Here is a 57671-nt window from a genome sequence, read left to right as displayed (position 1 = left end):
CGCGGGCTAAGGGTGCGCCCGTTCAAGCCGCAGAACATGTCGAACAACGCAGCGGTGGCGGCCATCCCCGGCTCTGAGGAAATAGGCGAGATCGGCCGCGCCCAGTGGCTGCAGGCGCTCGCCTGCGGCGTGGCGCCGACCGTGGACATGAACCCCGTGCTGCTCAAGCCGCAGTCGGAAACCGGCAGCCAAGTGGTTCTTCGCGGCCGCGTCGCCGGCACCGCCAAGGGACGGGACTATCAGCGCCTCAAGGAGACATTTCTGCCCGCTGTTCTCGAGAGCTTCGGGCGTCTCGCAAGCGAGGCGGATCTCGTCATCGTCGAGGGCGCCGGCTCGCCGGCCGAGATCAACCTTCGCGCCGGCGACATCGCCAATATGGGCTTCGCGCGCGCCGCCGATGTGCCGGTTATCCTCGTCGGGGATATCGATCGTGGCGGGGTCATAGCCTCGCTCGTCGGCACCCATGCCATCCTGCCCGAGGAGGACCGGGAAATGGTGGCGGGCTTCCTCATCAACAAGTTTCGCGGCGACGTTTCACTGTTCGAGGATGGCCTTGCCGCCATCACGCGCTTCACCGGCTGGCGCTCCTTCGGCGTCGTTCCGCACATTCCTGCCGTCGCGCGTCTGCCGGCCGAGGATTCCGTCGCGCTGGATCGCCCCGCCGCGCGCCAGGGCAAGGCGCTCGTCGTCGCGGTGCCGAGGCTGCCGCGCCTCGCCAATTTCGACGATCTCGATCCCCTCGTCGCAGAGCCTGAGGTCGAAGTCGTCTTCGTGCCGCCCGGAGAGCGACTACCGCGAGAGGCGGGGCTCGTGGTTATCCCCGGCTCGAAGTCGACCATCGCCGATCTTCTGTTCCTGCGCGCCCAGGGTTGGGACGTGGATATCCACGCCCATGTCGCGCGCGGCGGCCATGTCGTCGGCCTGTGCGGCGGCTACCAGATGCTGGGGCGCATTGTTCGCGATCCGGTCGGCATCGAGGGGGACGTGCCGGAGGCCCAGGGGCTGGGGCTTCTCGACGTCGAGACAGTGATGGAGGGCGAGAAGACCGTTCGGGCGAGCCGCGCGTTCAGCGCTGAGGGCCACCCGCTCACCGGCTACGAAATCCATATGGGCCGCACGGACGGCCCTGGCCGCGCCCGTCCCTTCGCCTTCATGGATGGTCGGCCCGAGGGAGCCGTCAGCGCGGACGGGCGCGTCATCGGCACGTACCTCCACGGCCTCTTCGCGGCCGATGGCTGGCGTCGGCGCTTCCTCGCGCGCCTTGGCGTTGAAGCTGGCGCCGGTTCGTTCGAGGAAGGCGTAGAGGCGGCTCTCGATGAGCTCGCGGAAGAGCTGGAGCGCCATATCGATATCGAGGCGCTCGTTAAGATCGCAGAGTCCCGATAAAGCCGCTCATACCGTGAGGTGCCGGCGCACCTCCTCGCGGTCGAGGTCCTCGGCCACCCCGGTAAAGACGATTTCGCCGCGATCCATGATGTAGACCTTGTCGGCGAGCTCGCGACAGAAATCGAGGTACTGCTCCACCAGGAGGATCGTCAGCCCGGACTGCTCCTTCAGGAACCGGATGGCGCGGCCAATATCCTTGATGATCGAGGGCTGAATGCCCTCCGTCGGCTCGTCCAGCACGAGAAGGCGCGGGCGCGTCACCAGCGCGCGGCCGATGGCAAGTTGCTGTTGCTGACCACCGGAAAGGTCGCCGCCGCGCCGCGACAGCATGGATTTCAGCACAGGGAACAGCTCGAAGACATGGGCCGGAATGGAGCGCTCGGCGCCCTTGACCGGCGCATAGCCTGTTTCGAGATTTTCCTTCACGGTCAGAAGCGGGAAGATCTCGCGCCCCTGGGGAACGAAGCCGATGCCACGCCGCGCACGAGCATAAGGCGGCTCGCGCCCCATCGCCTTGCCATCCAGCGCGATCTCGCCTGATTTCACCGCCTGCTGGCCGACGATGGCCGAGAGCAGGCTCGTCTTGCCGACGCCGTTGCGGCCCAGCACACAGGTGATCTGCCCCTCGGGCACTGTCATCGAGACATTCCGCAGCGCCTGCGCCGCGCCATAGAAGAGGTCGACATTGGAGACGGTCAGCATGGGCCCACTCGCGATCGAGAGAAGAGACGGTTCCGCTCGTAATCCACCGACGTCATCCTCGCGCGGAGCGCGGGGATCCATGCCACAACGATGACGTAGCCTCGTCGTCGCAGGCAAGGCGGCTTTGACGCCGGGGCATGGATCCCCGGCCCTATGGGCCGAGGATGACGCCGATTCAGGGAAGGCACGGTCATTATCGCCTCAAGCGCCTTCATCGGCCGAGATAGACTTCGATCACGCGGGGGTCGCGCGAGACGTGGTCGATGGAGCCTTCCGACAGCACCGAGCCTTCATGCAGGCACGTCACCTTGACGCCGAGTTCGCGGACGAAATGCATGTCGTGCTCAACGACGATGACGGAGTGCTTTTGAGCGATGTCGCGAAGAAGCCGCGCCGTCTCCTCGGTTTCCGCGTCGGTCATGCCCGCCACCGGCTCGTCGACGAGAAGAAGCTCCGGGTCCTGGGCGAGCAGCATGCCGATCTCCAGCCACTGCTTCTGGCCATGACTGAGGCCCGAGGCGAGGCGCTTGCGCTTATCGGTGAGACGGGTTGTGGCAAGAATCTCGTCGATCTTTCCCGCGTCCGCCGCGCTCTTCTTATGGAGCAGCGCCGTCAGGACGGAGCGCGAGCCGGAGAGCGACAGCGCGAGATTGTCCTCCACCGTATGGCTCTCGAACACCGTCGGCTTCTGGAACTTGCGGCCGATGCCCATGGAGGCAATGGCCGGTTCGTCGTGTTTGGTCAGGTCCACCTCGCCGCGAAAATAGACCTCGCCCGCATCGGGCCGCGTCTTGCCGGTGATGATGTCCATCATCGTCGTCTTGCCGGCGCCATTGGGGCCGATGATGGCGCGCATCTCGCCGCGCTCCAGCACCAGCGACAGGTTGTTGATCGCCTTGAAGCCGTCGAAGGTCTTGTTGACGCCGTTGAGGTAGAGCAGCGTCTCGCGCCGCGATCCGAGGGCCGCCTCGCGTGCCAGTCGCTCGGTCCGAAGCTGTGTCGCGTAAGGGTGCGGCGAGACGACGAACTCGCCGCCCTCGGTCTGCGGCGCGGCGCCCTGATCCATGGTCATCATCGCGCTACTCCGCCGCCTGCGAGGACACGCCGCCCTCTCCCATGCTCTCGCCCTTCTCGGCGCGCGCCGCGCGCCGGCGCTCCCTTAAGGCGCTCCAGCCATGGTCGATCGTGCCGACGATGCCGCGCGGCAGGAAGAGCGTGACAAGAACGAAGAGGCCGCCGAGAACGAAGAGCCAGTATTCGGGCGCCAATCCGGTGAAGACGCTCTTGCCGTAATTGACCAAGAGAGCGCCAATGACCGGCCCGAGCAGCGTTCCGCGCCCACCGACCGCCGCCCAGATGACGATCTCGATGGAATTGACGGGGGCAAACTCGCCGGGGTTGATGATGCCGACCTGCGGCACGTAAAGCGCGCCGGCGATGCCCGCCATCACCGCCGAGACGGTGAAGGCGAAGAGCTTCACATATTCCGGCCGCCAGCCGATGAAGCGTGTCCGGCTCTCAGCGTCGCGCACCGCCACCATCAGCTTGCCGAGCTTGGAGCGCGTGATCGCGCCCACCACCAAGACCCCAAGGGCGAGTGCGACGCAGCTCGCGGCGAAAAGCCCAGCCCGCGTCGTCTCCGCCTGGATCGGAAAGCCGAGGATATCCTTGAAGTCGGTGAGGCCGTTGTTGCCGCCGAAGCCCATGTCATTGCGGAAGAAGGCAAGGAGCAGCGCGTAGGTCATCGCCTGAGTGATGATGGACAGATAAACGCCGGTGACGCGGGACCGGAAGGCGAAGAAGCCGAAGACGAAGGCGAGCAGCCCCGGCACCAACACCACCATGATCGCGGCGAACCAGAACTCTCCGAAGCCGGTCCAGTACCAGGGCAGCTCCTTCCAGTTGAGAAACACCATGAAGTCGGGGAGGATCGGATTGCCGTAGACGCCGCGGCTGCCGATCTGGCGCATCAGGTACATGCCCATGGCGTAGCCACCGAGGGCGAAGAAGGCGCCATGGCCGAGCGACAGGATGCCGACGTAGCCCCAGACGAGGTCGAGCGCGAGGGCAAGCAGCGCGTAGCAGACATATTTGCCGATGAGCGGTACCAGATAGGCCGGGATATGGAACGGGCTGGAGGCGGGCAGAGCCAGCGTCGCCGCCGGCACCAGAACCGCGGCGGCGAGAAGCACGGCCACCAGCACGATGACGCGGGGTCCGAGGAAGCGCGCGAGGATCATGCGTCGACGAACCTTCCCTTTTGGGCAAAGAGCCCGCGCGGCCGCTTCTGAATGAAGAGAATGATGAGGACGAGCACCACGATCTTGCCGAGCACGGCGCCGGCGAAGGGTTCGAGAAGCTTGTTGAGGATGCCGAGCGTCATGGCGCCGACCAGCGTTCCCCAGAGATTGCCGACGCCGCCGAACACCACCACCATGAAGCTATCGATGATGTAGCCCTGGCCGAGATTGGGCGAGACGTTGTCGATCTGGGAGAGCGCGACGCCCGCCATCCCGGCGATGCCCGAGCCCAAGGCGAACGTCATCGCGTCGATCCAGGGCGTCCGGATGCCCATGGCCGAGGCCATTTTCCGGTTCTGCGTCACGGCGCGCATCTGGAGGCCGAGCGGCGTCTTGTTGAGCACCAGGAGCAGCGCGGCGAAGACGAGAAGCGCGAAGACGATGATCCACAGCCGGTTCCACGTGACCGACATCATGCCGACATCGAAGGCGCCGGACATCCAGTCGGGATTGCCCACCTGCCGGTTGGTAGGGCCGAAGATGCTGCGCACCGCCTGCTGGAGAACGAGGGAGACGCCGAAGGTGGCGAGCAGCGTTTCCAGCGGGCGGCCATAGAGGAAGCGAATGAGGGACCTCTCCAGCACGAGGCCCACCGCCGCCGACACCAGAAAGGCGAGCGGAATGGCGATGGCAAGCGACCACTCGAACAGGAACGGCGCCGATTGGCGGATCTGCTCCTGGACGACGAAGGTCGTATAGGCGCCGAGCATCACCATCTCCCCGTGGGCCATGTTGATGACGCCCATGACGCCGAAGGTGATGGCAAGGCCGATGGCGGCGAGAAGCAGGACGGAGCCGAGCGACAGGCCGTACCAGACATTCTGCGCCTGGCCCCAGAAGGCGATGTTGCTCTCGATGGCGGCGATTGCGCGCTCGGCGGCGCCGCGCGCCGCCTCGTCCTTGGTCGAGGAAGCGAAGGTCGCAAGCTTGTTCAGCGCCTCGCGGTCGCCGCGCTGTTCGAGCACCTTGGCGGCCGCCGCCTTCTCTTCTGCCGGCCGGTCGGACTCGAGCACGGCGGCGGCGCGCGCCTCTTCCATGCGCGCCTTGACGGTCGCGTCCGTCTCGGCGGCGATTGCCCCGTCGAGCGGCTCGATCATCTCGGGGTCGGCTTCTGAAAAGAGCGTATCGGCGGCGCGAAGGCGCTGGACTGCGTTTTCGGCGCGCAAGGTGAGAGAGCCGAGCGCCGCCGTCACCGCGACGCGGATGGAATTCTTGACGCGAACTTTCGTGAAGTCGTCCTTGGGCGCGGTGCCGGCATCGGCACCGGTCATGGGATCGGCGAGTTTCAGCGTGTCGCCGCTCTCCGTGGCGATGAAGACGGCCTCATCGCTCTTGCGCCAGTAGAGGTTGCCGTCGCGCAGCGCCCGCAAGGCCGGCGCCACGGCCGGATCGCCGGTCGCCGCCGCCTCCTTGATGTGCGTCTCCGTCTCGTCATAGCCCTGCTTGCCGCCGAACGACTGAACGATGGCAGCCGCATCGCCCTCGGCGGCCCAGACCGGCGCAGCGGCAAGACCTGCGAGAATGAGAAGCCAGAGAAGCGAGAGCCTCTTGAGCATGCAGCGCATCGAGCGTCCTGATCATCGAGGGACAGTCAAGGGCGGCCGGATCGGCGGCCGCCCCTCCTTCATCACGCCGTGGCGGCGTGCCGGCCCGGCCTACTTGGCCGCGTCGCCGAGGCACTTCTTCGCCTCGGTGTCATAGTTGCCGCACTTGAGGTCCACCCAGTCGGCCTCGAGCTTCTTCGACTCGGGCAGGAAGTCCGACCAGGCATCGCCCGGAACGAGGTCGTCCGTCTCGCTGACCACCTCGAACTGCCCGTCGGACTGGATCTCGCCAATCAGCACCGGCTTGGTGATGTGGTGGTTCGGCAGCATCTTGGACATTCCGCCCGTAAGATTGGCCTGCTCGACGCCCGGCAGCGCGTCGATCACCTTGTCCGGATCGGTGGTGCCGGCCTTCTCGACCGCCTTCACCCACATGTTGAAGCCGATATAATGGGCTTCCATCGGGTCGTTGGTCACGCGCTTGTCGTTGCCGATGAACTTGTGCCACTTGTCGATGAACTCCTTGTTCTCCGGCGTATCGACGGATTCAAAGTAGTTCCACGCGGCGAGATGGCCAACCAGCGGGCCGGTGTCGATGCCGGCGAGCTCTTCCTCGCCCACCGAGAAAGCGACGACCGGAATGTCGGTCGCCTTGATGCCCTGGTTGGCGAGCTCCTTGTAGAACGGCACGTTGGCATCGCCGTTGACGGTGGAGACGACGGCGGTCTTCTTTCCGGCCGAGCCGAAGTCCTTGATGGCCGAAACCTCGGTCTGCCAATCGGAGAAGCCGAAGGGCGTATAGTTGATCTTGATGTCCTCGGCTGCGACGCCCTTATCCTTGAGGTACTGCTCCAGGATCTTGTTCGTGGTGCGCGGATAGACGTAGTCGGTGCCCTCCAGCACCCAGCGCTGAACCCCCTCGTCCATCAGATAGTCGACGGCAGGGATCGCCTGCTGGTTGGGCGCGGCGCCGGTATAGAAGACGTTGCGCTCGGATTCCTCACCCTCGTACTGGACGGGGTAGAAGAGGATATTGTCGAGCTCCTTGAAAACCGGCAGCACGGACTTGCGCGACACCGAGGTCCAGCAGCCGAAGACGGCCGCGACCTTGTCCTGGCTGATCAGCTCGCGCGCCTTTTCGGCGAAGAGCGGCCAATCGGAAGCGGGATCGACGACGACCGCCTCCAGCGGCCGACCAAGCACGCCGCCCTTCTTGTTCTGCTCGTCGATGAGCATCAGCATGGCGTCCTTCAGCGTCGTCTCCGAAATGGCCATGGTGCCGGAGAGGGAATGAAGGATGCCGATCTTGATCGGCTCGCCGGACGGCTTGTCCTGCGCGAACGCGCCCGTGACGCAGAAGGAAGCGATCGCAGCGGCCGTGAGCGTGCCCAGCCGTTTCGTGCGAAGGTCCATGTGTCTTTTCTCCAACCGTTGATGCCCCGCGCTTGAGGTGCGCACGGACCAGCCTCGCAAGCACCGTGCCAAGACGGCGGAGAGAGACGGCGGATGGCGAATTTCCCGGTGACACGGCGCCAAGGGTCACCGACAGCCTAAGATCGCTTTATGAGCAGAAGCGAGTTATGAACAAATTCTGAACAGTCGGTGATTAACCTCTGCTCTCCGGCTCACACCATTTTGCGGGCGCGTGCCGTTGCGTCCGCTCGACCTTGCCGGAGTGCGGGCACCGTTCGCCCGTGAGTGCGCGCTGCGGCCCCCGGTCTGCCAAAACAGGCCGCCGACTTGTCCATCCTCGACACAAACCAGATGGACCAGCGAACTGCGGCAAAATTGCCACTGTCGGGCAAGGAGCCATCTCGTTCGACACCCGAGATATATCGCAAGCCTTATTGTCATGGAGGTTACATTTACCGGTGATTTACCCCCGCCGTCCCGCGACGGAGCAGTTTCCGTCGACGGAAGTCGCCAGAGGGGCCGCAATGTCATCCGAGTTCAGTTTTCATGATCATCAACGACGGCGCCACGCCGTTTCAGCTCGCGCGCGCATGCTGCTCTGCAGCGTCGCAATGATCAGCGCGCTCGCAACCCCCGCCCATTCCGACGACACGACCCCCAAGGGCAGCTTCCGCGTGTTGACCTTCAACACCTGGGGCGAGCGGTTCAGCGGCAGAGTTGCGAACATGTCGTCCTTCTTCAAAGGCGGCAATTACGACATCATCGCCATACAGGAGCTGTCGAACAAGCACTACCTGGATGACCTGCCGGGAATGCTGAAGGATCAGTGGCTGGGCGACTATAAGGCGCAGCGCGCCATGCAGGATTCGGGCATCCTGACCAGGCTTCCCGGCTCGACCGGCACGTCATCGGCCGGATACGGCATTCCCAACGTCGGCAACGGCGGCGTGGCCCTCGCCTTCATCGACGCACAGAACGGACTGCCGAAAATGACGGTCGGTTCCACCCATCTCGATTGGAGGGACGAGTCGGGCAGCCGCCTCATGCAGGCGAAGGCGCTCAATGAGCTGGCGGCTTCCTCCACGAGCCCGTTCCTCCTCACGGGCGATTTCAATGCCGGCGACGTGTCCGAGAGAGGTTTGAACCGCTCTATACAGCAGGCGCTGCTCTACACCCATCTCATCTATGACAGCGCGCCGTCGGCGCTTTGGAAGCAGCTCGGGCGCGAATATGCTCCTGATGGCAAGGCGGACGACGCCGAAGCCTATGTCGCGGCGATGCGCGCCACCGATTCCAACGGTAAGCAAAAGTACCGTAACGTCCTCCAGACCTACTTCGACAACAACCGCAGCGAGTTCCCTGGCAAGAACAGCATTTCCGATTTGAGCTGGCAGCAGTGGGCTTCCATCATCGAGAAAGACATGGCGTCCAGCGGACTGGAGCTGAAGGACGAGACCTATCCGGTGGCGAGCAACACCCCCGTCACGATGAACGTTCTGAAAAAGAACTACATTCTTCTGACGGACGAAGCGCACCGCGAAATCTACGCGCCTCTGGCCGCCGGCGACGGCATCAGCACCTGGACGTCTGCCGGTGAGGATGACACCAACACCTGGGCGAGCTGGGACCACGTCAAGATCGACCATTTCCTGGCCGCGCGCCCCTTCGGCAAGTGGTTCACGCTCGCCGACGATCCGAAAGATCCCTATGTGGGCGTGATGGAATCGGTCAGCGTCGGCAATGACGGAACGCCGCTTTCCGATCACAACACCGTCGCCCATACCGTCCGCTGGGTCGGTCCGGTGTTAGCGGACTATGCGGGCGATCCGGCGAAGAAGACGGTGATCTGGGGCGCCGACGCCAGCACGTTCGGCGAAGAGAAGACCGCCTATGTCGCTGGCGACGGCAAGAAGGAAACCCTCGACGGCTCGACCTTCTACCTGACCCGCAACAACGCCCGCACCGATGTCCGCCTCGGCCAGATTGCCGATGAGAACGGCAATCCCATCCTCGAGGGCCTGACGCTCGACGAAAAGAAGCAGGTTCTCGACTGCTACTCCAAGGACGCGCGCCTCAAGGCGGCCATCGCCGAATACTGCATCGATGATCATTCGTTCATCGGCGAGACGCAGATCAAGGACGGCGGCACGGTGATCGTCGACGAAGATCTAGCACTCGGCAATGCAAATGCCGCTCTGAAGCTCGACAACGGCACGCTGAGAATAGCCGGCACCAGCATGACGAGCCTCGAACGCAACGTCGTTCTGGAAGGCAAAGGCACCCTGGACGTTGCCTCAGCCGACAATCTTGTCACTGCTCCGGGAGTGATCTCCGGCAGCGGATCGCTGACCAAGGCGGGCACCGGCGCGCTGAATCTGACCGGCACCAATACCTACACCGGCGAAACCACGGTTGCCGCCGGCGCGCTCTTCGTCAACGGCTCGATTGAACACTCCCGCCTGACCACGGTCGAAGACGGCGCGCTTCTCGGCGGCAACGGCACGCTCGGCGGCCTGCTCGTCAAGAAGGGCGGCACGGTCGCACCGGGCAATTCGATCGGCAGGCTCATGGTCGACGGCGATGTGACGTTCGACCCCGGCTCCACCTACAAGGTCGAGATCGACGCCGACGGTCATGCCGACCAGATCGTCGCCAGCGGCGCCGCTACGATCAAGGGCGGAACTTTGGCAAGCGTCGCGGCGAACGGCAACTACCGGCCTGACACCAGCTACTCGGTGCTTTTGGCGGCGGGAGGCGTCACCGGATCGTTCGAAGAGGTCGTGACCAACATGGCCTTCCTGACGCCCTTCTTCGAGACCGAAGGGAACACCCTCAACCTCGCCATGGTGCGCAACGACATCGACTTCTCCGCGGTCGCCACCACGTCCAACGCGGCCGCCGTCGCCAACGCCATCGAAGGCGTCGGTCCCGGCACGATCTACAATGCCATTGTCGGCCTCGACGCCGGCACGGCGAATGCCGCGTTCGGACAGATGACCGGCGAGCTTTATCCCTCGCTCATGGGAGCACTCGCCGAGGACAGCCATTTCTTCCGCGATGCCGTTTCCGCCCGTTACGTCGGGGGAATTGCGATGCCATCGGCCAAGGAAGAGGCAAACGCCAAACCCTATAGCGTCTGGAGCCACGCCTACGGCGCCCATGGCAGGACGGAAGGCGACGGAGTCAGCTCTCTGGATCGCGATACGGGCGGCTTCTACTTCGGTGCCGACACGGCGATCGACGGCAATCTCAGCATCGGCGCGCTGGCGGGCTATGGTCATTCGTCCTTCTCTCTCCACCACGAGGGCGACAAGGCCGATGCTGATACCTATCTCGTCGGTCTCTATGGCGCCGCATCAGTCGACGCGCTGCGCTTCACCTTCGGGGCCAGCTACAGCTATGCCGACATCGACAGTGATCGGACCATCGACATTTCCCCGCTGTCGCAGACCCTCAAGGGCAGCTACGACGCCTCCACGGTGCAGGCGTTCGGCGAGGCAGCCTACGCCTTCACCTTCGACACGGCGATGATCGAGCCCTATGCCGGACTGGCGCAGGTCCACGTCTCGACCGATGGCTTCACCGAAAGCGGCGGAACGGCAGCGCTTGGCGTCGACGATGCCGACATGGACGTGACTTACATGTCGCTTGGCGTTCGAGCCGCTCAACGCTTCGCCCTCGGCGACAGGAGCGCGCTGCTTTCCGGCCAGATCGGCTGGCGCCATGCCTTCGGCGATGTAACGCCGGAAACGGCCATGACGATTTCCGGAAGCGCGCCTTTCGACATCGCGGGGGCTCCGATCAACGAGGACGCGGCCACGGTCAACGCCGGCATCGACTTCGATGTTTCCGAAAGCGCCAAGCTCTACCTCAACTACGCCGGTCAGTTTGCGGCAGATGGATCGGACAACGGCGTCAATGCCGGTCTGAAGGTGGCCTTCTAGGATCCGCCGGCTGGACGAAAGAACGGATGCCGGCCTCGCCGCCAACAATATTTGAGCTTCGCGGCCGGTATCCAACCCATTGAACGGAATACAAAAACACCCGGCCATGTCACCAACGCGACACGGCCGGGTTCCCTCTTGTCTCGTGGGCGACAGCGACGATCGGTGGCCGGGACTAGACGTAACGCCAACGTCTGGGAATCCGGGGGAATCAGAGGTCGTCATGCTTATGCTCGAAGGAGGCCAGCTCGCTTGGCTTGGGGCGATTTTGCTGTTGTTCGGCGAAATCGCGGCGCTGATGAGCCTTCCCAATCTTCCGCGTGTCGTGATCGTGTCGACCATCGCGGAGGTTGGCTACGTCCTGATGGGCCTCGGCCTCGGCGGGGCGGCGGGCGACACCGGCGCCTTCATGCACATTGGGTTTCAGGTGGTAATGCGCGGGCTGGTGGTCGTCACCGGCTGGTATCTCATCGCGCGCACCGGCTCATCCAATCTCGACGATCTTGCCGGCAGCGGCCGGCGCATGCCGCTGATGACGACGCTGTTCGGCTTCGGCATGTTCTCGGTGATGGGCCTTTCCCCCTTCAAGGGCTCCTTCTCCAAGTTCCTGATCCTCTATGCCGCCATCGAGCAGGGACGCTGGATGCTGGCCGCCATTGGCACGCTCGCCTCCATCATCGCCGCCGTCTACTACATGCTGGTCATCCAGAAGGTGTGCTTCCAGCGGCCCGACCGGCGCGTCGAGATGGAGGAGGTACCGGCGGGGGGCGCCAAAACGGTGGCCTACGTGCTCGCCGCCATCACCATCGCGATCAGCCTCTTCCCCCATCCCTTCCAGCATCTGGCAGAGAGCTTCGCCGGTGTCGGCGGCAAGGGCCTGGTGCCCGAGTTCGAATCGCCCTGGGCAAGCCTCGTGCTGGTGCCCTATGTCGGCGGCTTCGTGATCTACGCCATCGGCCACTACCTGCCGCGCTGGCGAGACGGGGCGGCGGTGCTGCTTTCCCTCGTCACCCTCGGCCTCGTCGTCATCGACACTTCCCTCGACCCCACCTCCAGGCTCTTCGCCCTGCTCTTTGCCGCCATCGCCGCGGTGATGATCGTCTACTCCGTCGGCTACATGGCGCGGACCGAGTGGACCAACCGCTACTACTTCTTTGCCTTCCTGATGATCGGCTCGATGCTGGGCCTCACTACCGCCCATGAGCTCGGAAACTTCTACGTCTATTGGGAGCTGATGACCTGGACCTCCTACTTCCTGGTCATCCAGGAGCAGACCCAGAAGGCCCTCAAGGCCGGCCTCATCTATTTCCTGATGTGCGCGGCCGGCGCCTATGTCATGCATTTCGGCATCCTGGTGGTCCACGCCGAGATCGGCTCCTTCGAGTTCGCCGCCCTCGCGGAGAAGGCCGCCGACTTCCCGCTCCTGACCGGAGCGCTGGCCAGCGCCTGCTTCTTCGTCGGCTTCGCGGTCAAGGCCGGCCTCGTGCCCTTCCAGGCCTGGCTGCCCATCGCCCACCCGCAGGCTCCCTCCTCCGTCTCCGGCCCGCTCTCCGGCATCCTGACCAAGGCCGGCTTCTTCGGCATCGCCAAGGTTCTCTTCTCGGTCATCGGCCTGTCGGCGCTATCGCGCTTTGCCCTCAAAGGCATCGACCTTCCCACCGTCCTTCTCGTCCTTGGCTGCGCCACCCTCATCTATGGTGAGGTGCGCGCCCTCCTCGAGAAGGAGCTGAAGCGCATGCTCGCCTTCTCGACGCTCGCCCAAATCGGCGAGATCGCCGCCATTCTCGGCCTCGGAACGGCACTGGCCACCGACGCCGCCCTCCTGCACATCACCAACCATGCGGTGATGAAGACGCTGCTCTTCTACGCCGCCGGCGCCTTCATCCTCAGGACCGGCCTGCGCCGCATCGACGACCTCGCGGGGCTTGGCCGCAAGATGCCGGTGACGGCGGGCCTCTATGCCCTCGCCTCCGTCGCCATCATGGGCCTGCCGCCCTTCTCCGGTTTCGTCTCCAAGTTCCTCATGGTCTATGCCGCCGTCGAGGCCGGCAACTACCTCGTCGCCGCCCTGCTCCTTCTCGGCGGCATCATCGGCGTCGTCTACTACACCCGCGTCGTCTCGATCCTCTTCTACCGCTCCTACAAGGGACCGGAGACGGTCAAGGACGCGCCCCTCTCCATGCTCGTCGCCATGGGAGCGCTGGGACTCGCCATCGTTCTCGGCGGCCTCTTCCCCAACTGGCAGCTCGCCCTCGTCAATGAGGCCGGCTCACTCATCGCGGCGCGCGGCGGCCTCGAGCCGGCACTCCTGCCGAACCTCGTCACCGAGTGGCCGGCCAGCGCGGCTCTCGCCATGATCGGCGCCATCGCCGTGCTCTTCACCGGCCGCTGGTCGGTGAAGTGGGCCGGACGTCTCGCCGTCGCCGTCACCATCGCCGCCCTCGCCGCGCTGCTGCTCGACGCCGGGCGGATGGACCTTCTTTCCCTCTCCTTCGCGGTTCTCATCGCCGGCGTCGGCGCGCTCAACCTGATGCACGCCACCGCCTACCTCGCCCACAGCCATGCCCAGGGACGCTTCTTCGCCGCCTTCCTGGTGATGATCGCCGGCCTGCTCGGCATGACGACAGCCAGAAACCTCTTCACCTTCTTCGCCTTCTGGGAGCTCATGTCGAGCTGGGCGCTGTGGGCCGCCATCGTCCACGAGGAGACCGAGGAGGCCCGGCGCGAGGGCTTCAAATACTTCCTCTTCAACACCGTCGGCGCCTCCTTCCTCTTCCTCGGCGTCACGCTCCTTGCCGCCGAGACCGGCACCTTCGAGCTCGGAGCGCTGACCGGCGCCGTGGCGGCGCTTCCCGTTGCGAAGATCGCCCCCGCCGTCGGCCTCATCCTTCTCGGCTTCGTCATGAAGGCCGCGCAGCTGCCCATCCGCATCGACTGGCAGATGCACCCGGCCGCCGCTCCCACTCCGGTTTCCGGCTACATCTCCGCCGTCCTGCTCAAGGCCGGCCCCTGGGCGGTGCTCAAGTTCGCCGCGCTGCTCGGCGGAACGGCCGCTCTCGCGCGGCTCGGCGGCACCGTTCCCGGCACCTTCGGCGAGGCCGGCGCCCAGCCTGTCCTGCTCTACATCGTCTCCGTCATCGCGGGCGTGACCATCGTCTATGCCGGCGCGATGGCGGTGCTGCAGAACGGCATCAAGCTGCTGCTCATCTATTCCACCGTCTGCCAGCTCGGATATGTGCTCCTGGCGCTCTCGCTCGGCACATCGCTCGGCGTCGCCGGCGGGCTCATGCACCTCGTCAACCACATGCTGCTCAAGGACACCCTCTTCCTGGTGGCCGGCGCGGTGATGATGCGCAACCACGCCACCACTCTCGACGAGCTCGGCGGCCTTGGGCGCAGAATGCCCCTCACCTTCGGCTTTTTCCTCTTCGCCGGGTTATCGCTGGCCGGCATTCCGCCGCTCAACGGCTTCACCTCCAAGTGGCTGATCTTCGAGGCGGCCTTCCAGTCGGGCCACTGGCTGCTTGGCGCCGCCGCCATGTTCTCCAGCCTCCTGACGCTCGCCGCCGTCCTCAAGTTCGCCCATGCCGCCTTCATGGGCGCGCCCACGGCCCGCGCCCTGGAGGCCGAGGAGGCGCCGCTCGCCATGCTCCTGCCGATGGCTACGCTCTGCGGCGCCAGCCTCCTCGTCGGCCTGATGCCCGGCCTCCTCCTGGTGCCCATCGCGGCGATCCAGGCCGAGCTCGGCATGGCCCCCATCGCCGCCACCCTCACCGGCCCGCTGCCGGGTGTCGAGGGCTTCAACCCCGGGGCTCTGGCCATCCTCGCCCTCGTCCTCGGCCTTATCTCCCTCGCCTGGCTCAGCCTCGGGCGGCGCGGCCGGATCGTGAGGACAGCCATCCACACCAGCGGCGCCGATCTCGCCGCCGAGGACACGCGCCTACCCGCCGCCAGCCTCTACGACCTCTCCTCAACCACGTTGCGCCACGTCCGAGACCTTGGCGGTCTCATCCCCGCGAACACGCCCAAGGACCGGTGACACCCATGTCGAACCAGATCGCCATCCTCATCGCCGTCTTCCTCTTCCCCGGCGGCCTCTTCGCCCTCGCCCTCGGCCTCGGCCTCAAGGGCGCCGACCGGCGCGTCGCCGCTCGCCTCCAGGGCCGCGTCGGGCCGCCGCTGGCCCAGCCCTTCTTCGATCTCGTCAAGCTGTCCTTCAAGACGTCCATGGTGCCGACCACCGCCAACGAGACGGTGTTCTTCGGTGCCCCCGTCGTCGGCGCCGTCTCCATGCTCCTCGCCGTCGCTTTGGTGCCGATTGCCGGCGTCTACACGCCGCCGACCCTGCTCGGGAACCTCCTGGTCCTGCTCTATCTCCTGATGGTGCCGGGGGTCGCCCTGATGATCGCGGGATCGGCCTCCTCCTCCCCCTATGGCGCTCTCGGCTTCACCCGCGAGATGATGATCATGCTCGCCTATGAGGGGCCGATCGTCCTCGTCGTCGCCGCCGTAGCCCTCCACACCGGCGCCCTGCAGGGCGGCGTCGTCACCTTCTCCCTGACCGAGATCGTCGCCTATCAGCGCGCCAACGGCGCCTTCCTCTTCGACCCCGTCATGTGGCCGGCCATCGCCGCCTTCGCCCTCTTCTTCCCCGCCAATCTCGGCATCGTCCCCTTCGACATCCCTGAAGCGGAGACCGAGATCCTCGAGGGACCCCTGCTGGAGTATTCCGGGCCAGCCCTCGGCCTCTTCAAGGTCATGTCGGCCTTGAAGGCCGTCGTCGTCCTCGGCCTCGGCATCGCCCTCTTCGCTCCCTTCGGGCCGGACGGCATCCTCGGCCTTGTCACATGGCTCGTCGAAATCCTCGTGCTCATGCTTCTCGGCGTGACCGCCATTCGCCTCTCGTCGGGGCGCATGCGCATCGACCAGGCCTTCGGCTTCTTCCTGAAGTGGCCGCTGATGCTCGCCGCCGCCAGCCTCGTCGCCGTCGTCGCGGCCTGAGGAGATCGGCGATGAACATCCTCGCCTCCTTCAAGAACGTCGCGGTGAAGTCGCCCTGGATCTACCGGATCAACGCCGGCTCCTGTAACGGCTGCGACGTGGAGATGGCGACCTGCGCCCTCATCCCGCGCTACGACGTTGAGCGCCTCGGCTGCCAGTATTGCGGCAGCCCGCGCCACGCCGACATCGTCCTGATCTCGGGGCCGCTCACCCGGCGCGTGCTCGACGCGACGCGCCGCGTCTTCGACGAGGTTCCCGAGCCCAAGGTGACGGTGGCCGTCGGCGTCTGCCCAATCTCGGGCGGCATCTTCCGCGAGAGCTATGCCGTCCTCGCCCCCATCGACCAGTACTTCCCCGTCGACGTCAACGTGCCCGGCTGCCCGCCGCGCCCCCAGGCCATCATCGAGGGCGTCGCCAAGGCCATCGAGATCTGGCGAGAACGGCTGTAGGAAAAGATTGCCAATCACTCTGGCATAGGCCAGGGGCCGATAGACGGGCTGAGAATCCCCCGCGAACGCTAGCGACCAAGGCGGGAGAAGAATCAACCCAAGGACGCACCCGCAGATCAAGGAGAGCTGCCAGGAGTTGCCGCCGCGATGCATGCGACACTCTACCGCTTGCCACCGCCCCCGCTGGACCGCCCCAAAATAACGCATTTGGGCCCGTTTTGACGGCGATAAAGGAGGTTCCCACTTAGTGGATGGGAGCCTTCACATTTTGCTATGGCTCGACCCCGAGGCTGCTCCGATAACGGCTCGGCCCGCAAGTTTCGCTCCCCGGTGGCGGTAAGCGACCTTGCGGATCGGTCTGACGCGAGCCCTGTTTGCCCGTGCCATGCCCGAGGAGCGGCACCCAAGACCGCCAGGGCTTTCCGTCGACCGACGAGAACCGGCCTCCGCCTGCCGGCGACCGAATGGGAGATGGGTCGTCCGATGGTTCAGATGACCAATTGCGGCAGCGATTGCTGCCTTGTCGAAATGGACATGGCGACGCTTCTGATGAAGCAGTGCCTGAGCTGCCCCTCGCTGGACGCGATCGATCAGCCCTTGCCGACCAACCGGCAGATTGCCCCGACGAGGGCTCCGATCACCGACAGCAACGCTCTGATCTCCATCCGCCAGCGCTTCCTCAAGGAGGGAATGGCGCCGCGAGAGATCCCCCTGCCGATCCTCCGCTCCTGGCAGCGCAGCGCGGCCAGCGGCATCAACCTTGAAAAGAGACCCTCTCCCGCCTTTCCGCAGCGGGAGGATATTCTTCGCTTCCTCGACGAGAATGAGGATCTTGTCCAGGCTGCCTGGGGCGAGGTCGAGGCGCTGAGCCGCGAAATGCGCGAGTCCGGCGGTGCGGTGATCCTGACCGATGCGAACGGTGTGCTGCTCATGCGGGTCGGCAGCGCCGATTTCGCCGAGGAGGCGGATCGCATCGCCCTCCATCCCGGCGCGCATTGGGGCGAGACCTCCTTCGGCACCAACGCCATCGGCGCGGCGCTTGCCGAGGGACGCCCCATCTCCGTCATCGGCGGCGAGCACTTTCTCACCGCGCACAGCGCGGTCAGCTGTTCGGCAGCGCCAATCCTCGACCCTGCCGGCAAGATCGTTGGCGTCCTCGACCTTTCGACCGGCTCGCACGTGCCGCATTGCCATTCATTGGCGCTGCTCCAACGATCCGTGGATCAGATCGAGCGAAGGCTGTTCGAGCAACGGCACGCACAGTCGGAGAGGATGCACATCCATCCGAACCCCTACATTCTCGGCAGTCCGCACGAGGGCATCGTCGCCTTCGAAGATGACATTCTCGTCGGCGCCAACCGCAACGCCATGGATCTTCTCGGCCTGACTTGGCAGGACATCGGCGTCACGCGATTTTCGCAGATCTTCTCGCTTCAGCGCCCCAACATGGACGGCAGGGCCGGCGCGGACGACATCATCATTCAGACCGCGAGAGGCTCGACGCTCTTCGCGCGGATCGAGAAGCCGCTTCGCCCGCTCAACGAGCGCCCTAATCCGGCCGCAGCTCGGGCGGCGAAGATCTGCGCACACCGATACGACGAGCAGCCGCAGATCCAGGACACCGTGGAACGTCTTCTCGCCGGTGCGATGCCGGGCACATACAAGGTCCGCCGGTTCAAGAGCGGACATCTCATCTACGGCTCCGACGAAATCGACGATGGCGAAGAATCCATCCTCATCATGCGCAGCGGGCAGCTTCGCTGCTTCAGTTCCTTCGAGGGCCGCGAGCTCACGCTGTTCACGCTCAACGGCGGCGACGCCCTATCGCTCAGGGCCGAGACCTTGCTCGAGGTCAAGAAGGACTGCGAATTCCTCACTCTTCGCAACTCGAACTTCCGGCGGCTGGCCTACGAGGACCCCGATCTCGCCCTTGCGGTCATGCCGGTGATCGAGCGGATGCTGCAACGGTCGATCCGGATGAACGAGGCGATGGCCTTTCACAGCGTTCGCCACCGCCTGGTGCGGGCGCTCTGCGACGCGGTCGATCGGGAGGGGCGGCGCACCAGGCAGGGCGTCATCCTCGATACGGCGCCCAACGCCGAAGACCTGGCGATGCAGATCGGCGCCGTGCGCCAGTCCGTATCCACGGCGCTCGCCGACCTCATCCGAGGCGGCATCATTCAGCGTCTGGGCGCCAACGCCATGATCGTTCCCAATGTGAAGCGGCTTCGGGCCGAGCTCGACCTGATCAAATGACGGTCCGCTCTTTGGGAGGTCGCGTCAACGCCTCCCATCCACTGAAGCCGGTTCGAAGGCGATCAGCGTTCGACATTCGCCAAAAAAGGCGACACCGGCATCATACAGCCATGGCGAAAATAGCTTAGCGCCTGCTAGTCTGTTTCCGGCCGGCCTCGAGGGTTTTCCTCCTCGCGGCCGGTTTCGCATGAGTATCGACAGGGCTGGAGAGTTGCATTGCGGCGGCGCGAACGAATCGAAAGGCTGAGGCAGGACCGACCGTTCGACCTTTTGGTGATCGGCGGCGGGGCGACCGGCTGCGGTATCGCGGTCGACGCGGCGACGCGTGGCCTCGCCACGGCGCTGGTCGAGCGCTTCGACTTCTGCGAGGGCACGAGCAGCCGCTCGACCAAGCTCGTCCATGGCGGTGTCCGCTATCTCGAGGCGGCGGTGAAGCATTTCGACCGGGCGCAGTTCACGCTGGTGCGCGACGCGCTGCGCGAGCGTGGCGCGTTCCTCGCCAACGCGCCGCACCTGTCTCGCCCTCTGGCGATGGTCACGCCGATCTATTCCTGGTTGGAGGTTCCTTATCTCTATGCGGGATTGAAGCTCTACGATCTTCTTTCGGGCCGCATGAACATCGGTCACAGCCGGCTGATCGGCGCAAGCGAAGCCAAGAAACGCTTTCCACACCTCAAGACCCAAGGGCTCAAGGCCGCCGTGGTCTATTACGACGGTCAGTTCATCGACACCCGCATGGGGCTGGCGCTGGCCCTGACGGCCGAACATGCCGGCGCGGCAATTGCCAATCATGTCGCTGTCGTCCGCCTGATCCACGAGGGAAGCCGCCTCGCCGGGGCCGAATTGGAGGATCGCCTCACGGGAGAGCGGTGGGAGGTTCGCGCAAAAGCGATCATCAATGCCGCCGGCCCCTTTGCCGACGGAATCCGCCGCCTCGACGATCCGGCGGCGCGCCCCATCCTCAAGACCAGCGCCGGCGTCCACATTCTCCTGGACGGCCGCTTCGTACCCGGCGACGCAGGCCTTCTGGTGCCGAAGACCGACGACGGCCGCGTTCTCTTTATTCTGCCTTGGCAGGGTCATGCCCTGGTCGGCACGACAGACACGGAAAGCCCGCCACTGGAGCATCCGGTCGTGAGCGAGGCCGACATTGATTATCTGCTCGATTACGTTCGGCGCTATACCGACCTTCCCGTGTCGCGGCAGGATGTTCGCGCGGCCTGGGCCGGCGTGCGGCCGCTGGTCTTCGACCCCGATGCCAAGGATACTGCGGCGCTCGCGCGCGACCATGTCATCATCGAGGACCGGTCCGGTCTTCTCACCATCTCGGGCGGCAAGTGGACCACCTATCGTCTCATGGCCGAGCAGGCGGTGGACCGGGCCGCAGCGCAGGCGGGGCTTACCGCGATCCAGTCCCGCACCGCGCAGATGCAGGTCTGGGGCGCTACTGCCTTTAGCAAGGACGGCGCGCGCGAGCTCGCAGTGCGCTTCGGTCTCGCTTCCGATATCGCCGATCATCTCCACCGGACCTATGGCGACGTCGCCCCGGCGGTGGCGACCCTGGCCAACGAGGAAAGACGCGGAGAGCGACTGCACCCTGACCATCCCTATATCGAGGCGGAAGTCATCCACGCCTTGCGAAGCGAAGCGGCGGAACGAGCCGCCGACGTTCTATGCCGCCGCCTGACGCTGGCCCTTGTCGACACAGATGCCGCCATGGCCACCCTCCCCTGCGTCGTAAGCCTGATGGCCGAGGAACTCGGCTGGGACGAGGCGCGAAAGGAGCAGGAGGCGGACGCGGCGGCGGCCCGTCTGGCCGAGGCCCTCTAGAGCCGCCTTTGACCTATGAGCAATTCCGGACAAAACCGCTCCACATTTTTGCTGGAGTTGCTCTAAGGCACGCACGGTGCTGGAAAGTCGCATGACTTTTCGGCGCTGTTCCAGACCGGATTATCGGAGTGCAACAGCAGCGCGCCAAGTCGCGTATCACTTGAGATCCGATTGTGCGATTCTTCACAATTCGAGGCTGGCAATATGACGCTTCGCGGTGCGCCTTCGCCGATCACCGGCCATGCGGTATCCACCGCTGAGCCAGTTTGCCCCCATTAAAGTATAGACCCAAGCTTTCTTCAGAAAATCACGGCGGTCCCCGACAATAGATCAGCGCCCCTCTCGGCGCGATCTGTCTTGACCGAAGGCCGCGCTCAAACTAGCATTATTTTCACAGTCGGTGCTTGGCGGCGGTCTGGGAGGCACGGTCCGCAAACAGCCATGACGTTGAAGGGCCCATGCGAGGCCCGGCGCCGGCACGGGAGGACGGGTGCCAGCATGATGGCATTTTCTCGCATTCGCGCGGTGCGACGGTTTGCGCCGCTTGAGCGTGCGCGGGCAGCATTGGCCGCCCCCAGCGTGGACGGAGCGGCGCAATGACCGCGGCATTCTCGAAGGCGCTGCGCGAGATCCTGGCGCCGATGGACGCCTCCTTCGAAGCCTTCTCCCACGACTATCCGTTCCCCTATTCGGGCTGGCATTACCACCCGGAGTACGAGATCCATCTCATCACCAAAAGCAAGGGATCGTTCTATGTCGGCACCTTCGCCGGCGAGTTCGAACCTGGCAACCTGGTCATGACCGGGCCGCTCCTGCCGCATATGTGGGTGAGCACCGACAGCGGGGATGATTGGGATCCGATCCGAAAGCAAATTCCGGAGCGCGACGTGGTCGTGCATTTCTCCGAGCGCTTTGCCGCTTCCTGCCTTCAATCCTTCGAGGACTGCGCGTCGTTGAAGACGCTGCTCGACGAGGCTCACTCGGGCGTTCAGCTCTCATCCAAGACCTCGCGCCGTGCCGGCGTCATTCTCGAGGATCTCATGGAGGCGCGCGGCCTCGACCGTCTGGCACGCTTCTTCCGGCTCATCTCGGTGCTGGCCGACGATCCCGACCGCCGCTGCCTGTCCTTCGCCTTGCCGCAGGGCCCGATGAAGATGGCCGGGCGCCTCAACGCCGTTCTCGCCTACATCGCGGACAACTTCAGCCGCAGCGATCTGACCTGCGCCTCGATCGCCGCCGCGCACGACATGAGCCCATCGGCGCTCTCTCGCGCCTTCGAGAAACACGCCAACTGCCCCTGCGTCGAATATATCAACCGGCTGAGGGTCTATAAGGCCTGCCAGCTCCTCGCGGAGACCGAGGTGCCGGTGACGACCATCTGCTACGACGTCGGCTATGACGTCCTGTCGACGTTCAACCGCAATTTCCTGCGCTTCATCGGCACGACGCCCTCGGAGTTTCGTGCCCGGCGCGCCTTTGGCCCGGACGGCAAGCAACGCTTCGACCAAACCAATTCGCGGCTTGGCGGCGCATTGATGGCGGGAGACATCCGGGCAGCGAGCGGGCGACCCAATCTCGTGCCTGGCGCCTCGGCCCTTTATAAAAAAATCGATTAGCCCCGCGCCGGCCGACCTCTTCGCTTATCCGCCATGCGAGCACCCGCGTCGGTCCCAGCCGACGCGGGTGCCTTTGCGTTCGGCTATCCCCTTGGCACGTCGCGCGAATTGAACCATTGCGCACACTGCCATCTGGTCACCCGCCGCAATGCCGGGCGCGCGAGCGGCGAGCGGCGCGCGGCCAAAAGTCTTCCAGCGCTTTCAGCAAAACCTGCAATTACATTTCGAAAAAAATGCATAGCGAGGTTGTCCTGGATGAAGCAACACTCTGCAAGTATTCGAAAGTCACCATTCGACGAAGCAAGCAAGCGAGCATGGGAGGGTCGGCACAATGGAAGTGACCGGCGTCGTTCTGGAGCGTCCTCATAGCCTTTCGATCCGAAAAATCGAAGTACCTTGGACCTCAGAACCCGGACCGAACGAAGTTCTTATCGCGGTCAATACGGTGGGCATTTGCGGGAGCGACGTCCACTACTATGAATATGGCAATATCGGCGATTTCGTCGTTCGGGAGCCGATGATCCTCGGCCATGAGGCATCCGGCGTCGTCCGCAAGGTCGGCTCCGCCGTCAAGCACCTCAAGGAGGGTGATCGGGTGTGCATGGAGCCGGGGATTCCGGACTTCATGTCCCTTCAGACCCTGCGCGGCATGTACAATCTCGATCCTGCTGTGCGCTTCTGGGCAACGCCGCCGGTGCATGGCTGTCTGACGCCCGAGATCGTTCACCCGGCCTCTCTCACCTATCGCCTGCCGGACACTGTCAGCTTTGCTGAAGGCGCCCTGGTGGAGCCGCTGGCCATCGGCGTCTATGCCGCCAAGAAGGCGAAGATTCAGCCGGGCGATATCGCTGTCTTGGCCGGTGCCGGGACCATCGGCATGATGGTGGCCTATTCGGCGCTGGCGGCGGGTTGCGCGGAAGTCATCGTTTCCGATTTCGCCAAGGAGAAGCTGGCGATCCTCGGCAAGCGCCCGGAGATCACCACCGTCGATCTCGGCAGCCAGGACCTCATGGAGGTGGTAGCGGAACGCACCAATGGGCGCGGCGCCGACGTCTTCTTCGAGGCGAGCGGCAGCACCAAGCCCTTCGACACCATGTTCAAGGTGGTCGCACCCGGCGGGCGCATCGTTCTCGTCGGCATGCCGGCGGAAAAGCCGGCCTTCGACGTGGTGGCGCTGGAGGTTAAGGAAATCTCCCTCACCGGCACCTTCCGCTATGCCAATGTTTGGGATCGGACGCTCAACCTGCTCGGCAGCGGCAAGATCGACGTCAAGCCTCTGATCAGCGAGACCTACCCGTTCGAGAAGTCGATCGAGGCCTTCGAGAGGGCCGCCGAACACCGGCCATCGGACGTCAAGATCCAGATCAAGCTCTGAATTTCGCAGCATCCGGGCCGCGCCAACCACTGGCGCGGCCCGCTCAAACGATGGCGCGGTCTCGCGCCGTCGCATGGCAGGCATTGCCTGCCCTCAGCCGCCGGAACCAACCGGCGAGGCAACGGATGGGAGGAGGAAACCATGCCGGAACCGATGCTGTCGATGTCGCACATCAAGAAGAGCTTTGGCGGCGTCAAGGCTCTGGTGGATGGCAATCTCGACCTGGAAGCCGGGCGAATCCACGCCCTGTGCGGCGGCAATGGCGCCGGCAAGTCTACGATTCTGTCCATCCTGATGGGCTTCTATAAGCCCGACGCGGGCGAAATCCGCCTGAACGGCGAGCCCGTGCAGTTCCATTCGCCGCAGCAGGCGCTCGCCGCCGGGATCGCCATCGTTCAGCAGGAGCTGAGCGGCATCCCGCATCTCACCGTGGCCGAGAATATCTTCCTCGGCGAGGAACCTCGGCGCGGCGCCTTCGTCGATTTCCCCAAGCTCTACCGCCAGGCCGACGCGCTTCTGTCATCACTCGGCTTCGCGATCGACCCTCGGGCGCGGCTGGACACGCTGACGGTTGCCTCCCAGCAGCTCATCGAGATCGCCAAGGCCCTATCGCGCCACGACGCCCGGATCGTGATCTTCGACGAGCCGACATCGGCCATCGGCGAAAAGGATGCCGAGCGGCTGTTCGAGGTGCTGCGCGAACTCGCGGCGGCCGGCAAGGCGATCGTCTACGTCACCCACCGGCTGGCGGAGATTTTCCAGATCGCCGACGATTACACCGTCTTCCAGGATGGCGCGCGGGTGGCGACGGGACAGGTCGCGGACATCAACCGCGAGCGGCTGATCGAAATGATGATCGGCGGTGCCATCGAGGGCGAATTCGTCAAGGAAAACGCTCCGACGGCCGAACCGGTTCTCGAGCTTTCGGGCCTCGGCCGCGCCCCCTGGTTCGAGGGCGTCGACCTGACGCTTCATGCCGGCGAGATTCTCGGGGTGTACGGGCTGGTCGGCTCCGGGCGCACCGAGATGCTGGACACGATCTACGGTCTGGAGACGCCGGACGAGGGCGAGATCAAGGTGTTCGGCCGACCGCTGCCGCCGGGTGACGTCAAGGCGGCGCTCGCCACCGGCCTTTCCTATGTCACCGAAGACCGCAAGCGCACCGGCCTTATTCTGTCGGCCTCAGTGGGTTCTAATCTCTCGCTGGCCCATCTTCGCCATCTTCACAGCCTCGGCTTCGTCAAGCGACCGGCGGAGCGCGCCCTCATCGATCGCGCCATCGCCGGAATGCGCATCAAGACGCCGAGCCCGGCGCAGCTTGTGCGCAACCTGTCGGGCGGCAATCAGCAAAAGGTGGTCTTCGGCCGCTGCACGGCGGGCGAACCAAAGATCCTGCTGCTCGACGAGCCGACGCGCGGCGTCGATGTCGGCGCCAAGAAGGAAATCTACCGCTTCATCTCCAACTTCGCGCGCGCCGGCGGCGCGGTGCTCATGGTCTCCTCGGAGCTCGACGAGATCATCGGCATGAGCGACCGCGTGTTGGTCATCAAGCAGGGCCGGAACGTCGCGGAGCTGCCGCGCAGGGCGGCGGACCAAAAGTCCCTCATGATGGCGGCGCTGTGATGGAACGGAATCAGGCAGTTCGGGGAGGAACAACCATGCAGACAGGAAGCCGCGCCGGCACCAACCCCCTGGCGATGCGAGAATACGGCATCGTCTTCGCCTTCATCGGCCTTTGCATTCTCGTCGGCGCCCTGTGCCAGTTGAAGGTGGTGCAGGGAACCTGGCCGCAGAACGCCTTTCTGACGGTCAACAACCTGCTGCTCATCCTTCATCAGATCTCGGTGAACGGCGTGCTCGCGGTGGGAATGACCTTCGTCATCATCTCCGGCGGCATCGACCTCTCTGTCGGCTCGCTTCTCGCCTTTTCAGGCATGATGGCGGCGTCCTTCGCGACCCGATCGCCCGGCGTCACCGCCTGGGCGGGTAATTACGGCGCCTTCATTCCGATCGTCGTCGCACTGGCGGTCGGCTCGGCCAGCGGCGCACTCAACGGCTGGATCATCAGCCGGTTCAAGATCCAGGCCTTCATCGCCACGCTCGGCATGCTGATGGCGGGGCGCGGCTTCACCATGGCCGTGACCAACGGCAACCCAATCTCGGCACTGGGGCCGGAATTCCGCTGGTTCGGCACGGGCAAGCTCTTCGACGCGATCCCGATTCCGGCGGTCATCCTCGGCATCGTCTTCCTGCTCGCCTGGATCATCCTGAATAAGACGGTTTTCGGCCGCTACGTCTATGCCGTCGGCGGCAACGAGAAGAGCGCCCGCACCTCGGGCATCAACACCAAGGCCATCCTCATCTGGGTCTATGTCCTGTCCGGCTTCCTCGCCGGGGTCGCCGGCGTCATCCTGACCGCCAAGACCGGCTCGGCCCAGACGGCCGCCGGCACCTCCTACGAGCTCGATGCGATCGCCGCTGTCGTCATCGGCGGGGCCAGCCTTTCGGGAGGCATCGGCCGGCTCACTGGCACGTTCTTCGGCGCCCTAATCATCGGCGTCATGAACAACGGCCTCGATATTCTCGGCGTCCAGAGCTTCTACCAGCTCATCATCAAGGGAAGCCTCATCGTCTTCGCCGTCATCCTCGATCCATCGAGGAAGCTGACGGCCTGAACCGAACTTCATGTCAAGGGAGAGGAGCAAGACCATGAAGAAACTGATTGCATCACTGATGTTGTCGTCGCTGATGGTGGCGGGAGCAACCACCATGGCGAACGCCGCCCCGGTCCGCATCGCGTTCCTGATGTACGGCAACAAGGCGGAATTCGTGCAGCTCATGGAGCGCTATGCCAAGGAGCACCCTGCCGTGAAGCAGGGCTTGGCCGAGGTAACGCTCTTTGACGGGCGCTATGACGCGGCCGTCCAGAACGACCAGGGCCAGATGGCCGTCAACAGCAAGTACGACGCCATCATCATCAACCCGATGGACTTCGAGGCCAATATCGACGTCGTGACCGTGGCCAACGAGGCCGGCATCCCGATCGTCGTCACCAACGCCCGCCTCAACACCCAGGACATGTTGTCGGAGGTGGTTTCCGACGATGTCGAGGGCGGCTATCTCGAAGCCAAGGCGGTTCTGGAAAAGCTCGGCTGCAAGGGCAATGTCGTCATCATCGAGGGCCCGAAGGGCGGCTCGGGCGAGATCGAGCGCGGCAGGGGCAACGAGCGCGCCATCAGCGAATGCCCGGAAGGCGCGGTGAAGGTGCTTGAGCGCAAGACCGCCAACTGGTCCCGCGCCGAGGCCCTCGACCTCATGCAGAACTGGCTGACCGCCCATCCCAAGGAGATCGACGGCGTCATTGGCCAGAACGACGAGATGGCCCTCGGCGCCATCGAGGCGATCAAGTCCGCCGGCTATGACGTCAAGGACTTCGCCATCGCCGGCATCGACGGCGTCACCGACGCCTTGCGCGCGGTCAAGGCCGGCGAGATGACGTCGATCCTGCAGGATGCTCGCGGCCAGGCCCAGGGTTCGATCGACGTCGCCATGAAGGCGGTCGTCGGCGACGACTACAAGCCGATGTCCGACATTTGGGAGCAGTACAAGGGCAAGATGGAGTGGAACGACGGCAAGACCAAGCGCTACGACGTTCCCTGGACCATCGTCACGCCTGAAAACGTCGACGCACTGCTCAAGGATCGCGGCTACTGAGATTGCCGCGAAGGGGCCGGTCCACGGGCCGGCTCCTTCCGACGCATGATTTTTCTCCTGGATTGGGCCGGCCGTCCTCGGATGCCGGCCTTTTTTATCGCCCGCGACGAGGCCGCCGGATCAGTCTGTGAACCGATCCTCCAGCGCTGCGAGCCGGCGCGTCATGTCCAGAAGATCGTCCTTGATCTGGTCGTGAAGACGCAGGGCGATCTCGGGGTACTCCTGCAGCATGCGCAGAAACAGCGCGCGCGGAATGCGTATGAGGTCGCAGTCGCTTTCCGTGATGGCGGTGGCCGGCCTTCGGTTCTCGGTGATCAGCGCGAGTTCGCCAAGAAGCGTGCCAGGACCGAAGCGCCCGACATGCACGAGATTGCCGCCGCGCCTGCGGTAGAGCGAGACTTCGCCCAGCGCGATGACGAAGGCGGCGTCGGACCTCGCCTCCTCCCGGAAAAGGGTTTCTCCCGGGCGCAGCCGTCTGTGCTCCGCGCCAAAAGCCAGCAGCCTCAGTTGATCGATGGTCAAGCTTTCGAAGAGCGCAGCGCCCTGCAGAATGGCGATGTCGCTTTCGAGACTCATTCAGACACTTGCCCCCACCATTGGCGCGCCACCTCGAGAGAGGCGCCGGTCCCCTCGCCCCCGAAGCAGGACTCAGCCGCCGTTCATTACCATCTTATAGATCATGATCACGAGAAGTTGCAGACCCCTTTGGGCGCGGATCGTTGCCGCGACCAGGGATTCGCGCGTTCGCGAGCCACTATGCACTCGGTGGCTTGCGCCGGGCCGAGCCTTTGGCCGATCAGGGTACCAGCTTGTAGCCGCCGGCCTCCGTTACCACGATCCGGGCGTTGGAGGGATCAGGTTCGATCTTCTGGCGCAGGCGATAGACGTGGGTTTCCAACGTATGGGTCGTGACGCCGGAGTTATATCCCCACACCTCTTCCAGCAGCACGTCCCGTGTGATCACCCGGCGGTCGGCGCGGTAGAGATAGCGGATGATCGCGGTTTCCTTCTCGGTCAGCCGGATCTTCCCGCCCTTCTCGTCCAGGAGCATCTTCTGGCTCGGCTTGAAGATGTAGGGGCCGATCTGGAAGGTCGCGTCCTCGCTCTGTTCGTGCTGGCGCAGTTGTGCCCTAATGCGGGCGAGCAGCACGGCAAATCGAAAAGGCTTGGTGACATAGTCGTTGGCGCCAGCCTCGAGGCCAAGGATCGTATCGGAGTCCGTGTCCTGCCCGGTGAGGATGATGATCGGAGCCTTGAACCCCGACTTGCGCAGAACCTTGACCGCCTCGCGCCCGTCCATGTCCGGCAGGCCCACGTCCATGACCACCAGATCGATGATCTCCGAGCGCGCCGTGGCGATGCCCTTGGCGGCGCTCGCCTCCTGGATGACGGAGAACTCCTCGTGCAGCGACAACTGCTCGGCAAGGGTCTGTCTCAGGTCGTTGTCGTCGTCGACGATGAGGATGCTGCGTACGCTCATGGGACCCTTCCATCACGAAGGCCGGTTCGCTCCACGAGACTCGTCTTGCGGCGGCCGACCGGACCGGGTGATTCGTTGTCGTCACACTCGGTCCTTATCTAGGCAGAGCTCATGAAAAAAAACAGCGCGGGACTGGTTCTTGCCGTGCGGCGCGCACCGGGACGGCCAACGCAGGGAATTCTCTCGGCGGGGCCGCTCAGGCTGCGCTGCGCGCTCGGCCGCTCGGGCATCGGCAGCCTGAAGCGCGAGGGAGACGGAAAGACGCCGCGCGCGGCCCTGGAACTTCTCGGCGCCTGGTGGCGGGCCGACCGCCAACTGCCTCGCCCGCCACTGCCCATTCGCGTCATCCGCAAGGCGAGCGGCTGGTGCGACGCGCCGCGCGCCGCCGCCTATAACCGCCCCGTGCGCCTACCCTTTCCGCATAGCGCGGAAACCCTCTGGCGCGAGGACCATCTCTACGACCTTCTCTTCGTCCTCGATTGGAATGTCCGCTCGCGCGCTCGCGGACGAGGCAGCGCGATTTTCCTCCACATCGCCCGGCCGGGCCTCGCTCCCACCGAGGGATGCGTGGCGCTCGCCGCGCGTGACATGGCCCGCCTCACTCCTCATCTCAGGCGAGGGAGCCGCCTTTTGATCCTTTGATGAACACTTAGGGCCGACAGCGGTAGCGGCGCCCCTGTCCGGGAGTTTACCCGGCGAGGCAGGCCGCCGTGAGTGAGAAGGCCGAATTTGCAAGGTGTTCGCCATGTTCATGCAAAGGGACGCGATATAGCTCCTCAGAGAGGCTGGACAGGGCGAACGACTCCCCCTATAAGGCCACCCGACCGCGCGGCACGGCCCCGACCGAAGCGCCTTTACAAGGGCGACGGACGATGGCAGAAGCGCTAGCAGCGGCGCCCAGGTAGCTCAGTTGGTAGAGCATGCGACTGAAAATCGCAGTGTCGGTGGTTCGATTCCGCCCCTGGGCACCACTTTCCTCAAGTCACTGCTGAATTTCACGCGCCCAAGCAGAAGTTTCATTTGCTGCGTTCTCCGTCGCGCGCTCGCTTACGGCTTGCGCGCGATTTTGACGCGCAGGCGACGCGGCCGCGAGGGCGCCGAGTTCCCTCGGTGGCGGGGACTTCCTCCAGAAGGCCACCCGCAATCGTTCTGCCCAGCGGGAGCGAGGCGGTGCAGCGCATGTCCCATCATTTCGACGCCCCCTCGGGTACAGGGCCGCCAAGCGCGGCAGCACCATTCTGCACGAGGGTCCCAGAGCATCCGGGGATCGGCCTATCGCCTTTCAACGACACAACCCGCGACGCCTTGAGTTCGCGCCCCCGGCAATCCCAGCCGGTTCCCGTGCTCTGGCGGCTATGCTAGGAAAATCGGCATTCCGGCCGTTGCGAACGGCCGTCGATCCCTGGAGGACGCACCATGTCCACTGCGAACACCGCTCCGACCGGCGCGGATTTGGCCCGCTTTATCGACCACACGCTGCTGCGCGCCGACGCGACGCCCGCCGAGATCGAGAAGATCTGCGACGAGGCCCTGGCTCATTCCTTCAAGGCGGTTTGCGTCAACCCGATCTTCGTGCCGCTGGTGGCGAAAAAGCTCGCGGGATCGGACGTCGCGACCTGCTCGGTGATCTGCTTCCCGTTCGGCGCCGACCCCACGGCGGCCAAGGTGGCCGAGGCGGCGTGGGTGGTTTCGCATGGCGCTCAAGAAGTCGACATGGTCATTGCCATCGGCCTTCTCAAAGCGGGACAGACCAACGCCGTGCGCGACGACATCGCCGCGGTCAAGGAAGCCTGCGGCTCGGCCTTGCTCAAGGTCATCATTGAGACCTCCCTCTTGAGTGACGCCCAGAAAGAAACGGCCTGCCTTCTCGCGAAGGACGCCGGCGCCGACTTCGTCAAGACATCGACAGGCTTTGCCGGCGGCGGCGCCACGGAGGCGGACGTCGCTCTGATGCGCCGGACGGTTGGCCCAGAGATGGGCGTCAAGGCATCGGGGGGCGTGCGCACCAGACAAGACGCCCAGGCCATGATCGCCGCCGGCGCGAGCCGGATCGGCGCCAGCGCTAGCATCGCCATCGTCTCCGAGCGCTGACCCGCTTGCACCGTCGCATCTCGCCAGCTTAAGGCGGCGGACGCCGCCAACTTCAGCGAGGGGGGCCGGGGAAAGCCGTTCCCCCCATGGTTTCCCCGGCCCTGCCCTTGCGCCGACAGGGAGGTTTGGCGCAAATCTGTCGCGGCTCGCGCCGCGACAGCGTTCTTGCGGGGGCGGTGACACCGGGGCTTTCGGCGCGCCGGCCCAGGCTTGACCTACTTCTTGGGGTATCCCGCCTTTGACATCTCGCGCTCCACCGAGCTTTGCGAGGCCGAAAGAGCATCGTCAGCGGATTTCTGCTTGGCGAGAGCCGCAGAAATGTTCTGACCGACGGTGGTGCCGATTCCCTGGAACTCGGGGATCGAGACGTACTGGATGCCCGTATAAGGCACCTCCTCCGCCGTCGGATGCTCGGGATCAGCCGACTTGATCACCTTGAGTACGGTCTCGGCGAAGGGCGCGGCTTCCTTGTACTTCGGGTTTTCATAGGTCGAGATGCGTGTGCCCGGGGGCACGGCGACCCAGCCCTTCTCCTCGCCGACGAGATCGACATATTCCTTCGACGTCGCCCATTTCATGAAGTCCTTGGCGACATCGGCCTTGGCCGAGCTCTTGGGAATGGCGAGCGACCAGGCCCAGAACCAGGCATTACCATTGGGCACCTTGGCGGTCGGCGCGGCGGTGAAGCCCACGTCCTTGGCGACCTTGCTCTGGCTCGGATCGAAGACGCGGCCGGCCGCCGAGGTGGCGTCGATCCACATGGCGCATTTGCCGGTCTGGAACAGAGCCTGGTTCTCGTTGAAGCCGTTGGCCGTCGCTCCCGGCGGACCGTATTTGTGCATGATGTCGAGATAGTAGTTGAGCGCGTCGTGCCACGGCTGCGTGTCGATCTGCGGCTTCCAGTCCATGTCGAACCAGCGGCCGCCGAACGTGTTCACCAGCGTTCCGAAGAACGCCATGTTCTCGCCCCAGCCCGGCTTGCCGCGCAGGCAGATGCCGTACTGTTCCTTCGACTTGTCGGTGAGCTTTTCGGCGTATTCGGCGATCTGATCGTAGGTCGGCTGATCGGGCATCTTCAACCCGGCCTGCTCGAACAGATCCTTGCGGTACAGGGTGAACGAGCTCTCGGCGTAGAACGGCAGGGCGTAGAGCGTGCCGTCGTTGGAAAGGCCTGCGCGCACCGCCGGGATCAGGTCGTCGTAATCATAGCCCTCGATGTCGCCGACGGGCACCAGCCATCCCTGCTTGCCCCAGATCGGCGCCTCGTAGGAGCCGATCGTCATGATGTCGTACTGGCCACCGCCCGTTGCGATATCCGTGGTCACGCGCTGGCGTAGGACGTTCTCCTCCAGAACGACCCAGTTGATCTTGTTGCCGGTCTCCTTCTCCCAACGCGATGAGAGCTCCTGCATGATGATCATGTCGCCGTTGTTCACCGTGGCAACGGTGATCTCGGCCGCCATCGCCGTCGTCACAATGACGGCGCCGCCAATGAGAGCGGCGGCCGTCGTCAACAGCCTGCGTCTGATGGTCATATTATTCCTCCTCCTTCGCGTAGCCGTCGCAACGACTTTTACGCGCGTAAAGAGTTGTCGAAAGTTCGGAGGAAGTCAATCGAAGATCGCGCCCAGACGATCATTCCCTGCGAAGAGAAATTCTGTCAGGCCGATTCACGAATCTTGAGTGCCGCGGGGAAGGTTCGCTCCACCGTTTCTTCTCCAGGCTTGCCGGAGCGGATGCGCGACGCGAGAAGGCTCATCGCCGTCATGCCGATGGTGTCGATGTCCTGGGCGACGGTGGTCAGCGCGGGCGTCATGAAACGGCTTAGGGGGTGATCGTCATGTCCGGCGATGCGCACCCTGGTCCGCGCCCCGGGTCGGCTGTTGAAAAGCCCATGGCGATGGGCTGCCTGAAGCGCGCCCATCGCAAGCCGATCATTGGCGCACAGAATGGTGGCGTCGACGTAGAGCCCCTGACCGAAGAGCGCATCCATCGTCTGGTAGGCATAGGTTTCGAACGCCCAGCTCTGCGGCGCCAGGTCGTCGGGCAGAACCTCGGGCCTGAGATCGTGGCCCGCCATCCATCGCCGATAGGCGCTCTCGCGCTCCAGCCCGTTGGAGTTGAGACGCGGCATTCCAAGATAGACGGGCGGGGCGCCGGTCCGGCAGAGGTAGTCGGTGATCAAGCCGATGCTTTGTTCATTGTCCGTGCCGACGAAATCGATCGTCGTATAGGGTTCGGCCGGGCGGGAATCGACGAAGACGATCGGTAGCGAGCGGCCGAGCTGCCTCAGCGCGTCGGCCGAACCATATTCGCCTAGAGGCGCGACCACCACGCCCTCCGTGTTCATGGAGAGCAAACGCTCCACAGCATTGGCTTCCAGCTCGGCGGAGCCATGAGAACACTGGGTGATGACGGTGAAATCCATCTCGAGCGCGGCGAGCTCGACGGTCTGGAGGAGACTGGCGAAGAACGGGTCCGTCAGGAGCGGCACGATGACGCCGACCAGACCGCTCGCGCGCCGGTTCATCCGGGTGGCGAAGAAGTTGGGGACGTAATCGACATGGGCCAGACCCTGGCGGATCTTCTCCGCCGTCGCCGGGCGCACGCTCTCGGGGTCCTGAAAGAAGCGGGACAGCGTCGGCCGCGAAACGGCGATCGCCGATGCCAGCTCCTCCATGGTCCTGATCTTCGGCTTCTTCGTCGCCAAGCCCCTGCGCCTCCTGAACGCGCTGGATCGCTCCATCTGCGTTCCGCGGATATCAAATTCACAAGGAATTGGCGCGGGCAAAAGGTGATCGCCAGCCGGGATACGTCGCTGTCCTGGCTGGAGCCACGGTAAGCCGCTCATCATCTGGGCCCGGTGTCGGCGGCAAGCAGATCAGCGATTTCATTTGCGAGGCGCTCGACCGCGGCCGCGACAGGCGCCGACACCGGCGCGCCATAGTCCCATGCCGCGCCCTCGATGCCGAACACGCGCAGCGAGTTCGGCAGCCAGTCAAGAAGGCGCGCTGTCTCGATGGCTTCCGCCACGCTGAACTCGTGCGTCGAATAGTGGAAAATCCCCGTGGGCACGCTCTGGAGAGCCGCATCGAAGCGGATGATCGTTCCGGGTGCCGCGCCGGAGCGGGTCGCGTCGATCAGCACGACGTGGCTGCGCCCGCGCCACAGCTCCATCAGGGAAGCCCCCTCGCCCGCGTGCTCCTCCACCTCGAAGCCGCGCGCGGCAAGAGCTTCCCCCACCAGCGGCCCTGCGGCATCGTCGCCCCGGAACCGGTTTCCGACGCCGATGATGAGCTGCGCCAACCCCGATCCCAAATCCCTTCCGCGGACTTCATGGGCCGCAACGTCACTCCCGCTCAATCGTGAGCTCCAGGAAATGACAGGAGCATGAAATACATGGGTCGTAGTTGCGGATCGTCTGCTCGCACAGCCACTTCAGATCCTCATCCGCCATGTCGAGGTTCTTTTCCACGACGCCCCGGAGATCGCGCTCGATCTGCGGCTGGTTCTGCGAGGTCGGCGGCATGATCAGTGCCTTGGCGATCCGCCCATCCTCGCCGAGCTCGTAGCGATGGAAACAGATGCCGCGCGGCGCTTCGGTGCAGCCGCACCCCGTTCCGGCGCGTACGGCGACCGGCGCGGACGGAGCCGCCAGCCCCCGGTAGCCCTCGATAATCCGCCTGACCTCCTCAAGGGCGTGGATCGTCTCCACCATGCGCACCAGAAGGCTCTTGAATGGGTTGGTGACGATCGGGCCCAGGCCGGCGCGGCGGGCGGCATCGCGGGCGCGCGTGGAAAGCCTGTCGAAGTTGTTGTTATAGCGGGCGATCGGGCCGACCAGATACGGTCCCGAACCATCCTTGGGCCGGGCGTGCAGCGAGGTGGAGTGGGCGACCTGGAATTCCTCGTAGCGATCCATGAAGCCGTCGAGGGGAATGGCCTCGCCGCCGGAGACGACGATGTCTCCTTCCATGATCGGATAGGCAGTGGTGTTACCGAGCGAGACGCAGGTGTAATCGTAGTCGTAATCGGGGAAGTCGAACCCGGAAAAGGCGTCGAGCAAGGTCTCCGCCGCGCCGAGCCCCCACTCGACCTCCGGCAGCAAGACGCGCAGCGCCTCGATGCTCGGCGCCTTGTAGAAGCCGCCGACCTTGGTGTTCACCGGATGGACGGCTCGGCCACCGATGGTTGCCATCAGATCGTTGCCCAGCTTCTTCAGCCGAAGCGCCGCCTTGACGAGATCGGGATTGGCGGCCGCGATCTGCAGGGCGTCCTGCAATCCCAGAAAGTCCGGCGCGTGAAGCATGGCGGCATGAAGCACGTGGCTTTGAATCCACTCGCCGCAGTATATGAGCCGGCGCATCTCATGGATATCGCGCGGGACATCCACGCCGAGGGCCGCCTCCATGGCATGGCTGGCGCCCATGATATAGGCCACGGGGCAAATCCCGCAGATGCGCGCGGTGATATCCGGCGCGTCCGAATACATTCGCCCCCTGAGAAGCCCCTCGAAGAAGCGCGGAGGTTCGTAGATACGAAACTTCAGATCGCGGATCTCGTTGTTTCGAACGCGGACATAAAGCGCGCCCTCGCCCTCGACGCGGGCCAGCGCATCGACCTTGATGACGCGGGCCGGTCCGCCGCCCCTGGTGACGTCGCTCAGGCTCATCGGGTCACCTCCGCTACCGTTTCATCCGTCTTCTCGCCGATGGCGGCGAGCCCAACCTCGCAGAAGGCAGGCGCCCCGGCGTTGAAGGTTCGATAGAGATCGTGTGTCTGCCGTCCGCTGAGACCCAGACTGCCCTCGAACCAGCGCGCCAGGCTTTTCGCGTTCGCCTTCTCCTTCGGGCCGAAGCAGCCGTAGCAGCCGCGCTCGCATGACGGGCAGACATTGCCACAGCCGGCCTGTGTCACCGGACCGAGACAGGGCGTGCCATGGGCCACCATCACACAGACGGTGCCCGCCTGCTTGCATTCCATGCACTGCGAATAGTTGGGAATGTTGGGCTTGCGCCGGGTGAGGTAGGCCGACACGACCTCGATCAGTTGCTCCCTTGAGATGGGGCAGCCGCGCAGCTCGAAATCCACCTTCACGTGATCCTGAATGGCTGTGGATGTGGTCAGCGTCTGAAAATATTCGGGATTGGGATAGACCGCGCGGGCCAGCGCATCGATATCTGCGGTATTGCGCAACGCCTGGACGCCCCCCGCCGTCGCGCAAGAGCCAATGGCGATCAACATTTTCGACTGAGCGCGCACACGTCGAACACGTTCGATGTCATGCGCCGTCGTGATGGAGCCCTCCACCAGGGAGACGTCGTAGGGTCCACGGATTTCCTGGCGGGTTGCCTCCAGGAAATAGGCAATCTCGATCTCTCCCACCACGTCGAGCAACTGATCCTCGCAGTCCAGAAGCGTCAGCTGGCAGCCGTCGCACGAGGCGAATTTGTGGACTGCCAACCTTGGTTTGCGCGCGCCCGCCATGGCCGTTCAAAGCTCCCTGACCGCGAAAAGATGCTGGATGTCGCTGTAGCGGTAGACCGGCCCCTGACGGCACATGAAAGTCGGACCGCGTTGGCAATGCCCGCAGAACCCTACGGCGCATTTCATGTTGCGTTCCATGGTGGTGTAGAAGCGGTCCGGCGCCACGCCGCGCGCCTCAAGGGCCGCGAAAGCCGCCGGCAGCATCGCCTCCGACCGGCACACGAAGGCGACGGTGTTCGGCGGATCGAATTCAGCGCGCTCGATGAGGTGGGCGACGGAGCCGACCTGGCCGCGATAGCCGATGGGGGCCGAATGGGCTGTGACATAGACCGTCATGTCGAACCGCGCGCGCCAGGCATGGAGATCGTTCTCGTACAGGCAGTCGTGGATGCCGCGCGACCCATAGGCCAACACCACCTTGCCGAACTCTTCGCGCCGGGCGAGCGTTTCCAGGATGAGGCCGCGAAGGGGCGCGAGCCCCACCGTGGAAGTGACGAAGAAGACGTCCTGGCCGACGGCCGCATCCAGAGGCCAGCCGTTGCCGAAAGGTCCGCGCACGCCGATCGTATCACCGACTTTCAGCCGCCCCATCGCGTCGGTCACAGCCCCAACGCCGCGGATCGTATGCATCAGAAGCGAAGGGTCCGATGCATCTCCCGCGATGGAAATCGGGACTTCACCGACGCCATAGACATACAGCATGTTGAACTGGCCGACGCGGAAGTTGAAGGGCTGGCCCGTCGGGTCCCGCAGCCAGAGCGTAAAGCAGCCGCCGGCTTCCTTTCGACGCCGTTCGATCATGAAAGGCCGTGGCAGCATGGGCTCGGCGGCATCTTGCGCGCGGGTGTGCGTGTGTGCGTATGCCAAGGAGGGCTCCTGAAGGAGGACGTCATCCATCTGCGGATCCTTCGTTACGGTCGGCCACCGCGACCTCGTTGGGCCCGGCGGGCGATGGCATCAGCATGGCTGTTGGTGGGAGGGCCGAGGCGACCGCGACGGCCGCGCCGCCTCATTCAGCCGCCGGCTCCGTCACCAGTTCGACGATGCGCATCCGGGTTTCCGTCAGGCGACGGTCCATCACCGGGATGAAGCGCCTGAACATGTCGTAGGCAAAATCCTTGTCGGTCTCCATCTTGCCGCGCAGGCACACGGCATCGAAGCTGATGAGGCGCGTTAGCTCGGAGGCCCGCGCATCCAGCGCCCAGACGTAAGGCGGAACCATCCAGGACCAGCCGAGGGTGTCGCTGTCCCGCAGCGTATCGACCACCAGTCCCTCACGACCTGGAACATGCACCTCCACGGACAGAAGCCCCGTCCTCACCAGATAGAATTTGTCCGCCTTGTCGCCGGCCCTGAAGACGTATTCGCCGGCCTTGGCCACCTCGTGCTGTCCACAACCGGCGATCAACTGCCGATGCTCCTCGGACATCCCGTCGAAGAAACGGAAGGTCTCCAATTCGGTCTCGATGCCGCGAACCTCGACCATGTACCACCTCCTCCCTGTTCTCGCATTTGGTTCGGAAAGCGTTCCTCGCCAACGCGGCGAGAGTTGCTGGCTGCCTGCCGCGACCGCTCTATTCGGCGGCCTGCGTCAGATCGCCTTCGGCGATGGCGCGCGCCTCCTCGGTGATGTCGATACCCACGGGACACCACGTGATGCAGCGTCCGCAGCCGGTGCAGCCGGAAACGCCGAACTGGTCCCACCAGCTCGAAAGCTTGTGCGTCATCCACTGCCGATAGCGCGACATGCGGCTTTGCCGAAGCGCGCCGCCATGCACGTAGGAATGGTCCAGGGTGAAGCACGAATCCCAGGAGCGGACGCGGGTCGTCACGTCACCCGTCAGGCTCGTATGATCCTTCACGTCGGAGCAGAAGCATGTGGGACACACCATGGTGCAGTTGCCGCAGGAGAGGCAGCGCTCGGCCACGGTGGTCCAGCGGGGATGGGTGAAATTGCGCTTCAGCAGCGCATCGATCCCCGGGACCATCGACCGCTCCATCCGGGCGACAGCCTGCGTTACCACGGCCCTGGCGCGCTCTAAGTCGCTCTCGACCGACAGGCGGTGGGGAACTCGGGCCACGACCTTGGCGCCGGCCTCCGTTCCAATGCGGACCAGAAAGACGTGAGTGTCAGCATCCTCCAGTTCCGTCAGCGCGAGGTCGAACCCCGATGAGGAGCGGGGACCGGTGTTCATGGAAGCGCAAAAGCAGGTTGCTGCCGGCCTGGCACAGTCGACCGAGATGAAGATCGCGTTATCGCGGCGCTTCAAATAGGCGGGATCGGCGAAATCTCCGTTGTCGAAGGTGCGATCGTTGACGGCCATTGCCGCAAGATCGCAGGCTCTGACGCCGACGAAGGCGCGGCGCGGCGCCACCTTGGGGTCCGGCGGATCAATGGTGTAGCTGCCCCGTCCGCCGCGACGCGCCGTCCAGAGTGGCTGGCGCGGCGGCCAGAACCACTCCTTCAGCGATTTCGGCCCAACGACATAGTCGAAGACCCGCCGACCTGCTGTTTTGATGAGACGATAGCGGCCGCCCTCCTGCGAGTCCTCGTATCCAACCGGCAGGCTATCGGCCGGGCCGTACTCGCTAAAGACGATCGCGCCGTCGCGCGCCGTCGGACCGATGACCTCATAGCCTTCGTCGCGCAATGCCTGGATCAACGCCGGCAGAGCGGTCGCCTCAAGGACTGCGGAATCGCCGACAAGGGCGCCGGTTTCAGCCGACATGGCTCCTCCCAAGAGCAAATGCCCTGCTTTGTCGCGCGGCGACGGCAGGCGCCGCTCCTGCTCTGCATGACCGATCGCGCGAGGCTCCGCCGGTTGAGGCCTCCCCTCCTCCGATGCGCGATCTTCCTCAACCCGGCGCACTGACGGAGGAGCTGGCGACATTAGCGATACGTCGACAGGAGACGCCCCAATGACGCCACCTCCATTGCGGCTCGCCTCCATCGCGAAGAGCACTTCGCGCCGCTCCAGCGCCCGATACAACGCGCCTTTCCCGCCGCTTACGTTTCTCGATTAATCAAGGTGTGTCAATGATCTTTCAAGGGAAATTGGAACAGTTAGAGCCAACAGGACACACCATCCAAGCGCATATTTCCGTTTATGAAAGGGTTTTACATCGTTTCAGCGTCAAGTTGACGCACTATTTCTAATTCGGATAAAATAAGAAAGCTCATCTTCAAACGAAATCCAAAATTCTGATCAGATCAATCTGAATTTTATATCGAGCATGAGACGGCACGGCTCAAATCAGGGTGCCTCTAGCCGAGCCATTCGGATACCCCACTGCCTGTGACACGGATGCGAAGTCGCACAAATTCCGAACAGATCTCTGGAATGCTGAACCCGCAATCACTTTTGAGGTGAATATTTAGCCGGGAACGATAAGCGGAACTGCCCGATTCCGTCGCAGTTGAATCTCCAACAGGTCGAGAGCCGGCCGAGTGGCCGGCCCGCCGATTTATGATGGAGAATGACATGGCCGACGACTATCGTTACCGCGACCGCGATCATGAGAACCGTGGCTCCTGGCGAACCGATCGGGAAGACGAGCGCTACGGCCGCCGTCGCTCGGGAGTTACGGGCGAACGCGATAATCTGCCCGCCGACGACCTGGATCGGCGCGAGGCCAATCCCGAAGGCGTGGGCGAATTCCGCCGAGCACGCGAGCAGGGCTACGAGTGGGCGCCATATCACGTTTATGACGAAGATGGCGACCGCTCACGTCAGAGCATGAATTCCGACCGTCGGCCCTATGGTGAGCGAGGCAACCGCCGTTCCTACGCCGATCAACATTATGACCGCGATTATGGAGGCTACGGGCCCTATGGCGGTCGCAGCCGCGACTACGGGCCATATGGCGGCGGACAATATCCCGGCGATATCGACCGGTTCCGCGGACAGTATGCCCGGGATCGTGACACGCGACGCAGCGATGAAGGTCGGGATTTCTGGGACCGTGCGGGAGACGAGATTGCCTCCTGGTTCGGCGACGAGGACGCGACCCGTCGCCGGGAGGCGGATCATCGCGGCAAGGGACCACGCAATTACACCCGCTCCGATGATCGCATCCGCGAGGACGTCAACGACCGCCTGACCAACGACTACGCGGTGGATGCCTCCGACATCGAGGTCACGGTTTCCAACCGGGAGGTGACGCTCGATGGTCATGTCTCCAGCCGCGCCGAGAAGCGGCGCGCGGAAGACTGCGCGGACGCAGTCTCAGGCGTTACCCACGTTCAGAACAACCTCCGGGTCGGCGCGCCCGGCGCGGGCGCCAGAGACGATAGCCTGATGACACCTGTTGGAACGACGTCGAAGGCATAAGCCTTCTCGTCCCGAACCGGCCGGCCGGTGCGCCTTGGCGTGCCGGCTAGGTCATGTCGGAGGCGATAGCCATTCCGTGCTTCGCCACGACAGAATGCCGAAGGACAAGGTAACCAATGGCCGACCTCAAAGCCAAAGCTCCCGGCCCGCAACGCTCGCAGAGGCTCGCGGGGCACATCGCTCTCGTCACCGGCTCGGATTCCGGCATCGGGAGAGCCATCGCCGAAGAACTCGCCTCAGAGGGCGCCGACGTCGCCGTCACCTACCATTCCGATCAGGACGGTGCGGAAGAGACGCTGCGTGGGGTCAAGGGCCACGGCCGCCATGGGATCGTGGTGAAAATCGACGTGACCGACGAGAAGAGCGTCGCGGAAGCCTTCAACAAGATCACTTCAGAACTCGGCGTTCCCGATATCCTGATCAACAACGCTGGCCGACAGACGCCCGGCACGCCCGTCATCGATCTCGAAACGAAGGATTTCGACGCGGTTCTCAAGACCGATCTTTACGGCCCGTTCTTCTGCTGCCGCGAATTCATCCGCCTGCGCAAATCGGCCGATGGCGGTGGGAAGATCGTCAACGTGACCTCGGTCCACGAGCGGATTCCCAGCCCACAGAGCGCCGCCTATGGCGCCGCCAAGGGCGGCCTCCTCACCTTCACCCGCAGTTTGGCGCTCGAAGTGGCGCCGCTCCGGATCAACGTGAACGCCCTCGCGCCGGGCCAGATTCGCACGCCCATGACCATCGAGCGCATCGAAGACCCCGAGATTCACCGTGAGGAAATGGCTCAGATTCCCTGGCACCGGCCTGGCGAGCCCTGGGAGGTCGCACGGTTGGCCGCCTATCTCGTGTCCGATGAGGCCGACTACATCACGGGACAGAGTTTCACCATCGACGGCGGTCTGGAGATGAACTGGGGCCAGGGCGCCTAAACGCCAGTCAGCGGCTCCACAGGGAAGACCCCAGAAGGCGGCATCCAGGTCGCCCAGCCATGAGGCTTTGCAGAAAATCCGGCGCTCGCGCCCATCACCCGATGGCTGCGCCGGATATTTTGTGCCATTTTGTCGCATATGCCCATAATCTGCGCACAAAAATGCAAAAATAATTGACAATCTCCTGTTTTGGGAGTTTTTTATCAGCACTCTTGAGGCGGAGGCTGCTTCAGTGGTCACGTCCGAACAAGCCTGTAGGCCACCGTCGCGGATCGGGCAGGTTTCAGGACGTTCGCGGAGGGCCGTAAAGAATCTGAATCGCTCGCATTGGAGAGGAAGTCGCAGCGATCCAAAGAGAGCAGTCCCAGCAATACCGTGAAGCGGTTTTGCATCTGGAATTGCCGAAAATCAAAGATCCAAAGCATTGAACGTGTACGTAATGTCACCGAAATGCTCCAGGGGATGGCATCGCCGCAATAGGCTCTTCACAGAGCATCTGCGAGATGCGGAAACAAATACCAGAGGCGAGGACAAGTCTTCGCTTCCACTTCGTGATGAACTTGGGCAGCAAACAGCGAGCCGCGACAAGGCGGGTCTCGCAACGATCCAACTCGCTTTCGTTAAAGAGCGGATCGCGGAAACACCATGAGGGGGCAATGTCAGAGACGATCGCAAAATCGCAGGCGCCTGTGCAAAGCTACAGCGCGCCGCAAGGGATCACCTGGACCAAACAGGACACCGTTTGGTCCATCAGCCTGTTCGGAACGGCCGTGGGCGCCGGCATCCTGTTCCTGCCGATCAACGCCGGCATGGCGGGCTTTTGGCCGCTGGTGGCGATGGCCATCCTGATCGGCCCGATGACCTACCTTTCGCACCGCGCGCTCGCGCGGTTCGTGCTTTCTTCCAAGCATGAGAACGCGGACATCACCGAGGTCGTCGAGGAGCATTTCGGCGCGGGGGCCGGAAAGCTCATCACACTGCTTTATTTCTTCGCGATCTACCCGATCGTCCTGATCTACGGCGTCGGCATCACCAACACCGTCGACAGCTTCCTGGTCAACCAGATGCATGTGGCCTCGCCGCCGCGCTGGCTCCTGTCGATCGTGCTCATTCTCGGCATGATGGGCATCATGGTCGCCGGTGAAAAGCTGATGCTCAAGGTGACGGAGTGGCTGGTCTACCCGCTGATCATCATCCTGGCGGGTCTTTCGCTCTATCTCATCCCGAGCTGGAACGGCTCGGCCCTTTCAGTGGTGCCGTCCGCCAGCGACTTCTTCAAGACGCTGTGGCTCACCCTGCCGGTGCTGGTGTTTTCCTTCAACCATAGCCCGGCGATCTCCAGCTTCGCGCTGGTCCAGCGCCGCGCGCACGGCCCCAACGCCGTTGCCAAGAGCGACGCGATCCTGCGGCGCACTGCGGTCATGCTGCTGATCTTCGTGATGTTCTTCGTGCTGTCTTGCATCATGAGCCTGACGCCGGCCCAGCTCGCCGAGGCGAAATCGCAGAACATCGCCGTGCTGTCCTACCTCGCGAACCAGTTCGACAGCCCGGTGATCTCCTATTTCGGCCCGGCCGTCGCCTTCACCGCAATCGTCACGTCCTTCTTCGGCCACTATCTCGGGGCCCGCGAGGGACTGCGCGGCATCATCATGCAGCAGGCCCGCAGCTTCGGCAGCGAGCCGAACCCGAAGCGCCTCGAAGCCTTCATCATCGTCTTCTTCATCCTGACGCTGTGGCTGGTTGCCGTGATCAACCCCTCCATCCTCGGCCTCATCGAGACACTGGGCGGGCCGATCATCGCGGCGATCCTCTTCCTGATGCCGATGTACGCGATCCGCAAGGTGCCCGCGATGGCCAAGTACAAGGGACATCTGAGCAACGCGTTCGTGACGCTGATGGGCCTAATCGCCATCTCGGCCATCCTCTATAAGCTGGTGGCGTAATCCTCGGGCGAGCGGCAGCCGGTCTGCCGCTCGCCTCCTCGCCAACAGCCGCCGCGCTCCACCATCATCATCTTCATTGTCCTGGCCGAGGGTCGCCTTCGGCCAAGCGGAGAACGACTGTGATCAGTGTCTTCGACATGTTCTCGATCGGCATCGGCCCTTCCTCGTCCCACACGGTGGGGCCCATGCGCGCGGCGCGCGCCTTCGTGGAAGAGCTGCGGACCCGTGATCTCCTGCCCGGAACGAACCGCGTCGGCGCCGAGTGCTTCGGCTCACTGGCACAAACCGGCAAGGGGCACGCGACGGATCGAGCCATCGTTCTCGGGCTGGCCGGTTTCGAACCCGACACGGTCGAGATCGACGCGATCACCGAATTTCTCTCAACCGTCGAGAAAAGCGAGACGATCCGCCTCGGCGGCACCCATGCCGCTCGTTTGCCACGACAGGACGGGGTGGTTCTCAGCCGCCGCAAGCCGCTCGCTGCCCATCCGAACGCGATGACTTTCAATGCTTATGCGGACGACAATACGGTCTTCAGCCAGACCTATTACTCGATCGGCGGCGGCTTCATCGTCGAGGACAGCCAATGGGACGAATTCAAGCGCAATCGCGGCAGTGGCGAGCCTGAAGCCGATGTGCCCTATCCTTTCTCCACGGCGGCCGAACTCTTGGCACACTGCCAGAGAACCGGGCTCTCCATCTCCAGCCTCATGCTCGCCAATGAAAAGTGCTTGCGCAGCCACGACGAGATCATCGCCGGGCTGGAGCGGATCTGGCACACCATGCAAAGCTGCGTCGAACGGGGATGTCATACCGAGGGTTATCTCTCCTTCGGCGTGAGGCGCAGGGCTCCGGCGCTGTTTCGCCAGCTGACCTCGGAGCGCAAGTCCAACAAGGACCCTCTGGCCGTGATGGAGTGGATCGACCTCTTCGCGCTCGCGACCAGCGAGGAGAACGCGGCCGGCGGGCGCATCGTCACCGCGCCGACCAACGGCGCCGCCGGCGTCATCCCGGCCGTGCTGCACTATTACGACCGCTTCGTCTCCAAGGTGGACAGCGAGACGCTCGTGCGCTTCTTCCTGACGGCGGCGGCGATCGGCATTCTCTACAAGAAGAACGCCTCCATCTCGGGCGCCGAGGTTGGTTGCCAGGGCGAGATCGGCGTCGCCTGCTCGATGGCCGCCGGCGCGCTCGCCGAGATTTGCGGCGGCGGGCCGGCGAACGTGGAAAACGCCGCCGAGATCGGCATGGAGCACAATCTCGGCCTGACATGCGATCCCATTGGCGGGCGCGTCCAGGTGCCTTGCATCGAGCGCAACGCCATGGGCGCCGTCAAGGCGATCAATGCCGCCCGCCTCGCGCTGCGTGGCACAGGCGAACACCGCGTTTCCCTCGACACTGTGATCCGCACCATGTGGGAAACGGGCAAGGATATGAAGACGAAGTACAAGGAAACGTCGCGCGGCGGCCTCGCCGTCAACATCACCGAGTGCTGAGACACCCGGCATCAACGGCTGTCTCCCTCGATCGACAACAAAGCCCCGGAAGAGCGAGCGTGGAAACCACGCTCGCTCTTCCGGGGCTTCGCTTGTCAGTGTGCCGAAGCGCTGAACAATGCCTCAGCGCCGGCCGTCAAACATCGGCGCCTTCCGCCTCCGCCCCTTCGGTCAGGCGCTGGAGATAGCGGTAGATGGTGGTTTGCGAGCAGTTCAGCCGGTCGGCCACCAGCTTCACGCCGCCCTTCAGAAGAAAGAAGCCCTGATCGTTCAGCTGTTCGACCAGCCTGAACCTCTGACGGTGCGAGATTTTTCCACTTTTGAGATTCATCTTCTCGAGCGTCTCGTCGAGCACCTCGTCCGTGAGCTCGGTCAGGTTCTGCGGGAAACGCTCCATTTCGCCGCCGGGTGTCCGCTCCGGCAGGGAGGCCGACAGGTCACTCGACACAAAGGTATTTTCCGGCACCATGTCCGGGTTGCCGAGCTTGAGAACCAGCTCGCTGACCGCCCGATATCGGCTGTCATCAAAGTTGATACAGAGCAGCCCGACCAGATGGTCATTCTCCTTGATGAAGAAGGTCGAGGATCGCAGCAGCTTGTTGCCCAGGCCGAGCCCGGCATAGTTCATCTGATAGTCGTTGGTGTCGTAGCTGTGGCTCGCGATCGCCTGCAGCGCGACAGACGTTAGGGGCGCGCCGACCGTGCGGCCGCTGATATGGCTGTTGGCGATGGCAATGGTGGACCGGTCCGCCTGGCTGAGGTCGTGAAGCACGATTTCGTAGTCGGGTCCCAGCAGCAGACCGAGAAACTCGGTCAGCTTGATGTAGTGCTGTCTCCACGACGTCCCGCGCATCCTGCACCTCTTCTTCGCGACAACCGGCCGCGCGACATCCTGGCTCCAGGCTTTGGGAGAAGCCGGAAATGGCGACGGGAGCTTGCGGCAGACCACAAGAACGATCCTTCAGCGATCGCGTCCGCCCCGTTCGAACTCAGGATGATAGATGGCAGTGTCGGCCACCAGCCAGCGCTTCGCAAGATCAGAATGCGATAATTTCTCGCATTTTGATCCTGATTGGCGCTTCAAAATGGCGCAGCTGCTCCATCAACGGCTATAAACGCACCGAAACGAAAAATCCTGCGCAACTCATGCGACTTTCTTTCCAATTAGGCCATCCACACTGGCGCAAGAAAAAACGCCGGGGATGGACCGGCGCATTTTCCCGACGATGCGTTGACGGACGCATGCTCGGCCCTAAGCGGTCTGCCGCATCTGCTCGGCCCTGAGCCCCTCGGCGACCCACCGGTAATCGACCTTGCCCGTGCCCAGCACCGGCAGCTTTTCGACAACGCGCAGCTCGGCCGGCATCATCAATTCGTTGGCGCCCCGGCCACGAGCGAAGCTGGTGAAGCTCTCGCGCGTCGCTCCCTCGGCCTCGGTGAGGAGGACCAGGCGCTCTCCCTTCCTGTCGTCGGCCACGGTAGCGGCGACGGAAAGCGCATCGGGCCAAAGATCGGCAGCGAGCGCTTCGATGGCGGCGAGGGACACCATCTCGCCGGCGATCTTGGCGAAGCGCTTGGCGCGGCCCTTGATGGTGACAAAGCCGTCGGCATCGACAGAGACGATATCGCCGGTGTCGTGCCAGCCGTCCTCCGGCTCCTCGACCACGCCGGGCGCCGTTTCCCTGAGATAGCCGGCCATGACGTTCGGTCCGCGCACATGGAGCCGACCACCCTCCTCGACGCCCGGCACCGGCTCCAGACGGTGCTCGATCGCCGGCATCAGCTTGCCGACGGTGCCGGCGCGCGCATGCATCGGCGTGTTGAGGGCCACGACCGGCGCGGCTTCCGTCACGCCATAACCTTCGAGCACGCGGACCCCGAACTTGTCCATGAAGGTTGCCCGCGTCGATGCCCTCACCGGCTCGGCACCAGCGAAGCAGTAGCGGATAGAGCGGAAGTCATAAGGGTGCGCCGTGCGCGCATAACCGGCGAGAAACGTGTCCGTGCCGAAGATGATGGTGGCGTTGGAGGCATAAATCAGTTCCGGCACCAGCCGATAATGCAGCGGCGAAGGATAGAAATAGACCGGAACGCCGGCGGTCAGCGGCAGAATCGTGCCGGCGGTCAGGCCGAAGGCGTGGAACATCGGCAGCACATTGAAAAGCTTGTCGCCGGAATGGAAGTCGATGCGGGCTGCGGCCTGGGCGGCGTTGGCGAGAATGTTGCGATGGGTCAGGAGGACGCCCTTGGGCGCTCCCTCCGAGCCCGAGGTGAAGAGAACGACCGCAGGATCGTCAGCCTTGCGCTCGACCAGGGGGGACGCGCGCCGGACGAGCGCCACCATCTTGTCGAAAAGGCCAATGGATTCCCGAATGTCCTCCAGGTGGACGATGCGCACGTCGCTGCCGAGGGCTTCCACCAGAGGCGCGAGGCGCGCCTTCTCGATGAAGCTTCTCGATGTGAGAATAGTCGAGACCTTGGCGGCGCGGCAGGCGGAGCGAATGTTGGCGGCGCCGGAGGTGAAGTTGATCATCGCCGGGACCTTGCCGGCCGAAAGCGCGGCGAGCGTCGTCACACAGGCGCCATTGGCGCTCGGCAGCATGATGCCCAGCGTATCCTCGGCGGAAAAGCGCGCCTTGAACTGGCGGGCGAGCGCCGCCGTGGCGGTCAGCAGCCGACCGTAGGAGAGCTTTCCGGCGACCGGATCCTCGACCGCGAGCGCACCCATGCCGCGCATCCTCGCGGTTGCGATGGTCTTTTCAAGGATCGTCTTGTCGAGATCCTGCGTGCGGAACACAAGGTCGCTCATGATGTCGTAGAGCGCGGCCCCGGCAGCGGCGCGCCGCTTGCGACCCTTCAGCTCGTCCGGCACCGACAGGGTGCGCGCCGGCAGGATCGTGACCTTCACCTTGGGAAAAAGCGACTTTCTGACATGCAGGGGCGTCAGGCGCGAGAACATGCTGCGCTCGAGCCCGTCGATGCGGATGGGGACGATCTTCGCCCCTGTCTTGTCGGCGACCATGGCGGCCCCGTCATAAACCTTCATCAGGGCGCCGGTGACGGTGATCCGGCCTTCGGGGAAGATCACCAGCGGATCGCCGCCCTGCACCACCTTGATCAGGGTCCGGGTTGCCATCGGGCGTGCCGGATCGAGTGGCAGGGCGCGGGTAAACTTCAGAAACGGCTTCACCCACCAAGCGCTGGCGATGGTGTGATCGATGGCGAAGACGGGCTCCTCGTCGGTCAGCGTCAAGGCGAGCGGGCCATCCAGGAAGCTGACGTGGTTGAGCGCGAGGATCGGCGCGGGGCCCGCCGCCTTCAGGTTCTCCAGGCCCTCGACCTCCAGCCGGTGGAAGGCGCGAAAGAAGATGGAGACAAAATCGCGAAACGGGCTCGTCGGCAGATAGCGCAGCATGGCGACAGCCGCCGCCACGTTGAGGATGGCGAGGCCGAGCAGAATGACGGTGAGGCTGACGCCCGCCGCCTGGATGCCGGCAACGACGCCGCCGCCGACTGTCATGAAGCCGGCGCTGATGACGTTGGCGCCGGCAACGACGCGGGCGCGGTGGTCCTCCCTCGCCCAGCTCTGCAGAGCCGCGAAACTTGGCACGGCGAGGAACGCGCCAGCGATCGCCAGCCCCGCAAGATCGACAGCGACGCGGATCGTGCCGGCGCCGGCGAAGAAAGCGGTGAGCGAAGCGGCTTCGCTGGTGGCGTGAAGCGGCGCGACGGTCCAGGCGAGGTCGAGCCCGAAGAGCGCCATTAGCGCGGTGCCGAGCGGCGCGGGCAGAAGCACGATGCGCCCTTGCGACATCCAGGCGGCGAGCGCGGAGCCGATACCGACGGCGACGGCGAAGACAGCGAGATAAGCTGTGACTGCGATCTCAGCGCCACCCAGCCGGGCTTTCACCAATGTCGGCAGGATCGACAGCATGATGGCGCCCACCAGCCAGAACCAGGCGGCCATGATAGCGGTGCTCCACAGGCGCCTATCGTCGCGCAGTTCGCTAACAAGGCGGGCGGTGGAGCGCAGGATGTTGGGATCGATCCTGAGATCGGGCGCGGCCGAGCCGGTTCTTGGAATGGCGCGGCTGATCAGCCAGCAGCCGACAGCAAGCGCCAGCATCATCGGCCCGAAGATCGTGACGTCGGTGCCGCCAGTCGAGGCGAGGCCGCCGACAATAGTGCCGCCGAGAATGGCGGCGAAGGTGGCGCCCTCGATATAGGCGTTGGCCTTCGGCAGCTCGGATTTCGGCAGGTGGTCTGGCAGAATGCCGTATTTGATCGGTCCGAACAGCGCCGAAACCACACCGAAGATGAAGAGCGCCGTCATCAGCACGGGGATCGAATGGATGGCGATGCCGGCCACGGCGACAAGGGCACCGCCCACCTCGGCCAGCTTCAGCCGCTGCGCCATGACCGCCTTGTCAAAGCGGTCGGCGAGTTCGCCGCCCAGCGCCGAGAGCAGGAGAAAAGGCGCCATGAAGACTGCGCCGGCCAGCGTCACCAGCGAGGCGGCCTCCTCGCTGGAGAGCTGGAAAAGGATCAGGAAGACCAGAGTGTTCTTCAGGAAGTTGTCGTTGAACGCGGAGAGAAACTGCGTCCAGAACAGCGGCGCGAAGCGCTTCGACGTCATCAGGTGGTCATTCATCGGGACGGCCTCTTGATGGTGGGGCGCCGCCTCCGGCGTTTCGACCGGAGGCGGAACGAAGAACGCCGAAGCGCTAGTAGTTTTCCTCGCGGCCGATATTCATCAGCAGCTTTTCGGTCTTGGCGTCCTCGATGCGGTTCACCATCCGGCTGCTCTCCTCCTCGTCGCGAAGGACCTTGGTGAGGGTGATCGAGGTGTGGACGAGCATGATGGCGGCCATGGCATAGAAGCCCTTGGCGGCGAAGCTCGCCTCGAGGAAATAGATGCCTCCACCCATCATCGCGGCAGACAGAACAAAGCCGGCGACGGTGAAGTTTTTCCAGATGCTGGTGATCCTCGGCGCGTAGTTGATCTCGGACATGTCGGGTTTCCTGTTCTAGGGTGACGGGGATGAATGGGAAGCTCAGGCGTTGCTCGCCCGGCCCGGCTGATCCTCAGCGTCGATCTTGCGCCGCAGGCGGTCGAGCACGGCCTCGGCGCTCGGGCCCAACGGGCTTCCGCAACCGGCGGCGGCGAGCTTTTCGCTGATCGTCTCCGGGTCCTGCTCGCGGGCGAGGTCGTCCAGCGCGGCGGCTGTCGCCTCGGCCTCGTTTTGGCGCTGCCGAAGCCGGTCCAGCGTCCTTTCGGCATCGCGCAGGGTCGAGCGCGTTGAACCTGCGCCGGCGTCGTGCAGCCGCTGCGCCCGTTCCGCCGCCTCGGCAAGCCGCTGCCCGCGTCTCAGCTCGCGCAGTCGGGTTTCGGATTGACGCAATCGGCCACGCAGACGTCCGATCTCCCGCTCGTAGCGCTGTTGGGCCGCCTCGCCCGCCGCCTTCTCGCTCTCTAGGCCTGCGATCGCCTCGGCAGCTTCACGTGCCAGGTCCTCCTCACCCTTGCGCAGGGCCGCCGCTCCCCTCGCCTCAAGGTCGGCGATGGAGGCGAGAATGCGGGTATTCTGCCGGATTTCCTGCTGATGATGCACGGTCGCGGCAGCGAGCGCCCGCTGCGCTCCTTCGACCGCCCCCGCGCAATCGCGGATCTGCTGTCGCAGAATGATTGTCGCGTTTCGGTCAATCACGGTCTCCGCCTGATCGTAGCTTCTGCCCCGAACCAGCGCGACGAACTCTTTCAACATCGGCTTGCCTCCTATATGAACGATGTTCATGGGCGCAAGCTAGCAGATAATGAACGTTGTTCAAATCATTTTTTGAACGATGTTCATTTTTGTGTTTGAGGTGATCATGACAGAGAAGCGGCAGGAAAAGCGGCAGGAGCTCAGAACCCGGCTGATCGAGGCGGCGCGAGACCGTATTGCGGCGGGGGGACTGCGCGGGCTCAGGGCCCGCGACGTGACGGCGGATGCGGGCTGCGCGCTGGGGGGGCTCTACACCGCTTTCGCGGACCTCAACGAGTTGGTCATCCATGTCAATTCCGACACGCTGCGGCGGCTGGGCGAGGCCGTGGCCGAGGCGAGCGCAGGAATCGAGGAGCCGGGCACGAAGCTCAAGGCGATGGCACTGGCCTATCTGGCTTTTGCGCGGACGCACAACGCGCTTTGGCTGGCGTTGTTCGACACCACGATGCTGGCCGATGTCGAAATTCCGCAATGGCACAAGGACGATCAGGCGGGTCTTATCGATGGCATCGCGCGGACCTTGGCAGCCATCTCGCCCGACATGGACGAGGATGCGCGACAGCGCCGCGCGCGCACCCTTTTTGCCGCCGTTCACGGCATCGTCTCCATCAGCCTCGAAAAGCGCTTTATCGGCCTGTCGGGCGATCATCTCGAGGGAGAACTCGAAAGCTTCGTCGACTTGGTGGCGCGGGCGCCAACCCCGTTGAATCGCTGAGGCTGCACCGCTCCGGATAAAGATGTTGATCTATTGACAGAGCTCACGGGCTCGGATTGGCGATTCCATCGGCGACCGACAGGCATCCGCGACAAAGCGGCTGCATGGTCGCGGCGAAAGATCGTCAACGAACGAATGGATCGCGCGGATCACGATGGGACCGAGTGCGGTCGAGACCAGGATCTTTCCAATGACGGCGATCCTTTGGGCCGCCGGAAGCTCGCCCCGCGTCCGAAGAGATCGCCACACGGCGCCAAATCGATCGCTTGTCTGTCCGTCCAGCTAAAGCGTTTCACGGGCGCTTTCCATGAAGCGACCCAGTTGAGAGCGATCTGGTATTCCTGATCGCCCACCAGGTTGGAGGCATTTCAGCGCTGCGGTTGCCGATGCGAAGCGGATGGCCTTGCGCCCTCGCAAGCCTTCCGCAAGCGCGACGAGAAGCGCACCGTGGAAAACGTCGCCGGCTCCCGTCGTATCAACAACCTTCACCTTGAAGCCATCACAGTGGCATAGCCTACCCTCCTCCAGCCAGTAGCAACCCTTTTCGCCAACGGTGACATAGACCGTGCCACTCGTTTTATTGGCCGCGATTCCCAGCCCGACCCGTAGGTCATCAGTACCAGTGAAACGCTGAAGCCCCGGCTGCGAGAAAGCCACGTGATCGGCGAGCGCCACCAGCGGCGAGATGTCGTCCGGGCAAACATCCCCGTCGAGCAAAGTTGTGACACCCGCGCGGCGCGCCGCCGACAACGCACGTTCGGACCCGCGCGGCCAGCGAACATCGGCAAGGACAGCTGTAAAGACGGAAAAATCGATCTCCTCAATCCACTCCACAGTCGAATCGATCAAGGGATGACGGTGGTTGACGATAATCCGTTCCCCCTGAGCATCGACCAAAACGGCTGACGTCGATGATGTCGCGCCTGTCACCTTATGAACATCGCGCGTGATCACTCCCCACTGCGCAAGCTCGTTTATGATCGATATCGCTCCATCATCCTCACCTACTGGTGCGACAAGATGTGTCAGCCATCCCAGTCTGACAGCGGCCACCGCCGCTGTCGCCGCCGGCCCTCCCCCAACTTCCGCGTACCCTCGGGCAACATACTTGCCTGATTCAAAAGGGAATTCCTCAACTCGATAAATGCGATCAAGCACTGCGGATCCGACGCACGCCAACGCAGATCTTGCCATTGATTGTCTCCTGTTCCACGTCCGTGCCAGCATTCATATACGAAAGAAACGAAAGATCATATTGATTATCTCAGCGCCGTTTCGTACCAAAACGACCAGAAAGCGACAGAGGCGAAGTGAGCCGCCTATCCGTCGCTAGAGGGAGAGAGTTCATGCGCGTCGGCTTTGTCGGGCTCGGGCAAATGGGTAAGCCCATGGCCCTCAATCTTATCAAGGGCGGACACCAACTGCGCGTTTTCGATCTTTCGACGAACGCGGTCAGCGCGCTGGTCGATGCAGGCGCTGCGCCGGCATCAAGTCCGGCCGACTGCGCTCGGGATGTCGAGGCTGTCATCACGATGCTGCCCAACGGATCGATCGTCCGAAAGGCGCTGCTGGGTGATGACGGGGGCCTGACCTCTCTGCCCAAGGGTGCCTGGGTCATCGACATGTCGACCATTCATCCATTCGAAAGCGACGCGATCGCCGAGGAAATCGAGCGAAAGGGGTTTCCATTCGTCGATGCGCCTGTGGGTCGCACATCCGATCACGCCGTGCGCGGAGAGCTCCTGATCCTGGCCGGCGCGGATCAGGCGACGGTCGCCCGCCTGGCGCCGCTGTTCGACTGCATGGGGTCCGAAACCATCGTAACGGGAGCTCGGGGGCGCGGCATCCGGGTCAAGATTGTCAACAATTTCATGAGCATTGCCCTGAACGCCCTGTCCGCCGAGGCGGCGGTCTTGTGCGAAGCCATCGATCTTCCGCTCGAAGAGGCGCTGAAGGTGATGATGGGTACGCCGGCGGGTAAAGGTCACTTCACCACAACTTGGCCAGGTCGCGTGCTCAAAGGCGACCTTTCTCCGACCTTTATGATCGAACTCGCTCACAAGGACCTAGGCATCGCGCTCGATCTCGCCAACCAGGTGACTGTACCCATGCCCTTGGGCGCTGCAGCGCGGGAAGTCTACAGCGCTGCGCGCGCCGCCGGTCGTGGACGTCAGGACTGGTCCGCAATTCTCGAACATGTGCGCACGGTTGCAGCGCGCACCGACACCAAGTGAGGATCGTGCCGTGCGCAGTGAAATTGCCCATGTAGGAGCGATTGATGGACAGCCGGTGGCTGCCGTCACCCTATCCAACAGCCGTTCGATGAGCGTCACGGTGTTGACCTACGGCTGCATCATCCAATCGCTCAAGACACCCGACCGCCACGGCGGCGTCGGCGACATCGTACTCGGCTACCAGTCATTCGAACGCTATCTCGCCGGCCATCCCTTCTTCGGCGCGATCGCCGGCAGAGTCGCCAATCGGATTGCCGGCGGGCGCTTCACGCTCAATGGCCAAAATTATGTGCTCGAACGCAATGAGGCGTCGACAGGCCATCATCTTCATGGAGGGAGCCGCGGTTTCGACAAGGCGGTATGGGGCTATTCTGTCGAGAAAGACGACGTGGCCCTTTGGCTTCATCTTCACCATACGTCGCCTGATGGCGACTCTGGCTATCCCGGTCGTCTCGACGCAGTCCATTCGATAGGACTGACGGAGGACAACGAACTCTGGCTCAATTTTAGGGCCGTCAGCGACTCCGATACGGTCGTCAATCTCGTCAACCACAACTACTATAATCTCAGCGGCGTCGAGGGGTCGACGATCGAAGACCATGAATTGACGCTGGCGGCCGACTTCGTGTTGCCAGCCGACGAGTTCACTCTTCCGACCGGCGCGGTCGAACCGGTCGGGGATACGGCGTTCGACTTTAGCCGCCCGCGCTTAGTCGGCGAGGCAATGGATCGGCGGAACAACCGCGATTTCGATCATGCCTTCGCCTTGCGTCTGCCGCCGGTCGGCAGTTCAGACCACCTCAAGCCCTGTGCCGAACTCCATCATCCTGGCAGCGGCCGTGTTATGGAAGTGCGCACGACGCAGCCCAGCGTCCAGTTCTACAACGGCTACAAGCTAGGCAACCGCGAGTGGATAGGTCGATCCGGAAGTCGCGTTCCGGCCTTCGCGGGCTTGTGTCTTGAAACCCAGCACTTCCCGGATGCCGTTAACAAACCCCACTTCCCAAGCATAACCCTCAAGGCGAATGCGCTTTGGGAAGCGCAGACCGTCCATCGCTTTGCGGTGCGCTGAAAAAGAGGCGGTCGAATGATACCGGTCTTTCTCCTTATCTCGGCCATTCTTGCTTTGGGCAGCTTCGTCCAGGGATTGACCGGCTTCGGTCTGGCACTGACTTCGGTCCCGCTCCTCTCACTGGTGGTGGGCGTCAAGACCGCCGTTCCGCTGGCGGGACTCTTCGGATGGCTCGTGACGTTTCCCATTGTTTGGGCGATGCGCGAGCACATCCAATGGAAGGCGGCCCTCGTGCTCTTCGTGGGCTCGCTGCCCGGCTCCTGGCTTGGCGCCGAAATGCTGAAGCGCTTGCCGGGTGAGGCGATTCTCCTCGCCATGGGCGTGGTTTTGGTGCTTTCGTCCATCTATGCCTTGATCGCCAAGGGACCGGTGATCAAAAGGGCTCCAACCTCCGCTACGCTTCTGACAGGCTTCTTCTCCGGAGCCCTGGGGGCAAGCGTCGGCGAGCCAGGCCCCCCTGTCATCGCTTATGCGTCGCTGCTTCCGTGGTCAGCGGATCAGGCAAAATCGACCCTTGTCTGCTTTTTCATGCTGCAGATGGCAGGTGCGGTCTTCAGTTTCTATCAAAAGGATCTGCTGACGGCGGCGGTACTGACGCACTTCGTCCAGTCCATTCCTGCCTTCATCGTCGGTCTCGTGCTGGGCATGACCGGCTACGCAATGCTTCAGCGCTTCAAGATCAATTACCACCATCTCGTTCACGGCTGCCTCGTCGTCATCGGCGCAGTTCTGATCGTGAAGTCGATCTGAACGAGAAACAGTTTCGAGGAGAGCCCCAACATGTCGCTGACCGCCGGAAAATACTGGTCAATTCGCCGCCTGACCGATCGTAGCGGCTTCTTCAAAATGGTTGCGGTCGATCAACGCCCTCCCATCATGCAACTCGTTCAGAAGAAACGCGGGGTCGACCAGGCATCTTATGAAGACGTGGCGGCGGCCAAAATCTCGTTGACGAAGGTTCTCGCTCCGCATGCCAGCGCTGTTCTTCTCGACCCGATCTGGGCTTGGCCGAATGCCCATTCTCTCCTCGATCCGGCCAAGGGCGTCGTTATCACGCTTGAGGAGCATGCTTTCGCAGAAGACGAGAAAGGTCGTCGTTCTTCCAATATCGCCGACTGGAGCGTGGCTAAAATCAAGGCCATGGGCGGCGACGCGGTCAAGGCGCTGGCTTGGTACCGTCCCGACGGCGATCCGGAAACCTGCAAGATCCAGCAGGACTACGTCGAGGCGATCGGCGCGGCCTGTCGGCGCTATGATATCTGCTTCCTTCTGGAACTTCTGACGTATCCGCTGCCGGGGGAGCAGGGCCAGACAAAAGACTATATCGAGCATAATTCGAAGAACGCGCGCAACGTGCTCGATTCCGTCCGCGAGTTTGCGGATCCTCGTTATGGCGTCGACATCTTCAAGCTCGAGAGCCCCGTACCGGCCCCTCAGGTTCCTTCGCCTGGCGAAGCGGGCTCGGACAAGGTTCAGGCACTCTTCGACGAGATGGGACAACTCAGCCCGGTGCCATGGGTGATGCTCAGCGCCGGCGCGAACATGGGCGAATTCGAGCGCGTCATGCACTACGCCTATCGGGCCGGAGCTTCCGGTTATCTGGCAGGCCGTGCCATCTGGCTGAAGGCCATGCAGAACTTCCCGGATATGGCGGCCGTGGAGGCCGAACTGACGCGCGAGGCGCTGCCCTACATGGACCGCCTCAACCACATGACCGACGAGATGGGGACGCCCTGGTTCGCTCATCGCTCGATAGGCGGTACGCCGGTGATCGAGGGGGCTGGCCCGGATTTTCCCAAGAACTACGCGGTGGCTTTCTGAAATGGCCTCGTTCAAACCCAAGATCGGCCTTGCCGTCGTCGGCCGGGTCAATTTCGATGTCGCCTATGCCGAGGAGAAGCTCCAGAAGGCGCTGGAAACGCTGAAGCTCGTGGATGCCGACTTCATCGGCGAGCCGAAGATCCTCTTCGACGCCGATGCGGCCGCCGCTGCCGTACCCGCGCTGACCGCCGAGCCCCTCGACCTCCTTCTCATCCTCCAGGTCACGTTTGCCGACGCGACCATGACCCTCGGCCTGACCGAGGCGGTCGATGCGCCCGTCATGATGTGGTCCTTCCCCGAGCCGCGCACCGGCGGCCGGCTTCGGCTCAACTCCTTCTGCGGCGTCAATCTCGCCGCCCATGCCCTCAGCCGGCGCGGCAAATCCATCGACTATGTCCATGGCGAGCCCGACGACGCGAGCGCGGCCGGAAAGATTGCGACCGCCGCCAAGGCTGCGGCCCTCGTCCGCCGTTTCAAGAGCACCAAGCTTCTCGTCGTCGGCGAACACCCCGACGGCTTCGATCCGTGCGATTTCGATGCTGGCGAGCTTGCCTCCCGCTTCGGCATCACCGTCGATCAGCAGCCGGTCAAGGCCTTCATCGAGGAGGTCAAGGCCGCGCCCGAGGACCTCGCCGACAATGGCTGGGCGCGGCGCAGCCACGAGTTCGGCAATCTCGCCGAGATGGACGAGGTCGCCACCCGGAAGACGCTGAAGATCCACGGCTGCCTCTCGCAGCGCGCCAAGGACAAGGGCTATGCCGGCATCGCCGTGCG

Annotated in this window: 43 protein-coding genes, 1 tRNA gene and 1 pseudogene (1 of these 45 running past the window's edge); 25 read left to right on the top strand and 20 right to left on the bottom strand. The window is 63.9% G+C overall.

From position 1 onward, the window contains the following. A protein-coding gene (locus B5D38_RS15370; RefSeq protein WP_078709320.1) for a cobyric acid synthase crosses the window boundary here: on the top strand, positions 1-1386 show its 3' portion. It extends 72 nt beyond the left edge of the window; only the last 1386 of its 1458 coding nucleotides appear in the window; its start codon lies off the left edge, out of view; its stop codon occupies positions 1384-1386. Positions 1387-1392: 6 nt separating this feature from the next. Here B5D38_RS15370 and urtE read toward each other — a convergent pair whose 3' ends face one another. The 5 genes from urtE to urtA form a co-directional block, all read right to left on the bottom strand. Further along, complete coding sequence (gene urtE / locus B5D38_RS15365; RefSeq protein ID WP_078709319.1) at positions 1393-2088, bottom strand: urea ABC transporter ATP-binding subunit UrtE; 696 nt, start codon at positions 2086-2088, stop codon at positions 1393-1395. Between the two features lie 211 nt (positions 2089-2299). Then, positions 2300-3163 carry an urea ABC transporter ATP-binding protein UrtD gene (gene urtD, locus B5D38_RS15360; protein ID WP_245319264.1) on the bottom strand — a complete coding sequence of 288 codons (864 nt, stop codon included), beginning with the start codon at positions 3161-3163 and terminating at the stop codon, positions 2300-2302. Positions 3164-3167: 4 nt separating this feature from the next. Then, positions 3168-4328, bottom strand: coding sequence for an urea ABC transporter permease subunit UrtC (gene urtC, locus B5D38_RS15355; protein WP_078709318.1), 1161 nt, complete (start codon positions 4326-4328; stop codon positions 3168-3170). After that, positions 4325-5944, bottom strand: a complete 1620-nt coding sequence (gene urtB / locus B5D38_RS15350; protein WP_078709393.1) for an urea ABC transporter permease subunit UrtB — start codon at positions 5942-5944, stop codon at positions 4325-4327. The genes urtC and urtB overlap by 4 nt, the downstream gene beginning before the upstream one ends. Positions 5945-6043: 99 nt before the next feature. Next, positions 6044-7345 carry an urea ABC transporter substrate-binding protein gene (urtA, locus tag B5D38_RS15345; RefSeq protein ID WP_078709317.1) on the bottom strand — a complete coding sequence of 434 codons (1302 nt, stop codon included), beginning with the start codon at positions 7343-7345 and terminating at the stop codon, positions 6044-6046. Positions 7346-7956: 611 nt separating this feature from the next. Here urtA and B5D38_RS15340 point away from each other — a divergent pair. The 11 genes from B5D38_RS15340 to B5D38_RS15290 all read left to right on the top strand — a co-directional run bounded on the left by B5D38_RS15340 (position 7957) and on the right by B5D38_RS15290 (position 27530). Beyond that, positions 7957-11289 (top strand): autotransporter domain-containing protein, encoded by a 3333-nt coding sequence (locus B5D38_RS15340; RefSeq protein ID WP_245319262.1) that lies wholly within the window; start codon positions 7957-7959, stop codon positions 11287-11289. Positions 11290-11512: 223 nt separating this feature from the next. Next, positions 11513-15328, top strand: coding sequence for a proton-conducting transporter transmembrane domain-containing protein (locus tag B5D38_RS15335; protein ID WP_207552969.1), 3816 nt, complete (start codon positions 11513-11515; stop codon positions 15326-15328). Positions 15329-15333: 5 nt separating this feature from the next. Then, entirely contained in the window at positions 15334-16290 is a 957-nt protein-coding gene (locus tag B5D38_RS15330) for a respiratory chain complex I subunit 1 family protein (protein WP_078709315.1), read from the top strand. Between the two features lie 11 nt (positions 16291-16301). Next, positions 16302-16739: an NADH-quinone oxidoreductase subunit B family protein gene (locus B5D38_RS15325; protein ID WP_078709314.1), complete on the top strand. Its 438-nt coding sequence runs from the start codon at positions 16302-16304 to the stop codon at positions 16737-16739. Between the two features lie 471 nt (positions 16740-17210). Next, positions 17211-18995 carry a GAF domain-containing protein gene (locus B5D38_RS15320; RefSeq protein ID WP_207552968.1) on the top strand — a complete coding sequence of 595 codons (1785 nt, stop codon included), beginning with the start codon at positions 17211-17213 and terminating at the stop codon, positions 18993-18995. 216 nt (positions 18996-19211) lie between these two features. Next, the gene (locus B5D38_RS15315; protein ID WP_078709312.1) at positions 19212-20825 is read left to right on the top strand and encodes an FAD-dependent oxidoreductase; all 1614 of its coding nucleotides are present in this window, start codon (positions 19212-19214) and stop codon (positions 20823-20825) included. Between the two features lie 596 nt (positions 20826-21421). Beyond that, a complete protein-coding gene (locus B5D38_RS15310; RefSeq protein WP_078709311.1) occupies positions 21422-22441 on the top strand; it encodes an AraC family transcriptional regulator in 1020 nt (339 codons plus the stop codon). A gap of 331 nt (positions 22442-22772) precedes the next feature. After that, entirely contained in the window at positions 22773-23816 is a 1044-nt protein-coding gene (locus B5D38_RS15305; RefSeq protein ID WP_078709310.1) for an NAD(P)-dependent alcohol dehydrogenase, read from the top strand. Between the two features lie 141 nt (positions 23817-23957). Next, the gene (locus B5D38_RS15300; protein ID WP_078709309.1) at positions 23958-25439 is read left to right on the top strand and encodes a sugar ABC transporter ATP-binding protein; all 1482 of its coding nucleotides are present in this window, start codon (positions 23958-23960) and stop codon (positions 25437-25439) included. Between the two features lie 35 nt (positions 25440-25474). Further along, positions 25475-26491 (top strand): ABC transporter permease, encoded by a 1017-nt coding sequence (locus tag B5D38_RS15295; protein WP_078709308.1) that lies wholly within the window; start codon positions 25475-25477, stop codon positions 26489-26491. Between the two features lie 34 nt (positions 26492-26525). Then, the gene (locus tag B5D38_RS15290; RefSeq protein ID WP_078709307.1) at positions 26526-27530 is read left to right on the top strand and encodes a substrate-binding domain-containing protein; all 1005 of its coding nucleotides are present in this window, start codon (positions 26526-26528) and stop codon (positions 27528-27530) included. 120 nt (positions 27531-27650) lie between these two features. On the opposite strand, the gene B5D38_RS15285 is transcribed toward B5D38_RS15290, so the two are convergent. Beyond that, positions 27651-28106: a cyclic nucleotide-binding domain-containing protein gene (locus tag B5D38_RS15285; protein WP_078709306.1), complete on the bottom strand. Its 456-nt coding sequence runs from the start codon at positions 28104-28106 to the stop codon at positions 27651-27653. Positions 28107-28326: 220 nt separating this feature from the next. Next, positions 28327-29010: a response regulator transcription factor gene (locus B5D38_RS15280; RefSeq protein ID WP_078709305.1), complete on the bottom strand. Its 684-nt coding sequence runs from the start codon at positions 29008-29010 to the stop codon at positions 28327-28329. Between the two features lie 111 nt (positions 29011-29121). Here B5D38_RS15280 and B5D38_RS15275 point away from each other — a divergent pair, with 111 nt between their 5' ends. From B5D38_RS15275 to deoC, 3 genes are all read left to right on the top strand, one after another. Further along, positions 29122-29652 (top strand): L,D-transpeptidase family protein, encoded by a 531-nt coding sequence (locus tag B5D38_RS15275; protein WP_078709304.1) that lies wholly within the window; start codon positions 29122-29124, stop codon positions 29650-29652. A 253-nt stretch (positions 29653-29905) separates the two neighbouring features. Continuing rightward, positions 29906-29981, top strand: a tRNA-Phe gene (locus B5D38_RS15270). Positions 29982-30426: 445 nt separating this feature from the next. Continuing rightward, positions 30427-31101, top strand: coding sequence for a deoxyribose-phosphate aldolase (deoC, locus tag B5D38_RS15265; RefSeq protein WP_078709303.1), 675 nt, complete (start codon positions 30427-30429; stop codon positions 31099-31101). A gap of 215 nt (positions 31102-31316) precedes the next feature. Here deoC and B5D38_RS15260 read toward each other — a convergent pair whose 3' ends face one another. The 8 genes from B5D38_RS15260 to B5D38_RS15225 form a co-directional block, all read right to left on the bottom strand. Then, positions 31317-32636: an ABC transporter substrate-binding protein gene (locus tag B5D38_RS15260; RefSeq protein ID WP_078709302.1), complete on the bottom strand. Its 1320-nt coding sequence runs from the start codon at positions 32634-32636 to the stop codon at positions 31317-31319. Positions 32637-32761: 125 nt separating this feature from the next. Then, positions 32762-33811, bottom strand: a complete 1050-nt coding sequence (locus B5D38_RS15255; RefSeq protein ID WP_207552967.1) for a LacI family DNA-binding transcriptional regulator — start codon at positions 33809-33811, stop codon at positions 32762-32764. Between the two features lie 140 nt (positions 33812-33951). Next, positions 33952-34407, bottom strand: a complete 456-nt coding sequence (locus tag B5D38_RS15250; protein WP_165690875.1) for a hydrogenase maturation protease — start codon at positions 34405-34407, stop codon at positions 33952-33954. 43 nt (positions 34408-34450) lie between these two features. After that, positions 34451-35773 (bottom strand): Ni/Fe hydrogenase subunit alpha, encoded by a 1323-nt coding sequence (locus B5D38_RS15245; protein WP_078709299.1) that lies wholly within the window; start codon positions 35771-35773, stop codon positions 34451-34453. Next, positions 35770-36564: an NADH-quinone oxidoreductase subunit B family protein gene (locus B5D38_RS15240; protein ID WP_342587362.1), complete on the bottom strand. Its 795-nt coding sequence runs from the start codon at positions 36562-36564 to the stop codon at positions 35770-35772. The genes B5D38_RS15245 and B5D38_RS15240 overlap by 4 nt, the downstream gene beginning before the upstream one ends. Before the next feature lie 30 nt (positions 36565-36594). Next, positions 36595-37485, bottom strand: a complete 891-nt coding sequence (locus tag B5D38_RS15235; protein ID WP_078709297.1) for an FAD/NAD(P)-binding protein — start codon at positions 37483-37485, stop codon at positions 36595-36597. A 112-nt stretch (positions 37486-37597) separates the two neighbouring features. Beyond that, positions 37598-38074, bottom strand: a complete 477-nt coding sequence (locus B5D38_RS15230; protein WP_078709296.1) for a cyclic nucleotide-binding domain-containing protein — start codon at positions 38072-38074, stop codon at positions 37598-37600. Between the two features lie 88 nt (positions 38075-38162). Next, the gene (locus tag B5D38_RS15225; protein ID WP_078709295.1) at positions 38163-39317 is read right to left on the bottom strand and encodes a 4Fe-4S dicluster domain-containing protein; all 1155 of its coding nucleotides are present in this window, start codon (positions 39315-39317) and stop codon (positions 38163-38165) included. A gap of 753 nt (positions 39318-40070) precedes the next feature. On the opposite strand from B5D38_RS15225, the gene B5D38_RS15220 reads away from it, so the two are divergent. The 4 genes from B5D38_RS15220 (at position 40071) to B5D38_RS15205 (ending at position 45290) form a co-directional block, all read left to right on the top strand. After that, on the top strand, positions 40071-40919 hold the full coding sequence (locus B5D38_RS15220) for an SWFGD domain-containing protein (RefSeq protein WP_078709294.1): 849 nt from the start codon (positions 40071-40073) through the stop codon (positions 40917-40919). 116 nt (positions 40920-41035) lie between these two features. Then, positions 41036-41851 (top strand): SDR family NAD(P)-dependent oxidoreductase, encoded by an 816-nt coding sequence (locus B5D38_RS15215; protein WP_078709293.1) that lies wholly within the window; start codon positions 41036-41038, stop codon positions 41849-41851. A 656-nt stretch (positions 41852-42507) separates the two neighbouring features. Beyond that, positions 42508-43794, top strand: a complete 1287-nt coding sequence (locus tag B5D38_RS15210) for a serine/threonine transporter (RefSeq protein WP_078709292.1) — start codon at positions 42508-42510, stop codon at positions 43792-43794. Between the two features lie 119 nt (positions 43795-43913). After that, positions 43914-45290, top strand: a complete 1377-nt coding sequence (locus tag B5D38_RS15205; RefSeq protein WP_078709291.1) for an L-serine ammonia-lyase — start codon at positions 43914-43916, stop codon at positions 45288-45290. Between the two features lie 136 nt (positions 45291-45426). On the opposite strand, the gene B5D38_RS15200 is transcribed toward B5D38_RS15205, so the two are convergent. From B5D38_RS15200 to B5D38_RS15185, 4 genes are all read right to left on the bottom strand, one after another. After that, entirely contained in the window at positions 45427-46239 is an 813-nt protein-coding gene (locus tag B5D38_RS15200; protein WP_131829934.1) for a helix-turn-helix transcriptional regulator, read from the bottom strand. 303 nt (positions 46240-46542) lie between these two features. Beyond that, positions 46543-49941: an acyl-[ACP]--phospholipid O-acyltransferase gene (locus B5D38_RS15195; protein ID WP_078709289.1), complete on the bottom strand. Its 3399-nt coding sequence runs from the start codon at positions 49939-49941 to the stop codon at positions 46543-46545. 73 nt (positions 49942-50014) lie between these two features. After that, positions 50015-50302 carry a YiaA/YiaB family inner membrane protein gene (locus B5D38_RS15190; protein ID WP_078709288.1) on the bottom strand — a complete coding sequence of 96 codons (288 nt, stop codon included), beginning with the start codon at positions 50300-50302 and terminating at the stop codon, positions 50015-50017. A 42-nt stretch (positions 50303-50344) separates the two neighbouring features. Further along, positions 50345-51055, bottom strand: coding sequence for a PspA/IM30 family protein (locus tag B5D38_RS15185; RefSeq protein ID WP_078709391.1), 711 nt, complete (start codon positions 51053-51055; stop codon positions 50345-50347). Positions 51056-51161: 106 nt separating this feature from the next. Between B5D38_RS15185 and B5D38_RS15180 the strand changes: the two genes are divergently transcribed. Beyond that, positions 51162-51770: a TetR/AcrR family transcriptional regulator gene (locus tag B5D38_RS15180; protein ID WP_078709390.1), complete on the top strand. Its 609-nt coding sequence runs from the start codon at positions 51162-51164 to the stop codon at positions 51768-51770. Positions 51771-52052: 282 nt separating this feature from the next. Here the strand turns inward: B5D38_RS15180 and B5D38_RS15170 are convergent, their stop codons facing one another. Then, positions 52053-52964: a PfkB family carbohydrate kinase gene (locus B5D38_RS15170; RefSeq protein ID WP_078709286.1), complete on the bottom strand. Its 912-nt coding sequence runs from the start codon at positions 52962-52964 to the stop codon at positions 52053-52055. A 152-nt stretch (positions 52965-53116) separates the two neighbouring features. Between B5D38_RS15170 and yihU the strand changes: the two genes are divergently transcribed. The 5 genes and pseudogenes from yihU to B5D38_RS15145 form a co-directional block, all read left to right on the top strand. Then, complete coding sequence (gene yihU, locus B5D38_RS15165; protein ID WP_078709285.1) at positions 53117-54004, top strand: sulfolactaldehyde 3-reductase; 888 nt, start codon at positions 53117-53119, stop codon at positions 54002-54004. Beyond that, complete coding sequence (locus B5D38_RS15160; RefSeq protein ID WP_207552966.1) at positions 53979-55076, top strand: aldose epimerase family protein; 1098 nt, start codon at positions 53979-53981, stop codon at positions 55074-55076. The genes yihU and B5D38_RS15160 overlap by 26 nt, the downstream gene beginning before the upstream one ends. Positions 55077-55091: 15 nt before the next feature. After that, positions 55092-55826 carry a sulfite exporter TauE/SafE family protein gene (locus tag B5D38_RS15155; RefSeq protein WP_078709283.1) on the top strand — a complete coding sequence of 245 codons (735 nt, stop codon included), beginning with the start codon at positions 55092-55094 and terminating at the stop codon, positions 55824-55826. A gap of 30 nt (positions 55827-55856) precedes the next feature. Next, the gene (locus B5D38_RS15150; protein ID WP_078709282.1) at positions 55857-56897 is read left to right on the top strand and encodes a tagatose 1,6-diphosphate aldolase; all 1041 of its coding nucleotides are present in this window, start codon (positions 55857-55859) and stop codon (positions 56895-56897) included. Position 56898: 1 nt separating this feature from the next. Next, positions 56899-57671: pseudogene (locus tag B5D38_RS15145) on the top strand (L-fucose/L-arabinose isomerase family protein); the annotation flags it as partial.

The organism is Consotaella salsifontis, from assembly GCF_900167365.1.
GTDB classification, from domain to species: domain Bacteria; phylum Pseudomonadota; class Alphaproteobacteria; order Rhizobiales; family Rhizobiaceae; genus Consotaella; species Consotaella salsifontis.
The sequence above is the reverse complement of the archived record's forward strand: the minus strand, read 5'-3'. Positions and strand labels throughout refer to the sequence as shown.

Bases quoted from the DNA above. Each gene is read 5' to 3' on its own strand.
- B5D38_RS15150 (WP_078709282.1), top strand. From the start codon at position 55,857: ATGTCGCTGACCGCCGGAAAATACTGGTCAATTCGCCGCCTGACCGAT.
- urtD (WP_245319264.1), bottom strand. From the start codon at position 3,163: ATGATGACCATGGATCAGGGCGCCGCGCCGCAGACCGAGGGCGGCGAG.
- B5D38_RS15275 (WP_078709304.1), top strand. From the start codon at position 29,122: ATGAAAAAAAACAGCGCGGGACTGGTTCTTGCCGTGCGGCGCGCACCG.
- urtA (WP_078709317.1), bottom strand. From the start codon at position 7,345: ATGGACCTTCGCACGAAACGGCTGGGCACGCTCACGGCCGCTGCGATC.
- yihU (WP_078709285.1), top strand. From the start codon at position 53,117: ATGCGCGTCGGCTTTGTCGGGCTCGGGCAAATGGGTAAGCCCATGGCC.
- B5D38_RS15300 (WP_078709309.1), top strand. From the start codon at position 23,958: ATGCCGGAACCGATGCTGTCGATGTCGCACATCAAGAAGAGCTTTGGC.
- deoC (WP_078709303.1), top strand. From the start codon at position 30,427: ATGTCCACTGCGAACACCGCTCCGACCGGCGCGGATTTGGCCCGCTTT.
- B5D38_RS15325 (WP_078709314.1), top strand. From the start codon at position 16,302: ATGAACATCCTCGCCTCCTTCAAGAACGTCGCGGTGAAGTCGCCCTGG.
- B5D38_RS15220 (WP_078709294.1), top strand. From the start codon at position 40,071: ATGGCCGACGACTATCGTTACCGCGACCGCGATCATGAGAACCGTGGC.
- B5D38_RS15185 (WP_078709391.1), bottom strand. From the start codon at position 51,055: ATGTTGAAAGAGTTCGTCGCGCTGGTTCGGGGCAGAAGCTACGATCAG.
- B5D38_RS15210 (WP_078709292.1), top strand. From the start codon at position 42,508: ATGTCAGAGACGATCGCAAAATCGCAGGCGCCTGTGCAAAGCTACAGC.
- urtC (WP_078709318.1), bottom strand. From the start codon at position 4,328: ATGATCCTCGCGCGCTTCCTCGGACCCCGCGTCATCGTGCTGGTGGCC.
- B5D38_RS15260 (WP_078709302.1), bottom strand. From the start codon at position 32,636: ATGACCATCAGACGCAGGCTGTTGACGACGGCCGCCGCTCTCATTGGC.
- B5D38_RS15195 (WP_078709289.1), bottom strand. From the start codon at position 49,941: ATGAATGACCACCTGATGACGTCGAAGCGCTTCGCGCCGCTGTTCTGG.
- B5D38_RS15215 (WP_078709293.1), top strand. From the start codon at position 41,036: ATGGCCGACCTCAAAGCCAAAGCTCCCGGCCCGCAACGCTCGCAGAGG.
- B5D38_RS15190 (WP_078709288.1), bottom strand. From the start codon at position 50,302: ATGTCCGAGATCAACTACGCGCCGAGGATCACCAGCATCTGGAAAAAC.
- B5D38_RS15235 (WP_078709297.1), bottom strand. From the start codon at position 37,485: ATGGATGACGTCCTCCTTCAGGAGCCCTCCTTGGCATACGCACACACG.
- B5D38_RS15305 (WP_078709310.1), top strand. From the start codon at position 22,773: ATGGAAGTGACCGGCGTCGTTCTGGAGCGTCCTCATAGCCTTTCGATC.
- B5D38_RS15230 (WP_078709296.1), bottom strand. From the start codon at position 38,074: ATGGTCGAGGTTCGCGGCATCGAGACCGAATTGGAGACCTTCCGTTTC.
- B5D38_RS15245 (WP_078709299.1), bottom strand. From the start codon at position 35,773: ATGAGCCTGAGCGACGTCACCAGGGGCGGCGGACCGGCCCGCGTCATC.
- B5D38_RS15155 (WP_078709283.1), top strand. From the start codon at position 55,092: ATGATACCGGTCTTTCTCCTTATCTCGGCCATTCTTGCTTTGGGCAGC.
- urtE (WP_078709319.1), bottom strand. From the start codon at position 2,088: ATGCTGACCGTCTCCAATGTCGACCTCTTCTATGGCGCGGCGCAGGCG.
- B5D38_RS15340 (WP_245319262.1), top strand. From the start codon at position 7,957: ATGATCAGCGCGCTCGCAACCCCCGCCCATTCCGACGACACGACCCCC.
- B5D38_RS15225 (WP_078709295.1), bottom strand. From the start codon at position 39,317: ATGTCGGCTGAAACCGGCGCCCTTGTCGGCGATTCCGCAGTCCTTGAG.
- B5D38_RS15320 (WP_207552968.1), top strand. From the start codon at position 17,211: ATGGGTCGTCCGATGGTTCAGATGACCAATTGCGGCAGCGATTGCTGC.
- B5D38_RS15170 (WP_078709286.1), bottom strand. From the start codon at position 52,964: ATGGCAAGATCTGCGTTGGCGTGCGTCGGATCCGCAGTGCTTGATCGC.
- B5D38_RS15290 (WP_078709307.1), top strand. From the start codon at position 26,526: ATGAAGAAACTGATTGCATCACTGATGTTGTCGTCGCTGATGGTGGCG.
- B5D38_RS15285 (WP_078709306.1), bottom strand. From the start codon at position 28,106: ATGAGTCTCGAAAGCGACATCGCCATTCTGCAGGGCGCTGCGCTCTTC.
- B5D38_RS15280 (WP_078709305.1), bottom strand. From the start codon at position 29,010: ATGAGCGTACGCAGCATCCTCATCGTCGACGACGACAACGACCTGAGA.
- B5D38_RS15180 (WP_078709390.1), top strand. From the start codon at position 51,162: ATGACAGAGAAGCGGCAGGAAAAGCGGCAGGAGCTCAGAACCCGGCTG.
- B5D38_RS15310 (WP_078709311.1), top strand. From the start codon at position 21,422: ATGACCGCGGCATTCTCGAAGGCGCTGCGCGAGATCCTGGCGCCGATG.
- B5D38_RS15295 (WP_078709308.1), top strand. From the start codon at position 25,475: ATGCAGACAGGAAGCCGCGCCGGCACCAACCCCCTGGCGATGCGAGAA.
- B5D38_RS15335 (WP_207552969.1), top strand. From the start codon at position 11,513: ATGCTTATGCTCGAAGGAGGCCAGCTCGCTTGGCTTGGGGCGATTTTG.
- B5D38_RS15330 (WP_078709315.1), top strand. From the start codon at position 15,334: ATGTCGAACCAGATCGCCATCCTCATCGCCGTCTTCCTCTTCCCCGGC.
- urtB (WP_078709393.1), bottom strand. From the start codon at position 5,944: ATGCTCAAGAGGCTCTCGCTTCTCTGGCTTCTCATTCTCGCAGGTCTT.